This window comes from Marinilabilia sp. (assembly GCF_016278715.1).
In the GTDB taxonomy this organism is placed as follows: Bacteria; Bacteroidota; Bacteroidia; order Bacteroidales; family Marinilabiliaceae; genus Marinilabilia.
The window spans coordinates 1-53,594 of sequence record NZ_JADQBH010000140.1 but is presented as its reverse complement, the minus strand read 5'-3'; the positions used below and the strand labels follow the sequence as shown (position 1 = coordinate 53,594).

Genomic DNA, 53,594 nt, shown 5'->3' with positions numbered 1-53,594 from the left:
TCGGTGGGGCTAGAGTCGGCCAGTGGATTCTACTATTTCAAGGCTGATGACAAGCAAAAAGGGGATGTCCTTTCCACTGTTTTCTTTCTTCGGCTGTTTTCATTTCTCGCGCTTATCCCGGTGCTTTTTTTTCAGGAAACATTATCGAACCTTTTGTTTGGTACGCCTGATCACGGGTTCCTGATTGTGCTTCTTTGTCTGCTGGTGCCTGTCAACCTGCTGATGAGTGAGCAATCGCATCTTTTCCGGTATTTTCGTCAGCCCTGGCGCTACAATCTGATTACAGTGATTAAGTCGCTGGCAAATATTGGCCTGGGTATTACGCTGGTGATAATGTTGAAACATGGTGTAGAAGGAGCAATGTGGGCAAGAGTAGGCAGTAGTTTGCTGGTGGTTATTCTGGCTTTTGGCATTTTTAATTATCGAAAGTATAGTTTCCATTTCTCCTTCAGTTGGGCCCGGCAATTGCTGAAATACGGATTTCCACTGATATGGGCCGGCCTTGCTGCGTGGATTTACAACAGCAGCGACCGATTCTTCTTGCTTTATTATCAGGATTTAAATGAGGTGGGGCTTTATTCTATCGGAGCCATCTTTTCTCAGCCGGTATTGCTTATAAATATGGCTGTTCAGATGAGTTTCGGGGTTCTTTTTTTTCAATCATTTTATGCCGAAAAGGATATAAATAAGCCTCGTACCCGGAAAATGGCTGTTGACATCTATGTGTTGTATCTGGCTGGAAGTGTCATTCTGGCCACCGGGTTGTCTGTCTTTGCCGATGTTTTGATTCCGTTTGTTGCTACTCCCGATTATGCTGATGGAGCTCTGGTGGTTCCTTTTCTGGTGTTTTCCTATATAGCGGCTCAATCTTATCAAACCATGGGCCCTGGAATTTCTTTGGCTGAAAAAACCTGGCATTTTGCGTGGATCACGGGTGTCACAGCTATCCTGAATATAGGGCTCAATTTTTTATTGGTACCCCGATGGGGATTTATTGGTGCCGGCGTGGCGACTCTGATTTCTTTTGTGGTTTACTGGCAGATAAAAGTAAACGTGGCAGCACGTTATTTTCCTCTGGCTTATCCTTTCTTCAGGATTATGCTGTATTTTTTGGTTGGCCTTGGCATTTCTTTATGGGTGACATTCTGGCCCGGTTCTGCCGGATGGGGAATAAGAATATTGGCCGTGGGAATCGTAACCACTACAGCATTTTTGCTTAAATTGCTGCATTGGGGTGACTTGTCAGCTGTTTTTGAAAAGTTAAAATCACATCATTAATGAGTTTGTATTTACTGATATTGATGCTTCTTGCTTTTGTCGGCGTTGGTCTGCTGGTAGTCCGGCGCTGGCCTGATCATCTTTTCTGGATTGTGATTGTACTTTTGTTTGATCCCACCGGTCACCTGACTGTATTTTTTGGCAAAGAGGCCCTGAGTGGGTTTTATTATCGGGATTTTCTGTTTGCGTTGGCATTTACACCTTTTTTAGCTCCGGGGATTAATAAAAAGGAGTTGCTCAGTTTTAAGCCATTTTGGGTTCTTTTGGGTGTGCAGATTCTTTTTTTGCTCTACCATGTTTTTATTTTTGGTTATTGGCAGCCTGGCCGGGGATGGGGTTATGTTTTTCGCTATTTGCTTATTCGTGAACGGATGACGGTATTTGGATTTCTTCTGATAATCCCTGTATTCATGATGGCCCGCCGAAGGTTGTCAGTTTTTGTAGATGTATTGGTGGTTACCTCTCTGATTGTTTATCTGTTGTATTTTATTTCAGTGATTTCCGGAGTAGAGTTGTTGCCCCTTTGGCAGGCAGAACGATATCGGGGAACAGGAATCTTGCGGTATCTGATGTTTAGCTCAGGACTTTCTGATATATTGGTTCCGCTCTCATTTTTTATTCTTGCACGCAAAACTGATTACCGCTACAGAAATTTTCTTTTCATTGCAACTTTGCTGATGCTCCTGGCGGTGATGCTATCGTTGACAAAAAGCAGTTATATCAATGTGGTCGGTTTGGCAGTGGCCTCGCTGTTTCTGTATTATCGGTTTTACAGAACTTCTTTTCAGGGGCTGATGGCAATGCTGCTGGGACCGGGGTTGGCGCTTTTGTTTCTGATGTGGGTTGTTTTTCCAGAATATCCCCGTTTGGTATGGCGGCAGGTGGCAGACCTGTGGCTTTTCATTTCCGGAGATGCCTACACCAGTGGCGTAATTGAGGGACGATTGGTTAATCAGTGGCCTGCTCATCTGGCGCTCATCAATCAGCGACCGTGGTTTGGTACGGGAGCCGGTTTTTCCGATTTTTTTTCAATGCGGTTTCATCCTTCCGATTATGAAGTGACGGACTTACCGGTAACGGGGCATTTGGCCATGTATGGGGTGGTGGGACTTGGAATATACAGTTTGCTTTATTTTCAGATGTGGCGATATTTGGTTGTTACTTACCGGATGGTGAAGGCACGGATTCAAAACGCGAATGATTTGGATGTCGCATTTTTCTTTGTCGTCTTTGCATGGATGGTCAAAACCTTCTTTTTTAAACCCAATTATCTGTTTAATGAATTAACTACCGGTACTTTGCTGATAAATCTTTATGCCGGAATTTTGGCGGCTTTGATTTACAGGCTTCGGAAACTGTAGTGTCTTTGAACAAGGCGTGGCAATAAGATTACAAAAACTGCGACAAATCAGGGCTTCATCAGACAAAAAATCTGAAAACTTTCATTTTTATGAATAAAAAGATTGTCATACAGCTGGTTTTTTATCACGATGCTCCTTTTTTGGAGGGGTTGGCTAAGTCGTTGGAGAACCAGACGTTTTCCGATTTTCATGTTCTGGCTATTGACAACGGGGAACCACAGGAATGCGGCAAGATATTCAAAGAGTTGTATCCCGATGTTGAAGTGATATCCGGAAAAGGGAATATTGGGTTTGGACGCGCACATAATCTTTTATTGGAACGAACCCTGGAATTGGGTGCACCTTACGTTTTAATTCTGAATACTGATGTGGAATTGCATAAGGATTTCCTTAAGAACCTGTATCTCCACATGTCCCGGTTTCCGGGGGTAGATGCTTCCGGGCCATTAATCTATGAAGGTGCCAGAAATAAACGTTCCCGTGTTGTCCAGAATTTCAGGCTTAATATGAATTTTCTCACAGCCCGGAAAAACGCACCCGACTCCGGATTAAAACTCCACTCCTGTAAGCAACTACCCATTTCTGCCGATGTGGATTATCTCTCAGGCGTGGCCTTGATGTTGAGAACTGAAATATTTAGTGAGATGCATCTGTGGAACGAGAAATTGTTTCTGTATGGCGAGGAACGGGACTTCTTTTTTCGCTTTTCTCAGCAAAAGCGGTTGGCCATGGTTACCCGAAAAGCAATCTGCTGGCATTATCATGACTGGACCCGGCCTGATAAGAAAAGTGTTTGTCGCGAGTATTTCTATTTGAGAAGAAATAAGGTTTTGTATTTTAAGGAGTACGGATTTCGGGCAGGGCTGATTAAGTTTTTGCTTCAGGAAACATTGCGTAGCCCATTCACATTAATTTGGGCCATTCGAAAAAAAAATCCCAGCCTGTTTTACTATTACTGGCTGGGAATCTTGCATGGTCTTAAAAACCGAACCGGACGGAATCCGGATATTTAATAGGTCTGGCCTGCTTTATTCATGAATTATCGGAATAGATTATTTGTGAATAATGCAGGCTAGAATTCCGGTTTTTTATCATCTCTGATTCGGTCATTTATAAATCTTCTAACAAAGAATATCAGAACAATCAGAGACGTTACCATCATGATGAGGACTCTTATCAAAGCCGGGGTATCGCCTCTCTCAAGGGAGCCGGTTAGCGGAAATACAAGTCCGGCCAGGATGAGAAAAGTAAGCACCATTACCGCATTGGAGATTCCTTTTCGATAGTTTCTCACACCTTTGTTGAGCACCAGTATAAATGCTCCAAAAATAACCGGAATAAGTGCTGTTGGTGAAGGCGATTCGGGCCATAAATATGACCAGATACCAAAAACCATGAGAATAATTCCATGTATGAGGCTCATAGTGTGTAGTTTCATAAGAATCTGTTTTTATGGTTAATTGTTTTTATCCGGGTAAATAATCTTAACGTATTTTTTGGTCTGATGTTCAAATGATTTCAATTTATAAAAAATTCCATTACCAGCCGGAGAAAATGGTAAAAGATATCAATCTGTTTTAGGATAACTGTTTTGCGAAATCAATGTATTGAAACTCATATTCACTTCCCTTATATGCCTTATATGGGTCCAGTTTTTTTATGTGGGTGATATGGTTCAGGAAATAAAAAATAGACTTTGTCCCTTTTAATTAGAATGTTAACTTTACTATCAGAAAAAGCACATTGCTGTTACGGGAAATAATATGTAAAGTGCTTTTCGGAGGGTGGCAGTCTGAGCGTTGCTGCCCTCTTTTTGTTTATTTTTGAAGTTCTAAAGAAAATATTCATGCGAATTGCAATCATAGGAGGGGGAGCGGCCGGATTTTTTGCTGCACTGAGTGCCAGGGAAAGATATCCTGATGCCCGGGTCACTATTTTTGAAAAGTCCGGGAAAGTATTGGCGAAAGTAAAAATTTCCGGTGGGGGACGGTGTAATTTAACCAATGCTGCTCCGGAAATTTCTGATTTAATAAAAGCTTATCCCCGGGGCGGAAACAGTCTGAAGAAACTTTTTCATGAGTTCAGTAATATGGATGCCATGAAGTGGTTCGAAGCGCACGGTGTCCCCCTGGTGGTCCAGGACGATGATTGTGTGTTTCCTGCAGCTCAGGATTCACAGGTTGTTATTAATTGTTTTCTGAGAGAAGCCCAACGCCTCGGAGTGGATGTCCGAACTTTCTGCGGAGTGTCCGCGCTGGTGCCTTCAAATGGCAAATGGAAACTGATGTTTCAGGGGCACGATCGGAACATTGAAGATTACGATAAAGTGATTGTTACAACGGGTGGCTCTTCTCGAGAGGAAGGATTTGACTGGCTTAAAAAACTTGGGCACAGAATTGAAGTGCCCATACCCTCGTTGTTCACTTTTAATATGCCCGATGAACCGGTCACCCGCTTGATGGGTGTAGTGGTCGATGATGTGAAGGTCAGTGTTGAAAGTAGTCGATTGAACGCTGAAGGACCGTTGCTTATTACTCACTGGGGGATGAGTGGCCCGGCAATCTTAAAATTATCTTCTTTTGCTGCCCGGCATTTGCACCAACTTAATTATGAATTTAATATCTATGTCAACTGGCTTGGGAATTCCGATCATGGGGAAGTGACAAAAACGCTGGAAGAAATTGCATTGAAACACTCTAAAAAACTGATGACCAATTTCCGGCCATTTTCTTTAACCGAACGCTTGTGGGCGTTTCTGATTGAAAGGTGTGGGATAATAGTCAATAAGAAGTGGGGCGAGTCAGGCAAAAAAGACCTTAATAAACTGGTGGAAGTACTGACTCACGACAAATATACGGTACGTGGGAAATCAACTTTTCGCGATGAGTTTGTCACCTGTGGTGGGGTATCGCTCAAAGACGTTGACATGAAGACCATGCAAAGCAAGGTGACTCCCAATCTTTATTTCGCGGGCGAGGTGCTTGATATCGACGCCATTACAGGCGGCTTTAATTTACAGGCTGCCTGGACAACCGGGTATATCGCCGGTCATCTCAGGTAGCTGTCTGATTATTTTATCTGGTAAACTCCGTTTTCTCCTTTGGCAATAGCCTCCTCAATCGAGGTGAGCTCAGCGATGGCATCTTCTTTGGTTTTGAATTCACCCAGAACAACCTGATTGCTTTGGAATAACGAGGAATTGGCAAATTGACCTACCAGATCGAACTTGTTTTTACTACCGATATTTCTCTCAACCGTGATGCGGATGACTTTTACGAGTTGTTTTTTGCATTGTGTCCTGATCCACATAAGTAAGATGTTTTAGTTTAATGATGAAACAACCGGACTCCGATATTAATAAATGTAATGCCGTGTTTTTTCGCGGTATCCATTATTTCCTGGTCGCGGATGGAACCAACCGGCGAAGCAATGTATTGAATTCCGTATTTGGCAGCCAGTTCAATGTTGTCTTTCTGCGGGAAAAAGCCGTCAGAAATTAAGCAGGAACCTTCGAGTTCGTTAAGAACTACTTTATCACCAAAAACAGCTTCTCTTTTTTGTTCGATAAGCTGGTCCAGTTCGGTGCGCTTCAGCCCTTCATGTTGGTCAAGAAATGAATAGTCCAATATCATCTTCTGATACCACACATTGGCTTTGTTTAGTGCCAGTCGGCTGCAGAGAATTCTGGATTGCTGACCCGACCCGATACCAATCACCTGTCCTTTGTTAACCACACAAATGGAGTTGGACTGGGTATATTTTAAGGTGAGAATGCCCAGTTTGATGTCTGCGGCAATCTGCTCCGTTACAGGCTTCGATTCTGTGCGAACATCCTGAAGTAAGGCATTGTTAACCTGAAGCTGATTGCGCTTTTGACGTATGGTAATGCCAAAAACTTCTCTGGATTCTATCTCTTCGGGCTCGTAGTTCCTATCAATGCTGAAAATTACATAGCCTCCTTTTTTCTTCGATTTAAGTATTTCCAGTGCTTCAGCAGAGAATTCCGGGGCAATTACGCCATCCGAAACTTCAGATTTAATCATTTTTGCGGTCGCTGCATCCACGGTGTCGCTCAATGCAATGAAATCCCCAAACGAGGCCAAACGGTCTGCTCCGCGTGCTTTTGCATACGCAGATGCCAGAGGAGATGGTTCTGCTTTTGTCAGATAAACTTGTTTTTCAGACTCGGTTAAACTACCTGCCATTGCCATTCCTGAAGGAGTCACGTGTTTAAAGGAGGTTGCGGCCGGTTTGCCGAGAGTTTGGGAAGCTTCCCTGACCAGTTGCCAGGAGTTAAGTGCATCCAGTACATTGATAACACTTGGGTTGCCATTCAAAATTTTAAAAGAGTCCGAATTGTCAATGACTTCAGCAAAATCCTGATATGGATTCATTCCATATTTGAGTTTCATGATAAGATGGTTTTATGGTTAAATATTTTTGTTTGGTCTTTGTTTGTTTATGACCCGTCATTTTCTTGCAGGTAATTGATGTATCGTTGCTTTGTAATGGGGAGCAGGGTCTTAGCTCTCCGTGATAAAAAGTCTTTCGTATTTCCGTTTGGACTTTATTATCGTATTATTGTTTGATGCGACAAAGGTAAAAAAATATTACCGGGGTAAGGGAGACAATTCTGGTTGAAGCCCAGGGAGCAATTTTTAACTTTGTGGCACAATAGATGTTATACTGAAAGTGTCTGATTCTGAGAATATGAAAAATCGAATATTTGTTTTGCTGATTACTGTTTTGCCACTTTTCTCTTCATGTGCAGAGAAGTCTTACCCTGTTTCCTCTTCCGAAATGGAGGAGGTTCGCGGAAGCAACAGAGAGTTAAAAAAGTTTATTGCGGGAGGTGTTGAAAAAAAACTTAATACAGGGAATGTCACTCCCTCTGGTCTTATTCGTACCGGCCGGAAATACATTGGTGTGCCCCATTGTATGGGAGGTACAACATCAAGATGTATGGACTGCTCCGGCCTGCTTGTCAGGATTTTCAATACGCATGGAATTAAACTACCACACAATTCCGAAGCTCAGGCCAGGTACGGGGAAATTATATTCAACAAACAGGGTTTGCAAAAAGGCGACCTGGTGTTTTTTATCCGCACTTACCGTACCTCTCACTATATTACGCACTCAGGGATTTATATTGGCGACAATCAGTTTTTGCATGCCTCATCCAGCCAGGGAGTAACCATTACTTCGCTGGATAACTCCTGGTGGAAGGATAAGTTTGTTTTTGGAACCAGAGTTTTTTAAAGATATATTCCCTCTCCTACGCCAATGGGCAAGTCCAGCCAAAACCAAATAAAAAGAAGTCCCAGCCACATCAGGAACAATACTATTGCATAGGGCAATAACAGTGAAATAACTGTACCAATGCCCACTTTCTTATCGTATTGACGAATCCAGCCTATCAATAACGGGAAATAAACATAAAGCGGGCTGATAGAGTTGGTGATGCTGTCTCCCACCCGATACATCAGCTGAACAAATGCCGGTGTGAAACCCAGTTGTGCGAGCATAGGAATGAAAACCGGGGCAAATATGGCCCATTTCGCCGAGCCACTTCCAATAAAAATATTGATAAGCGCCACCAGCGTCATGTAGAGCGTGAACATAAACACACCTGTCAGTCCGGTTGATTGCAGAAAGTCTGCTCCATGGATGGCAAGGATGGTGTCGAGCCGAGACCAGTTGAAAAGGTTTATGAATTGCGCAACCACCAGCATCAAAACGATGTACCCCGAAAGATCCTTCATTCCCTCGCCCATGTATTTTATTATGTCATCGGGATGTTTGATGCTTCCGGTGGCTTTGCCGTAATAATATCCGGGAATGGCGAAAAGGAAAAAGAGGATGGGAACCAATCCGCGCAGAAACGGAGATGGAACGATGCCTCCTGTTTCCTGATTCCTGAGCGGCCCCCAGGAAGGAATGGTTATCAGGGAAACTAAGGCAATAATCAGGAGAGCTGCATATCCTGCATGTTTCAGGCCTTTTCGTTCTTCAGGGGTAAGTGAGTGTGATTCGGAAACATCAATGTTGCTTTGGTCACCCATCGAGAACCGCCTGGTTCTGGGGATGGTATAACGTGTGACGACAAATGCGCCTCCAAGCCCCAATAAAATGGTGGAGACAATCATGAAATACCAGTTGGCTGTTGCACTTACTTCTCCTATTCCAGGGATTTTGGAGGTTACCTCCGTGCTGATCCCGGCCAACAAAACATCGGTTCCGGCAATGAAAAAGTTGGCAGTGAAACCGGCTGTGGCTCCTGCATATCCGGCTATCAGCCCGGCAATGGGGTGTAGACCCATCTGACTGAAAATTAGGGCTGCAATTGGCGGCACAATAACGACTCCTGCATCGGAACCGATGTTTCCACAAGCCCCAATGATAAATATTACGGGAAGAACTACTTTTCGGGGAACCGAAAAAGCCAGGTTTCGCATTACGACTGAAAGCAATCCGCTTTTCTCGGCAACCGAAACACCCATAAGCATTACCAGCACGAGTCCTAACGGTGCAAAATGGGCAAAATTGGTCACCATCTCCTGAAGAAATCGACGCAACCCGTCGCCCGAAAGCAGGTTTTGCACTTTTATGACTACTCCTGTGGCCGGGTCAGTGGCCTGAACTCCCAATAGGGAGGTGATAAAGCTGATGAAAACAATAAAAATAGTTATCCAAACAAACATCCAGAAGGGATGCGGCAGTTTGTTTCCCATTTTCTCTATCCAATCAAGAAAGCTGCTGCTTTTTTCTTTAGAATTTCCGATTTTGCCTTTGTTCCCCATGCTCTTTTTTTTATTCGTCAATATTTAAATTCCGCGCCCTAAAAGGGGTTAACGCTTTTTTTTGACTTCCACCCTGATGTTCCAGATTCCGAAAAATTCCAGAAGAATCAGTTTCGGAAGAGATAGGTATGACTTAAAATTTAATCAATATGATTACGAAATGTCAAATATGCAAAAAAAATTGAAATCATTTTTTTAACTCTGCTCTTATATACAAAATTCTTCAATTGGTCAAATACTGACTGTCACTGACCAGTCTTCTCAGCAGACGATTTGCGAATTCCTTAAATTTAATTGCCGTTAAAAAATGAATCCCGTTTTTTGGGAAGGGTGGCTTTACTTGAAATGTTATGGAAATCACAACAAATCTTTTTACCGGGAAGGTTCTTTTTATTTGTAGTGCAGTACGAAAGGGACGTTGCACTGAGGCGGTAGTCGAACAAGCCAGGGGTCTTCGGGAAAGAGGGATTGGAGTCACATTTTTTTATGTAAAAGAGCGGGGGCTTAAAGGTTATGCAAAAGGTGGATTCCGATTGCGAAGGTTTTTAAAGCAAAACCATTTTGAGGTGGTACATGCACATTACGGTCTGAGTGCTGTGATAGCCAGCCTTGCGGGAGCTCGTTCTCTTGTTGTATCTCTCATGGGAAGCGATGTTTTTGGCCCCCGATGGTTGTTATGGCTGGTGAAGTTTTTTTCTGTTTTTTTTTGGCCTTGTGTGATTGTGAAGAGTGAACAAATGCTGAACCGGCTGGGGGTGGACCATGCAAAGGTTATTCCCAATGGGGTCGACTTAAATTTGTTTCGGGAAATTTCCAGGGAAGAAGCACGTATAAAAATGGGCTGGTCACACAGGAAAATTGTTTTATGGCCGGCCAATCCGGAAAGAGAGGTGAAAAATGTGAAGCTTGCGATAGAGTCTGTTGAGTTATTGGCTGATCAACAGGTGGAGTTGAAAGTTATTTATGATACACCGACTTCTATGATGCCCTGGTTTTATAATGCCGCCGATGTGGTTTTGGTTACTTCCAAATGGGAGGGGTCACCAAATGTAGTAAAGGAGGCTCTGGCATGCAATGTTCCTGTTGTTTCAACCCCGGTGGGTGATGTTGCAGTTTGGTTAAACGAGACTGAAGGATGTGAAGTGGTTCCTGCCGATGCCAGACTAATTTCCGAAGCGGTGCGGAGAGTAATCCTTTCACCCCGGAGAATCAGCGGACGTAAAGTGATAGAGGAACTCGATATTGACAGGATTTCTTCCAGATTAATGAATGAATACCTTGCTGCTTCGTTGACTGGAGGCAGAGGCAGCTCAGGAAAATAATAGAGAAAGAATATACACATGGCACTGAGAGTAATTACAGATACGGAAAAGGTTGACCGAAAGGTTTGGGCTGATTTTGTGAGCAACCATCCTGACGGCAGTATTTTTCAAATGCCATGGATGTATGATTTGCATCAACTGATAAAATTTCAGCGACCTGTTGTTTTCTTTGCTTTTGATGACCAGCAGATGGTAGGAGTAATGGTTGCTGTGAATTTCAAAAATTCTGTATTTCCGCTTTCCTGGTTTACGCGGCGCCAAATTGTTTTTGGAGGACCTCTTGTGGCGGGTCATGACAAGGGTATTTTACTGGCTCTGCTGGAACATATGGTGAAAGATTTCGGACATAAAGCGGTCTTTTCCGAGATTAGAAATCTGCGATTGGGGCTTTCTTTAAAGCCTGCTTTCGAAGAGGCGGGGTTTTATTATGAGTCTTATCTCTCGGTGGTTGTTGATATGAACCGTAAATCAGGAGAAATGTGGGAGTCACTTTCTCCTGAACGTCGCAACAATATTGGACGATTGGATAATGTATTGTACAATATCCGAGATTTGCGTGGATTACAGGATATGGCAAATGTCTGGAGAATTATCCGATGCGCAGTTGGGAAAAAGGGACGCCCGGTTCCTCACCGCACATTGTTCCGTTTTATTGATGAACTGGAAATGTTGCAACCTTTTGTGAGAATAAAAGGTTTTGACGTGGGAGGGGAGTTAAAAGCCGTTGTTGTGGTTATGAAGTTCAGACAGGAGGCTTACTTCTGGATAGAAGGGCATTGTTTAAACACAACATCAGAATGGATGTATGACGGTTTTTTGTGGAATGTGATTCAGGAGCTGGAGCAAGAGGGGATTCGATTTCTTGACCTGGGAAATGGTGGACGGCCCGGCAAGGATTTTTTAACCCGTCAATATAAAAAGTCCTATGGAGGAACCATCAGGGAAACAGGGCGGTACATTTATGTTCACAATTGGGTGCTTTGGAACCTGGGACGAGTTTTTTACCGCTGGTATAAACATTTGAGAATCTTTTACTACAGAAATTATTGCAAAGTATGAAGATATTTCTTGATATAGGGCATCCGGCCCACGTGCATTATTTTCGGAATTTCATCCGGATTATGGAGGAGAAAGGTCATCGGTTTCTGATTACTGCCCGTAATCGCGAGCATGTGTCCGAATTGCTTCAACATTATCAGATTCCTTTTATTGACAGAGGTGCCGGAGCTAAATCAACCATGGGAAAAATTTGGTATTTGCTTATTACTTCGTGGAGACAATATCTACGAGCCCGAAAGTTTAAACCGGATCTTTTCCTGGATTTTAGTACCATTTATTCCGGACTTGCTTCCTGGTTGTTGAAGAAACCCTATATCACTTTTACAGATACAGAAACCACCGGAATTTATCGGTTTTTTATCCGTCCTTTTACCAGGACGGTTTATACGCCTGTTTGTTTCTCGCGCGAGTTGGGGCCGGGGCATGAACGTTTCCATGGGTTGATGGAGCTGTGTTACCTGCATCCCCGTTATTTTGAGCCCGACCGTTCGGTTTTGGATTGTTTGAATTTAAAAGAAAATGAACCATTTGCCATCGTTCGTTTTGTGGGCTGGTCGGCAGTTCACGATCACGGGAAGCAGGGTTTTTCCGGCAAGCGGAAGATTCAATTGGTAAAAAGTCTTGAGAAATATGGTCGTGTTTTTATCAGTTCGGAAGGCCCGTTGCCTCCAGAGCTTGAAAACTTGCGCCTTAAACTGGAATCTCATCGAATACACGATTTGTTGTTTTATGCAAACGTGCTTGTTGGGGAGGGGGCAACAATGGCAACTGAAGCCGCAATTCTGGGAACACCTGCCGTGTATCTGGCCGATTTTAATTTGGGGAATCTTATATATTTGGAAGAAAAATATGGTCTGGTCTTGAATTTTGGAACTTCGGAAAAAGAACAGGGAATGGCTCTGAAGAGTGCCTCTGTTTTGTTGAGCAGGGCGGGAACAAAAGCAAATGGGGGACGTCAGGCAGAGAAAATTCTCGAAGACCATGAGGATGTGACAGCTTTTATGGTTAATGAGATTTTAAAAGTTTCTGAGTATTCTCAATAATTGTGTGAGTCTAATAAAGGTTTAAAAAACTATGAGTTATCGGATACCACTTATACGTCCTTACATCAATGACCGTGTAAAGGAATTGGTTAATGAAGTGCTGGATAGCGGATTTCTTACAGAGGGACCCGTTACCAAAAGCTTTGAGCGCTCAGTGGCCTCTTATGTCGGGGTTTCGAATGCCATTGCTTTTACTTCATGCACCACCGGACTTGAAACAGCGTTGCGTGTGGCTGGTATTGGTCGTGGGGATGAGGTGATTGTTCCTGATTATACTTATCCAGCTACAGCCGGGGCAGTGCGGATTGTTGGAGCTACACCTGTTATTGTAGATGTAGATCCGGAAACGTTGCTGATAGATTATCATCAATTGGAAGAAGCCATGTCTTATAATACCAAAGCAGTGATGCCGGTTTCATTATTTGGAAACCCTCTGGACTTTGATCAGTTGATGACATTAAAAGAGCGTTATGGGATTTTGATTATTGAAGACGCGGCCTGTGCCCTGGGCAGTTCTTTTAAAGGGCAGAAAACAGGGGCCTGGAGCGATATGACCGTTTTTAGTTTTCATCCGCGAAAGTTTATTACCACCGGGGAAGGTGGAATGGTTACAACACCTAACGAGCAGTGGGCCCGGGCTTTGCATCAATATAAACATTTCGGAATGGGGTCTGATGACCAAAGGGAAGGGGTGGTTTTTCTAACGACCGGCACGAATTATAAAATGAGCAACATTCTGGCGGCATTGGGCCTGGCGCAGATGGAGATTGTTGATGATTTGCTCAACGAGCGCAGGGTGCTGGCCAGAAACTATCTTCAATTGTTAGATGATCAGGAAAAGATAAAAATACCCCTGACTACCGAAAACGGCATCCACTCCTATCAAAGTTTCGCAGTTTTTGTTCGGAACCGTGACCGGATAATGAAACAGTTAAGAGAACAGGGTATTGAAGCTCAGATAGGAACCTATTCCCTGCACCAGCAACCTGCTTTTCAGGGAGAGGGTGTCCGGTTGAGTAGGCAATATCCCGGAAGTATCAGAGCATGGGAAGAAACGCTTGTTCTGCCCATGTATCATTCAATGACGGAAGCAGAACAGTCGGAAGTAGTGGAAAAATTGAAAGCATGTGTGGAATAACAGGTATATTCAATCTTAATAATGAACCGGTACCGGGAGAGCTTTGTCAGAAAATGACACGTGTACTTGCTCACAGAGGACCAGATGGTGAAGGCGTATGGACATCCGGGCCGGTCGGGCTGGGACACCGGCGACTGGCGATTCTTGATTTGTCGGAGACCGGGCATCAGCCCATGGTTAGTTTCGACGGGCAGGTGGTGTTATCGTACAACGGGGAGGTTTACAATTACCGGGAACTAAGAACTGAGCTGGAATCAGCAGGGTATAGGTTCAGAGGCAGTTCGGATACAGAAGTGGTTTTGAATGCGCTCCATTGCTGGGGATGCCAGGCTGTTCAACGGTTCAACGGAATGTTTGCTTTTGCCGCATGGTTTGTCAGTGAACAAAGATTGCTTCTGGCACGCGATCGTTATGGCATAAAACCTCTTTATTATCGCGATAATCCGGAGATATTCCTGTTTGGGTCTGAGATTAAATCTATTCAGCAACATCCTTCTTTTAAATTTAAGGTTTCCAATGATGCCCTGACAGAATACTTTTCGTTTCAGAATATTTTCAGCGACCTTACTCTTTTTGACAGTGTGAAGCTACTGCCTGCCGGTCATTTTATGGAGGTGCGACAGGGGAAAGGATGCGGGTCACCTCAGAAATACTGGGATTTTGATTTCAATCCAACGCCCATGTCACAGCAAGAGGCTGAAGCGGAGCTTCATCGGTTGTTCGAAAAGGCAGTTGACCGGCAGTTGGTGTCGGATGTGGAAGTAGGGGCCTATCTCAGTGGAGGCATGGACAGTGGCGGTATTACCTGTGTGGCATCCAGAAAGTTCAAAAATCTGAAATCGTTTACTGCCGGGTTCGATTTGTCCTCGGCATCCGGACTGGAGCTCAATTTTGATGAGCGGGAGCGTTCAGAGTACCTTTCTAATCTATACAAAACTGAACATTACGAGGTGGTCCTTAAAGCCGGGGATATGGAACGGGTAATGCCCGAGCTGATTAGTCATTTGGAGGATTTACGGGTGGGACAGTCCTATCCCAATTATTACATCTCCCGACTGGCAGGCCGTTTTGTAAAAGTTTGTCTTTCGGGCGCCGGAGGCGATGAGTTGTTCGCGGGGTATCCATGGCGCTATTATCACAATACCGTCAATGGTTACCAAAACGGGTTTGCCGATCGCTATTTTAAATATTGGCAAAGGCTGGTGCCTGATGATTTTCGTGAAACGTTTTTTAATAGCGGTCTTCGGTCTCAACTTGACTTTGGGCGTCCGGCACGGGTGTTTAAGGACTTGCTGAATGGCGGTCCTTCGAATGGCCATGATGCCCAGTCATACATCAATAATTCGCTCTATTTTGAGAGTAAAACTTTTCTTCATGGACTCTTGCTGGTTGAAGACAAACTGAGTATGGCGCACGGACTTGAAACCCGTCTGCCTTTTCTTGATAATGACCTGGTGGATTTTGCCATGAAAGTTCCTGTGGAATTGAAGCTTAGAGATTGGAAAAAGATATCCCGAATTAATGAAAACGACCTGACCAGTAAGGCTTTTCAGTTTAAATCGGCTTCTACCGACGGTAAAATATTGTTGCGCAATATGTTGCAACGATATGTGCCCGAGGAGTATTGCAACGGCCACAAGCAAGGGTTTTCGGCACCCGATGCCAGTTGGTTTAAAGGAGAGAGTGTAGAGTATATCCGACGGTTGCTTTTTAGTGATGATGCACGGATTTTTGAGTATATTGATGCAGATGTTGCACAACGGCTGATGAACGACCATATTGACGGGAAAGAAAACCGGCGTTTGCTGATTTGGTCGCTGCTTAGTTTTGAGTGGTGGCTGAGAAACTTTGGGGAAAACTAAATAGAGAAATTGTTATAGACCTGATAGTGCAAAGATCCGGCAGATTAAAAATTCTGCCTAAGCAAGAATCGTTTTAGGGGAAAAAAGAAACATGGGTGAAAGGGGGCTTAAAATGAAAACAGTAATAACCATTGACATTGACTGGGTACCGGACAGGATTCTGGGACATACGCTGGAACTGTTGTCAAAAACGGGAGTGCCTTGTACGCTTTTTGCCACGCACGCCACCGGCTTGCTGAATGGGCTTGATAAGAAGCAGTTTGAGATTGGGGTACATCCTAATTTCAATCCCTTGCTGAACGGAAGAAAAGAAAAGGCGAAGGAGGTTGTGGAGCGGTTGCGAGAGCTTTTTCCGCAAGCCAGGGGAATACGTTCACACTCATCGTTGGTGAGCAATGTACTGATTGATATGTTTTGTGAGATGGGTTATGAGTATGAGAGCAATGTGTGTTTGCCATACAGCCGAAATCTGGAGCTGTTGCCCTTGTGGAATGATGTGTTGCGTATTCCCTTTAACTGGGAAGACTATCTGCATTTTTCCTATGGGAAAGATTTTTTAGATATGGAGCTGGATTTCAATGCCGGGTTGAACATCGTAAATTTTCATCCGGTGCATATATTTTTGAACACCGAAAGTCGTGAAAGATATGAAGGGGCCAAACCTTTTTATCAGGATCCGGATCATCTCTCCGGTTATAAAAACCTGGGCAAAGGAGCTGAAACCTTGTTCAACAAGCTTTTGGAGATGAATTTGGAATTTGTAAAACTGGAAGATCTGGTGGATGAACACAGAAGAGAAAGCAAAAAATATTAAGAAACTCAGGGTTTTTGTGGGGCCGGGAAACACAGCTGGAAATGCACATTACATTGCCCGTTCGCTAAGGAGTGTGGGGGTAAAAGCAGAAAGTTACGTTTACCATGCTCATGAATTCGGATATCCGGTGGATAAAGAAGTGGTGCAATTCAGGTCTGTGAGCCGGAAGGGACTTATTAAGCTGGTCAATAACCGTTTTGTTTTAAGACCGGTGAATGCGGGCATTCGATTTTTGTTTTTTATCTCGGTTCTCTTTCGTTACGACCTGTTTTACTTTATCTCGCCCATCACCTTTTTTGATAATCATCGGGATTTGGGGGTATTGAAGTTTTTTGGGAAAAAAGTGGCATTTTTTTTCCCCGGTTGCGCTGAGCGAAATCCGCATGATGAGTTGAATGCCATGAAATACAGCGATTGCTGGTTTTGCAGTGATGTGGGTAAGCAACGGTATTGCTTGTGTCACAAGCCAGACGAGAAAAGACGCAGGATTGAGTATTTTGAGAAGATGGCCGATTTTATTTTTTCACGTCCTAACACATCGGGCTACCTGAAAAAACCTGAAAAAGCATTACCTATGTGGTTGATGACTGATTTACCCGGGCAACAAGTTGATTTGGAGCGTTATTCGGGTGCCGGAAGCTGGAAAATTATGCATTTCCCTTCACATCAGGAACTGAAGGGAACTCGATATGTTGAAGCGGCTATTGCCAAATTGAATGGAAAGTATAAGATTGAGTATCTTTCACGTCGAATGACCAACCGGGAGGTGCTTGAGAATCTGGGGAAAGCGCACATCCTGGTGGATCAGTTTACGCATACGTTCGGCCTCCTGGCTATCGAAGGGTTGTCGCGCGGGTGTGTGGTAATTTGCCGCATGGAGCAGTGGGCGCGTAGTTGTTATCCTGACATCCCGGTTGTTAGTTGTAATCCGGAAGATTTGGAAGAAACTATTGAAGGTTTGCTGGCAGATCCCGAGCGAATGCAGCAGATAGCTGAAAGATCTGTTCGGTGGTTCCGGGAGAACGCCACTTTAGAGGTGGTAGGAAAAAGAATGTTGAATGTTTTTCAAACAATAGTTCGTTAAGAATTAACCAAACACAGGGACGGAGTTCCGCAAGATTTTTGTTATCAGAGATTTGTTTTCAATGCTTATGAGAATGTTTTTTAAGAATTATTTATCCTGGACTCATATTTTGTTCTTCTTCTTGGCAATGGGGTTCTCTTGTAATGAGACGAGGGGGCAGTATGTGCCTGTGCATATTGATAATACAGGTGTTTATGAGCTATTGGATGAACTTGCCAATCTGGGAATTATTGATATAAATACCATTACGAAGCCTTACGGACGAAAGTTTATATCTGACAGACTAGTGGAAGCTTCTGCCCATGATGAATTGGCTGAGAGGATAAAGAATGAAATAGCCTTTTATTTACGTGATTTTGGGAAAGAACAAACAGTAAAGACACCGATCAATAAGCGTTTTGATCTTTTTTATTATTCCGATTCCTTGTTTCAGCTGACGGTTAACCCGGTTTTGGGACTGGAGGTACTTTCCTCGGGTGGAGAAATGGCTTACTATCGTTTTAATGGGGGAGAGCTTCATGGAACCATTGGTAAGCACTTTGGCTTTTATGCCGGCTTACGCGACAATCATGAGTCAAAGGTACTGGGTGGGCCTGAATACCTGGTTTCCCGCAGAGGTGCGGTTTACAAGAGTGATGACGATAGCGGCGATTACAGTGAGGCACGGGGCGGTGTTACCTGGTCATGGGACTGGGGACGCATTGGGCTCCACAAAGACGCTTACCAATGGGGATATGGGTACAACGGGGCGAATATTTTCTCCGGAATTGCCCCTTCGCACGCGTATTTGTCGTTTTCAATCAGTCCGTTACCATGGTTTCAGCTTGATTTTATGCATGGCTGGTTGGTTTCGGAGGTGGTGGACAGTGCGGAATCATTCAACTATTACGATGGAACACGAGAAGTATTTGCCAATAAATATGTGGCGGCCAACCTGATAACGGTTCGCCCCTTGCCCCGTTTGTATTTTTCAGCGGGCAACAGCATCGTTTATGCCGATACGGATGTCAATCCGGCATTTTTAATTCCGGTGATGTTCTATAAATCTGTGGACCACACATACAATGGAGCATCTAATGAAGTGGGGCAGAATGCCCAGATGTTTTTTGGAGTCAGCAGCCGTCAGATTCAGCATCTTCATCTTTATTCTACGCTTTTTGTAGATGAGATTTCAATCAACCGGATGTTCGATAAACATCAGCAATCCAATTATATAAGTTTAAAAGCCGGGGCCAGAGTTTCCAATCTTATTGAAGGAACTGCTTTTACTCTTGAATATACCCGAAATCATCCGATGGTTTTTCAGCATAAAATCCCTACAACTACCTGGAAGAGCAATAATTATACTATGGGCCACTACCTTCAGGATAATAGCGACGAGGTATTTCTGAGTTTTCAGTATCGACCCCTTCGCGGGTTAAAACTGGAGTTGTCTCACTTAATAGCCAGGAAAGGGAAGAGCTACCAGGAGATCCTGGTTGAAGGCAGAGAAACCGAATATCCTGAAATCAACCAGGAAGAACCCCGCTGGGGATTGCCGTTTATGGATGAGGTGAGGTGGAAATTGCAGCAAACGGCATTGAAAGGTTCCTGGCAGGTGATAAATGACGGTTATCTCTTTTTCTCTTTGTGTCACCAGGATGTTAGTGGTCCCGAAAAAGATAAATACCTTCCTCCTTTTTTGATGGAGGGAACGGTAACCGGTAAATTTGGAATAAATTATGGGTTTTGAAGGTAATTGCCCGTTAAAAAAAAGCTTAAACGCAGAGACGCAATGACGCAAAGTTTTTATTATGAGGGAGTTGTGGTTTTCTTGTCCGATTTTGTAATGGGTTAATTATCAATTGCATGTAAAAATCAAGCAGAGTATTGTGAATGAAAATGGCAGATATACATAATAAGAATATTCAAATTCCGATGGTAGATCTCACCGGACAATATCATCGTTTGCAACCGGAAATCGATGGGGCAATGCAACGGGTACTGGATCTGGGAAACTATATCAACGGAGCTGAAGTGAAAGTCTTTAGTGATGCCCTGGCAGGTTATCTTTCTACGGGCCATGTTATTCCCTGTGGTAATGGAACAGATGCTCTGCAGGCTGCCCTGATGGCCCTGGATCTTGAGCCCGGTGATGAAGTGATAACGACGACCTTTTCTTTCGTCTCCACGGTTGAGGTGATTGTTTTATTGGGGCTTCAACCGGTTTTGGTGGATGTGGATCCGCATACCTATAATATCGACCCTGCAAAAGTCAGAAATGCCTTGACTGAGCGGACCCGTGTTATTATTCCGGTGCATTTATTTGGTCAGGGAGCGGCGATGGATGAGATCATGGAAATTGCCCGGGAACTTGAGCTTTTTGTGATCGAAGACGGCGCGCAGAGCCTGGGAGCCTCTTACCAAATGAATGGGACATTTCAAAAGTTGGGAACCATAGGCCATATTGGTTGTACCTCTTTTTTTCCTTCCAAAAATCTGGGATGTTTTGGAGATGGAGGGGCTTGCTTTACCCATGATGAGTATTTGGCTGAGCGACTTAGGATGATTGTAAATCATGGGTCAAAAAAGAAATATTTCAACGAACGTGTGGGAATAAACTCACGCCTGGATACACTACAGGCTGCGGTTTTAATCGAGAAGTTAAAACATCTGGATGATTTTATCCTCAGGCGACAAAAGGTTGCAGAACTTTATTTCGATGAACTGACAAACGTTTCAGAATTGAAACTACCCCAACAAAGTGAAAAGGCCCAACATACATTTAATCAGTTTACCGTCAGGGTGAGAGGTGATTTGCGTGACGGGTTAAAAGATTTTCTTGCTCAGGCAGGCGTTTCCTCTATGGTATATTATCCTGTGCCATTGCATCGGCAACCTGTTTTTGCACCTTGTTGTGGCAACAATTTTCGGCTCCCCGTGAGCGAAATGTTAAGTGAGGAGGTTTTGTCGTTGCCTATGCACACTGAAATGACGGAAGAGCAACAGGTATATATCATTAAAAACATAAAGAAGTTCTTTAAAAAATAAGCTACTTATGCAGGGATTAACTTTACCTAAAATTCATCCTTCAGCAGTTGTTGACGACCAGACAGAAATTGGAATTGGAACAACCATCTGGCATTTCTGCCACATTATGAGCGGTTGCCGTATTGGTGAAAACTGTAACCTTGGACAAAATGTGGTTGTTTCGCCGGGGGTTATTCTGGGCAATAATGTGAAAGTGCAGAATAATGTTTCCATCTACACCGGAGTGGTTTGTGAGGACGACGTTTTTCTTGGCCCTTCATGTGTTTTTACGAATGTCTCCAACCCGCGCAGCGCTGTTCCAAGGCGTAATCAGTATGAGGAAACGGTGGTAAAAACCGGCGCAACCATCGGCGCCAATGCCACCATTGTTTGTGGACACACCATCGGACGCTATGCTTTTATTGGGGCCGGAGCAGTGGTTACCCATGATGTGGCCGATTATGCGCTTATGGTGGGCAACCCGGCCCGACAAGCCGGATGGATGAGCGAATTTGGACATCCGTTGGAGTTCGATGAGGACCGAATGGCTGTTTGTCCCGAGAGCGCGGAAATTTATTTATTGGAAAATGGAAGGGTCGTTAAAAGATAGAACTATGGTAACATCAACTAAAATCAGGTTCGCAATTGTGGGTCTGGGGCGCATCGGAAAAAGACACGCTGCCATGATAAGGGATAACCCGGAAGCAGAGCTTTGCGCCGTTTGCGATATTCGGTCTCCGGAAGAAACAGGCTGGGACCAGGATCATGTTCCCTATTTTACCAGTTTCAGTAAGATGCTGGAAACACTGGACGATTGCCATGTGGTGAATATTTGCACGCCCAACGGTTTACACGCAAGTCAGGCTGTAGCAGCTTTAGAGAAACGGAAGCATGTTGTTGTGGAGAAACCGATGGCTTTGACCAGAATGGAGGGTGAAGAAATTATCCATAAAGCCCTTCAGGTCTCCAGACATGTCTTCACGGTAATGCAAAATCGTTATTCGCCTCCTTCGGTATGGCTTAAAGAGGTGATGGAACAAAAACGTCTCGGGCAAATCTATTTTGTCCAGCTCAACTGCTTCTGGAACCGTGATGACCATTATTACCGGAAGAATGATTGGCACGGGACTGCCGGGTTGGATGGCGGAACATTATTTACGCAGTTTTCCCATTTTATCGATATTTTGTACTGGTTATTTGGCGATATCACTCAAATTAAGGCCAGTTTTAATGATTTTGCGCATCAGCAATCCACTGATTTTGAAGACAGCGGTTCGGTGATGTTTAACTTTGTGAAAGGAGGAATGGGAAATATTAATTTCTCAACGGCTGTGTGGGATCGTAACCTGGAGAGCACCATTACCATTATCGGAGAAAAAGGAACCATCAAAGTAGCTGGTCAGTACATGAACGAAGTGGTGGAATGTAATATTAAGGATTATGAAATGCCTGATTTACTGCCCGTGAACCCGCCGAACGATTACGGCAGCTACAAAGGTTCAGCCGCTAATCACCAATATGTGATTGATAATGTAATTCAGACCCTCAGGGAGCGAACTTATGTTACCACCAATGCGTTAGAGGGGCTGAAAGTTGTAGATATCATTGAGAGAATTTATCAACATAGAGAAAACAAAATTTTAAGAAGTTATGTTTCAGCAACTTATTAACAAAGAAACGAAGCTGTCAGTTGTAGGGCTGGGCTATGTGGGACTTCCTATTGCTTTGGAATTTTCCCGTAAAATGAAGGTTATTGGGTTTGATATCAAGCCTGCGCGGGTGGAACTGATGAAAAAGGGAATTGACCCGAGCAATGAATTAGAGGCTTCAGATTTTGAAGGTTGTGATATACAATTTTCAAGTGATCCGGCCGATTTGCGTGAAGCTACTTTTCATGTGGTAGCAGTGCCCACACCTATTAATAAGCACAATCTACCTGATCTTAATCCCTTACTTAGTGCATCCCGTACGGTGGGTAAAGCCTTGAAAAAAGGAGATTATGTAGTTTTTGAATCCACTGTTTATCCCGGATGTACCGAAGAAGATTGTGTTCCAATACTGGAAGAGGAGTCAGGGCTTAAGTTCAATGAAGATTTTAAGGTCGGTTATTCGCCCGAACGCATCAACCCAGGCGACAAGGAACATACGCTGACTAAAATTCTGAAAATTGTTTCCGGAAGCGATCCGGAAGCGCTTGAGGTTATTTCTGATGTTTACAGCTCCATAATTAAGGCCGGTATCCATAGGGCCAGTTCAATTAAAGTGGCGGAGGCTGCCAAAATTATCGAAAATACCCAGCGTGATGTGAATATCGCTTTAATGAATGAATTGTCGCTGATATTTAATCGGCTGAATATAAACACTTACGAGGTGCTTGAGGCAGCAGGAACCAAATGGAATTTCCTGAGGTTTTTCCCCGGATTGGTGGGTGGACATTGTATTGGTGTGGATCCCTATTATCTTACTTACAAGGCCAACGAACTGGGGTATCACTCCAAAATTATTACCGGAGGCCGGGTTATTAATGATGCAATGGGTCCTTATGTGGCCAAACAGGTGGTGAAGAAACTCATCTCTACTGGACATAAAATAAATGGTGCCCGGGTGCTTATCATGGGGGCTACTTTTAAGGAAAATGTGAGCGATATTCGTAATTCCAAAGTTGCCGATGTTTACAACGAACTTCGATCTTTCAGTGTGGAGGTGGATGTTGCAGATCCTTATGCTTCTTCTGAGGAGTTGATGGAAGAGTATGGTTATGGGCTGGTGAATGAGATTAAGAAAGAGTATCATGCCATTATTCTTGCCGTTAATCACGACAAATATATGAAACTGGACGAGGCCTATTTTAAGTCGATTACCTGTGACGATGCCCTTTTTGTGGATGTGAAAGGTGTTTTTAAAGATAAAATTAAAGAGCTGGAATACTGGAGTTTGTAAGTTTTGATATGGCCAAGCCCAAGTCCATTCTGTATTTGTTGCCGGTGGCGTTTTTTCAACGACCCGATGAGCCTGGATTTCAGGTGCAAACATTGAATTTCCGTACTGCATTTGGCTTTGTGCTGCCCGAATTGCGAAAGAGAGAGATGGATGTGACCCTGGTTTCTCTAAATAATAATTCAAAGCAGGTCGGCTACGGCAAAGAACATTTAAAACAAACGCGGCAGGAGGAGTCCTGTCGTGCTTTTTTCTTTGAGCGAAAGACCAGGCGGGGACGACTTTTTCCACAGTTGATGCAGTTGCTGCTTAATCTGAAATGGTTGTATCGGGTGATGAAAACAACGAATCCTGATATAGTCTATGGTTACAATGATTTGGGAGCTCTGTATGGGATAATTCTCGGGTTGTTTTTCCGCTTCCGTCTTGTTTACGATATGAGGGGCGACCGGGTCAATGAGATGGCTGTTCAGGGAGCTCCCTGGTGGCGTGTCCGGCTCTATCGTTTTATCCGAAATCTCTGCCTCAAAAAGAGTGATCTTGTGTTTACCGTTTCCGACGAGTGCAAAGACCTTCCCCCGGGTAAAAGGCATGTAGCCAAGTACAATTTTTATGATGCCGGTCGTTTCTGTTATGATGCCCAGAAAGCCCGGGAAATGAAAACCGGGTTTGGTCTGGAGAATCGGTTCGTATTGGTTTACAGTGGCACCGACAAGTATTACCAGATGGTGCCGCAAATGGTGGAGTTCTTTGCCCGTTTCAGGGAGGTTTGTCCCGATGCTTTTTTTATGATTAATCTTCCCAATGAGTCGGAGAAGTTTTTAACTGAACTGCGAAGTCGAAATTTACCCGACATTCGTATGGCATTTTTCATCTCGACCAGTCTGAGCTGAATCGCTATCAGATGGTTGCCGATTTGGCGATGCTGATACGTGAGGATTTACCATTGAACCACGAGGCTTTTCCAACTAAGTTTCCTGAATATCTGGCTGGAGGGACCTCTGTACTTATTACTCCTCATGTACACACCCTGGAAAGGATGGTTCGGGAGAACGATTTGGGAGAAATCTGGCAGGATGATGAGGCGGCGGAGACTATTTTTAATCGCATCCTGCTTTATCGCAACAATAAGGAACAAAAGAAGCACTGTGCCGAATTTGCACTGGAAAATTTATCCTGGCAAAACCGGGCTTCCTGGCTGGCGGAGCTTCTTTATTCGATGTGGCAATGAAGGAAGTTTCCAAAAACAGAGTTTTGTGTGTCTTGAATTTCTCAGGAAGATACGGTGGGGCAGAGAAGCGATATGCTACTCTTTTTAATCGTCTGATGGCGGATGGATTGGATTTCTACCTGATTATGAACACCCGCCTGTATCGTCTTTTGGTCAACAGCTCCATCCTTTTGCCTCACGAGCGTATTGTTCTTTTTCATGATGGCGGCAGCGGAGTTCCACGAAAAGTGAAAAGTCAGGGAGTCTCTCCTACATCAAATTCACCTTCGGTACAACTTAAAGTCATACAATTCCTGGGGGGCTTGAAATATTTCCTGAGGACTTTCTTTCTCTGGCTGCGTTTCTCCTTTTTCTTTGTCCGAAAGGCAAAGTATCTTAGAGTAAAGAAAGTTTATGCGGTATGGCAAGGGGGAATATGGATTTGGATGTGGTGCAAATGGATGGGGATTCGGATGGTGTACAGTGTTAATGCTTCCGAGAAGCTGATGCTTTACCGCGATGTTGTGAAATTCTTCGACAGTCAGTATTGGGTTTTGCAATATGCTCAGCAACTGGATTTTTTGTCTCCGTCTTTGGTCTGTGCATATCAGGAAGCAATGGGAACAAAGCTTAAAGGCGATAAATTAGTGACGCCTTGCAGTTTTATAGATTACACTAATTATTTCGCCGTTGAACCCAAAAAACCCTGGGTGGTATTTCTGGCAAGGCTGGAGCCCATCAAAAACCCAATGCTTTTTCTGGAAGTTGTTAATGTTCTGATAAAAGAAGAACAATTCGGGGAGGTCACTTTTTTTGTAATGGGAACCGGAAGTAAGCTTTCCAGGATGCAACAATATTCGACCGATCAGGGTTTTGAAAATGTTGTGTTTACAGGGCTACACCCACGCCCCTGGCAAATTCTTCAGCAATCTATGGTTTTTGTTTCTCTTCAAAGTAATGAAAACTATCCCAGCCAGTCGTTAATTGAAGCTATGGCTTGTGAAAACGGTGTTGTGGTCACCGATGTGGGGGACACCCGTATGCTGGTGACCGATCGGGAAGGGTTATTGGTTAGTGCTGATTATCTGAAAGTGGCTGACGCCATCCGCTCTTTATTTGAGGTTGAGGGATTGCGTCAACGGCTCGGAAAAGCTGCCAGGGAAAAAGTCACAACAAATTATACTTTGGAACGGTTTGTTAAGTGGTTTGAGAAGATAATGGCCTTTCCGGATTAAATCTTCCTTTTCTTTTTGAGCCTGAAGATGAATATTTGTCCCATCTTTGAAGATTATTTTTTAGCGGATAAGAGTTGAGGATGAACGATAAGAATCTTTTTGATCTGGAGAATCACCCTGTTGGTTCATTGATGTGGCGCTATTTCTGGCCTGCATTTGTTGGTGTTATGGCCAATTCGTTGTACAATATCATAGACCGTATTTTTATCGGGCAGTTTGTTGGTCCCGAGGCGTTGAGTGGTGTTACGGCTGTTTTTCCGGTAATGGTTATTATGATGGCTTTTGGGATGCTCATCGGAGTGGGTGCAAGTGTGCGGTTATCGTTGAGTTTGGGTAGGAAAAACTATGAACGTGCCCGCAAAGTAGTGGGAAATACTGTGCTGTTGGTGATTTTAGTTTCTCTTATCGTCACTGTGCTGGGATTTGCCATTAAGGATCCTATGTTGCGGTTGTTTGGCGCCACTGACACCACTGTTCAATACGCCAACGATTATCTCAACTATATTCTTTGGGGGGTGGTGCTTCATCAATTTGGATTTTCCATGAATTCCCTTATTCGGGCCGAAGGAAATGCCCGGATAGCAATGGTAAGTATGCTTATTAGTGCCGGGATTAATATCCCCCTGGATGCTTTTTTTATCATTTATCTTGATATGGGGGTGTCGGGAGCAGCCATTGCAACCATTATTTCTATGGCATGTTTGTCAATCTGGGTATTGGTCCATTTCAAGAGCAATCGGTGTGTGGTGAATCTGAAGAAAAAGTATATCGGCATCGATATCAACATATTGGGCTCCATTATTACTATTGGACTTGCACCATTTGCCATGCAGATAGCCAATAGTGTGGTTCAAGCGCTTTTGAATCTGAGCCTTATAAAATATGGAAGTGATTTGGCGGTGGGAGCTATGGGGATTATCATGAGTGTGGCGGTACTAGTGACCATGAGCATTGTGGCGTTAAATATGGCAGGACAACCCATTATTGGTTACAATTATGGTGCTCGCAATTTCAGGAGGGTTCGCGAGACGTTGAAAATCAGCATTATTTTTGCAACTGCCATATCCGTAGTTGCCTGGATACTGATTCAGTCATTCCCAGGGGCTATTATTTCTCTTTTTGTTGCAGACAGCCCCGAGGTGATGCGTTATGGAGTGGAGGGGCTTCGGTATTTTCTGATAGCTCTTCCCATCATCGGATATCAGATTGTGGTGGGAAGCTATTTTCAATCAATAGGGATGGCTGGCAGAGCAATTTTTGTGACTTTGTTGCGTCAGGTTCTTGTTCTAATTCCGCTGCTGATAATACTGCCCCCGACTATTGGGCTTCTGGGTGTCTGGATTTCTGCACCCATTGCCGACACTGTTTCCGGTGCTCTCAGCGCAATTTTCCTGCTGTTGGAATGGAAAAGGTTAAAACTTCAGAATAAGTTTATCAAGTGATTCCAGGACTTTTTGATCGTGCTGTCAGGCATAATACCACAGAGTGACAACTTGTTGTGAGTTAAGTTGTTGTCGCACTCGCGTTTGTGTAAAATCAATTCTCTTGAGATGGCAGGAACTCCCAAAACCTTATGGCACCAAACATCATGGAAATTTGACATGGTCGCTTGGGGCCAAATCCTTAATGAAGTAGCTCAGGGGGATGTTTGAGATGGTTCATTCCTGTTCAAACAATATGTCTTTCCATTCGGGATGTTTTTTAATGTATGCAACCACAAAGGTGCATTCCGGAATGATCCGGATTTGGTTTTCTCTGCAGTAAGTTAATACCTGCCCTGCAAGCCTTGACCCAATGCCTTTACCTTTCAGCGGGTCAGGTACCAGCGTATGAGTAAGCGACCATACCGATGGTTCGTAAACTTCGTAATACAAGGTGGCGAGATGTCCGTCGGCTTTTAGCTCAAAACGCTTTTTCTCTTTGTTGATCTGAGTTTTATTTTCCATGATGCCTTATGTGGTTTATTTCACACTCCTGTTCCTGCAATCTGTTCAACTTCTTCAACTGTAATGGGAATGCGTTTGCCAAGAATTCTGCATCCTTCTTCGGTTACCAGCAGGTCGTCCTCCAGGCGGATGCCGCCAAACCCTTTGAATTCCTCTAACTTTTCGTAATTGATGAATTCGGTAAATTTGTTTGCGGCTTTCCAGTTGTCGATGAGTGCGGGAATAAAATAAACTCCGGGTTCGTTGGTAATGGTAAAGCCTGGCTGTAGGCGACGGCCCAAACGGAGGGCTGCCAGGCCAAACTGTGTGGAGCGTTCTACTTCCTCGTCGTACCCCACCAGGGTGTCGTCATAATCTTCCATGTCGTGAACATCGAGGCCTATCATGTGACCGAGTCCGTGAGGCATAAAAAGAGCATGGGCTCCGGCCGCTACGGCTTCGTCGATGTTGCCCTTCATCAGTCCCATCTCTTTGAGACCGGAGGTAATTACCTTACAGGCCAAAAGGTGAACGTCCCGGTATGCAACTCCCGGTTTGGTGGCTTCTCTTGCCCTGTCATTGGCTTCCAGTACTATCTGATAAACTTTTCGCTGGGTCTCAGAAAACTTGCCTGTTACGGGTGTTGTCCTTGTATGGTCGGTGGCATAATGAAGCTGCGATTCGCTCCCGGCGTCTACCAGAAGCAGATCTCCTTTTTTCAGCATATTTCCGTGATAGTGATTGTGAAGTGTTTCACCCCTTACTGAACAAATAACCGGAAAAGAAATCATTCCTCCCCCCGACATGGAAACCCCCTCAAGAACCCCGGTAATTTCCTGCTCGGGAATGCCGGGCCGTGCCATTTTCATAGCAGTTGTATGCATTTTGTACGCTGTGGTCATCTGTCGTTCCATCTCTTCAATTTCACAGGGCTCTTTAATGCTTCGCAGGTCAATACAGGCTTTTGTCAGCTCAAGGGAAGATTGTTTTTCCACTTCTCTGTGATGGATATTCAGCAAATCGGCCAAAAGCATGATATTCTCACCGCGATAAGGGGGTGTGAAATGGACGAGGCGTTTTTTGCTGATTGCCTCTGAAACAGTGGTGGAGAGCTTAGCAAAAGGTTCTGTCCGGTTAATGCCCGATAGTGCTGCTTTTTCTTGCATGGAAGTTTGGGGCCCCATCCAGATGGTGTCGTCGATGGTATAATCATCACCAAACAGGATGTCTTCATTGTTGTCAATGTCGATAATTGCAGCCAATCCCTGGAGGTCTATTCCAAAAAAGTAAAGGAAAGTACTGTCCTGTCTGAAATGATAAGTATTGGATTTATAGTTCATCGGGGAGTCATTGTTTCCAAGAATGAGCACTAGTCCACTATTGATTTTGTTTTTCAATTGTTTGCGTCTGTTGACGTAAGTTTCTTTTGAGAACATGGTTTTATTTTTTTTTAATGCTTGATCATTTCAGCTCTACGGCCCAACAGCCAGAATGAGCCCCCCATTATGGTGAAAAAGAGTGCGGGATGAAGGGGTGCCCACAGAAACAGGAAAAACTGAGTGTAACCATCGGCTATCAACGCCAGTCCTCCCATCCACATCCACTCTTTGTTGTCGCGCCTGCGGCCGATAGCCCAAACGATCCCTCCAAAAGCTCCCATCAATACACCCCAGGGAAGCAATGAAAAAGAGGAGGTTATTTCCCAGGAATCCAGGCCATGGTGGTTTCCAAACAGCGCAACTCCCCATAAGGCCAGCCAGAAAAAGAGCCAGCCCGTCCGCTCAGAAAGGGAGGCGAACTCTGGCAGTTTCTGACGATGTTTTAGCCAAAATCCGGTGAGTAAGGGTATCAGTGAGAAAAACAGATATCTTAATGCAAGGTTCATTCCGAGCCATCCGCTATCGGAAGGATCATTTGGAGAGCTTTCAATTCCCAGCCAAAGCATCACGCATGCCCAGCCGATTCCCGAAAATAGAAGGCTTCTAAAGAACCATGAAATGGCAAAGGCCTGGATGGCAAAAATTATTAACAGGAAGGTTTCTCCGAAACCTGAAAGGCCTGATATTTTTCCGATATAGTTCAACGCTCCACCAAAAGAGATGCTTCCCAGGACCAAAAGAGCCTCCATTGAAATGCGCTGGTTCTTCCGATTAGAGGGCATTTTCCAAGCGGCGAAAATGAATCCCCCCGAGAGGATGAGCAGTAAGATCAGAATGACTCCGTCGGACATGTTAAAGAGGCGTTCGAACAATTCCAGGATCCATTCGTCTGCCACAAGGGTCAGAAATGCGGCCACAATGCTGATGATTGCCAGAATCATCAGATATTCTGCAACCTTTTTCCAGTTGATGGTTTTTATTTCCAGACTTTCTTTGAGCTGCTTTCCTTGACTTCCGGTAAGAAGCTTCTCTTCTTCCCACCAGTTGATTAGCTTAAAAGTGGTCTCTTTTTGTTTTCGGTTCAGCTTCATATTTCTCTTAAACTGCTTTTTTTATGCATTTTCTTTATGAGGTGTTCAAGTGGCAGGATGTACAACCAACCGCAGATAAAATTGGGGAAGAGAATAATGAATTGTTTTCAAATCAGTTTTATTGGGAACGATTGTATTTTGCAAATAATTGGACATTGGAATAGATAATTTATGAATAATACAGGTTAAAGAAGATGAACTTTAAAAGTAAACAAATATTCATAGATTAGGTAATGAAAAGAAAAAACTTGTGCCTTTGTCGAGTTCCGACTCCAGCCATATTTCTCCTTTCAGAATTTCTATAAAACCCATGCAGATTGACAGCCCGAGACCTACTCCGTCATATTTCAGGGTTTTGGGATTGTCTGATCGATAAAAACGTTCAAAAACTTTTTGTTGTTGTTCTGTGGAAATGCCCATTCCAGTATCTTTAATAAAAAAGAGAAGGCCTTTAGCTTTTTCCTCATAACCAATTTCAATATTTCCTCTTTCAGTGTATTTTATTGCATTACTGATGAGGTTGGTGAGTATTTGGCTCAACTTTGTGTAATCGGATGAAAGAGTGGTTTTCTGGGGTGGGATGTTTAATATAAGTTGTAGATTTTTTTCTTTTGCCTGGGGAGTAAAAAGTGCATGAAGTTCCTTCAGTAACGTGTTTACCTGAATTGTTGATGGCTCCACCGAAATAGTACCTGTCTCGATGCGCGACAACTCTAAAACGTTGTTGAGAATAGACAGCAATTTCTCTCCGCCTGATTGTATGATGTTGATGTATTCCGACCGCTCCGCTTCAGTCAGCTCGGGGTGTTTGATTAATTCTGAGAACCCAAGTATTGCATTGAGCGGGGTGCGGATTTCATGTGAAATATTTTGTAAGAATGCTGTTTTTAGGCGGTCATTTTCTTTTAGTTGCTGCTCCAGTTTTTTCTGGCCTGAAATGTCGGTGATAAACCCTTCAATAATCGGTCTTTCTGTTGAGTCTGGATTGGCTACATTACCTTGCTCCCAAACCCATATTTCCTTCCCGTTTTTGGTTGTTAACCGATATTCTACATGATAGTTCGAATGATTTACAACCGCATTCTGAACAGTATTCCATACTCTTTCCCGGTCGTCGGGATAAATAAGATCGCCAAACGAAACCACTGCGTTTTGGGTAAGTTCTTCTTTGCTATATCCGGTAAGTTTTTCACAGCCTTTACTAACAAACTCCATTGGCCAGGAGATGTTGTTCAGACAACGAAATGCCATTCCGGGAAGGTTGTTTAGCAAATTAGAAAAGTAATTTCTGCTTTCCCTGAGTTCTTCTTTATGCTTCTGCTCTTTTTGTTGGAGTTCTTGCTCTGCTTTTTTTCTTTTTGTGATATTGCGCACAAAAGAGAAGGAGATGATTTCCCCTTCAAATTCAAGGTAGGTAATTGTTACTTCGACGGGTAACAGAGTTCCATCTTTTCTTTTGTGAAGTGTCTCAATTGTTCCGGTACCGTTTTTTCTTATAGTGTTCCTGTGCGAATGCCACTTTTCTTCGAGGGGTTTAGAAAAATTTGGATCCAAATCAAAGATGGTCATGTTCTCCAACTCCTTCTTAGTGTAACCCAAATCGCGACAAGCTTGTTGGTTGACAGACAGAATGCGGCCGTCGACATCCGAAATTTGATAAATACCTATGCCTGCATTGTCAATGCAAAACCTGTCAAGTTTGTTTTGTTGAAGAGGGGTTATTTTGTCGAAATACTCCATGCAGCAAATTTTCTTGATTAAAAAGGACGCAGGCATTCGTAAAATAGGAAATTTTCGGACCAGATGCAATTCATTAAAACGTGAATGAATATCAAAAAGTTCCGGTTTTACCTGGCAAATAGGTTAAGCAATTCCCTGATTTCGCCGGCCACCGCATTCAGTTCGTCCATTGTTTTTAGGCGCCACGACCAGTTGCCTTTTGCCACCGATGGCTTGTTCATTTGAGCTTCTCCGCTTTTACCAAGCAGATCCTGAACCGGTATAACGGACAGTTTGGACTGTGAACCCCATGCCAAACGTGTCAGGATTTTATGGACATTACGCGATTTCACTTTGTTTCCGGTGTAAAGTTTCAATCGGTTTCTGGTGGTTTTATCGGCTTCGTTCTGAAACCAGCCTCTGGCGGTATTGTTATCGTGAGTGCCGGTATAAACCACACTATTGAAAGAGTGGTTGTGGGGCGAGTGAACCGATTCTGCGATGTTGCTTCCGAAGGAAAACTGGAGGACCTTCATTCCGGGAAGCTTGTATTCATCGCGCAGGCGGTAAACATTTTCATCTATTTCACCCAGATCTTCTGCAATAAAGGGCATCAATGGAAATTCTTTCTTCAACATTTTAAGAAAAGTGTTTCCGGGGCCTTTAACCCAGCTGCCGTTTTCAGCAGTTTCTTCATCAGCCGGAACTTCCCAGAAAGACTCAAACCCTCTGAAATGATCAAGCCTGACCAGGTCAAAAAGTTCAAGGTTTTTCCTGATGCGATATACCCACCATTTAAAGTTTTCTTTTTCTATTTTCTTCCAGTTATAGACGGGCATGTTCCAAAGTTGTCCTGTTCGGCTGAAATAGTCGGGTGGAACCCCTGCCACAGCACTCATGGTTTTATCGGCACGAAGCTTGAAAAGATGAGGGTTCGACCACACATCGGCATTGTCGTAACTTACGTAGATGGGGACATCTCCGATGATGCGGATGCCATGATGGTTGGCATATTTCTTTAGCTCCTGCCATTGCTGGCTAAAGAGGTATTGGCGAAACTTCTCCAGTTCTACCTTCCGTCGGTTTTCGTTATGGAACTTCTGAAGGGACTGCTCTTCGCGATCTCTGAATTCTTTTGGCCATTTATTCCATGGAGCATCATCGAATTGCTTTTTCAGAACGATAAAAAGGGCATAATCGTGAATCCAGTATTTTTCCTGTTCACAGAAATCCAGGAAATTGTTGCGTTGAGGGGCACTACAATGCGTAAAGAAATTTTCGTATGCTGAACGGGTAAGTTCTTCTCTGATGGAGAGGGCTTTCCTGAAATCTGCTTTGTCGGAAAGGGTGCTCTCTTTTTCTTTAAGATCTTTTTTGCTAATGAGCGATTCTTCGGCAAGTTGCCGGGGACTGATGAACAGAATATTACCTGCAAAGGCTGATGGAGAGGAGTAGGGTGACCATTCGCTTTGTGTGGTAGTTTGAGTAAAGGGCAAAACCTGCCAGTAAGAGTGTCCTGATTCTTTGAGGAAATCCACAAACCGGAAGGCCTCCGAACCAAAATCTCCTGAAGCAAAACGCCCAGGTAAGGAGGTGATATGCATCAAAACTCCTGCTGAACGGGATTTTCGGCCTGCATCGGCATGAAGAATACCTACAGGAGCCATCTCGAATATTTCAGATACGGATATTTCCTGCCCTGCAGAGTAGGGGCGTCCGGTGAAGATGTTTACCCAGTCTGTTGGGTATTCTTCAGGCAACAGCACTCTGGTATTTTTCCAGTCAATTTCGCTGGGGCATACCGGTTTGTTGCTTTCCCCGAAGGAAGAGAGGTAAAACGGAAGAATGGTCAGATGCCATTTCTCCTTGTGGTGGCGGGCAAAAGCCATGATTTTGCTTTTGTGAATACCCTTTACTTTCAGCGGAATATACTCTCCTGCGCTAAAAAGAGATTGGTTTTCTTTTCGGTAGCGAAGCAGACGGTGAGTGAGCCAAAGCTTTATGTGCCCGTTGTCGCGATGATTGATTAAAGCCGGAAATAGTTTTGCCGGGCTAATGGAATAATGTTCTTTCAGATTTTTGAGGGTTCGGTTTATTTCAGAAAAATCGACCGGTTGCCGGTTATCTGGATCCACCAGTGTCAAGTCCCACATCTCGGTGCCCCGGTATATGTCCGGAACGCCTGGGCAGGTGCACTTCAGTGTAAGTTGCGAAAGACTGTTGAAAATGCCGTAATGGGCTGTTTTGCGGTGAAATGAAAGCAACGAGGGAAGGAAATCATGTTCGGAACTGAAAATACGGTTGATGAAATGAGTAACTGCTTTTTCCCACTCTTCATTGGGGGCATTCCAGGCAGAGTTTACCTTTGCTTCGCGCAAGACTTTCTGCATGTAGCTGCTGATACGGTGCAAGAAGTTTTTGTCAATTTTTTCATCAAAAGGAAGAACTCCGATCAAGGTTTGGTAGATGAAATATTCTTCTTGGGGTGATGGAGCTGCCCGGTTTTCAATTTTTGTGCGAAAGGGGCTGTTGATTTGCATCCAGTGCGAAATGTTTTCTTCCCAATCTTCGGGGAATTCGGTTATGGCATTTAACCGGGCCCTGACGTCTTCGCCTCTTTTGGTGTCATGCGTGGAGGTGGCATTCATGGTCAGCGGCCATTTTTGCTGACGAGTCAACATGGCATTGTGGAAATCGTCAAAGCTGGTGCCTTCAATTCCTGGAGAGTCGCCCACCTCGTTGTGTGCTATAAAACAGGAGTAACGGTACATGGCGGTATCTTCTACTCCTTTTGCCATCAGAGGGCCCGCCAGTTGCATCATGCGCCCCAAAAATTCGAGGATTCTATGGTCACGGTCGCCTTTGGCACGCTTCTCTTCAAAGAAAAGTTCTTCAAAAAGAGGCAAAAAGGGTTCAATACTTTCGTCTTGTGCAAGAGCCTCTGTCAGGGCTTTTTTCATTAGCTCCCTCTCTTCGCCTGGTAAAGGCAACGTTTGGGGATAGATTCGGTAGACCGGAAATGCCAGCAACAGTTGGGCTATTGCATTCTTAACATCATCACGGGAAAAATTTTGTGAAGCATTTTCTTCCAATATCCTAAGCCGGAAAAGCAAAGAGACGAGGTTGTCCAACTCTCCCTTCATACGATCATTTAATATCAGTTGCTTGGATTCATAGATGACATCTTTGAGTGACTGGTCAATGGCTGATATTTTGTAGTAAAGAGCCCGCAAAGGCTCCATCCCTTTTCGGCGGGTAAAAAGTTGATTCACCTGTCCCAGAAAATCGTATCCGGTGGTACCCTGAACAGGCCATTTGGGAGGTAATTCTTCCCTGTGTTCCAGGATCTTTTCGACTGTGAGGTAGTTGTGGGACCCTGTCAGTTCCCTGAGGCGGCTCAGGTATTTTGTGGGTTCGGTAAGCCCGTCAATATGGTCGATCCTGAGTCCGTTAAAAATATGATTGGAGGTAAGCCGGTTTATTTCACGGTGATAATGATTGAAGACCTCTTCATCTTCCATCCGCAGGCAAATGAGGTCGTTTACGGTGAAAAAACGCCGGTAATTGATGGTGTGTTCTGTCTCTTTCCAATAAACCGGCCGGTAATGTTGATTGTTGAAAAGGGCTAGCAATAAATCGGAATGTTCCGAAATATGGGTGGTCAAAGTGTCGAAAAAGGCAGCAACGGTTGGGTTGCTTGCAATGAGATTGGTCAGAGCTTCTTTGAACCGTTCCCATTCGCCGTTGAGAAAGAGATAATCGGGTGATTTTTCTTCCAGCTGAAATTGCTCTAACAGCAAGGATAGTGGAGGGGGAACAGGCTCTTCCGATTGTTCTGTGAGCCACAGGAAAGATTCAAATCTCAGCGGCCATGACCTGCCATAGTAATCCAGTGCAAAAGTCCCCCTGGTGAAAATCAATTTAAGCTCTCTTCTTTGAATTACCCGATCGGCATCGTCCCCCAAAAATGGGACCATCAGTTTACTCCTGTATTGTGGGTGTTGTCTGTCAATGTCAAAAACCGATGCGTATTCCGAATCTTTGCCTTTTTCCAGTACATCCCATAGCCACTTATTGTGCTGGTTGAAAGCCATGTGATTGGGGACAATGTCCTGCAGCCAGCCAATCCGTTTGTTCTTTAGGGTTTTAGATAGTTTTTTGAGCTGTTCTTCGGTGCCGATCTCCGGATTTATTTCATGTGGGTTGGTGACATCATATCCATGACCGCTGCCGGGAGTTGCTGTAAATACAGGACTCGCATAAATGGTTCCGATTCCAAGTAAATGAAAATAGTCGGTCAGCAAACGGGCATCTTCAAAAGTGAAGTTCTTGTTGAACTGGAGCCTGTAGGTGGAAATGGGATTGTACATGGTTGATATTGAATTAGGAATTTTCAACAATGGTATATGACTCTGGCGGTAGGTTTATCTTGCCTTCGAAAGCTATTTCTTCTTTTTCTTTCAGGGGGCCACCAAATTTTTTGAGGGCGGAACTGGTTAGTATTTTTCCTGATAACTCAACAGAAACCATGGTTTTTCCAAAGTTTTGAAAGCACAGTAGTTTGGTGTCCTCTTTTTCAATGGTAAGCTGAATTAGACAGTCGCTAAGGTTCCCGGCTCTGAAATGCTGGCGGGCATCGTTATTTCTGCTGAGTTGTTGTTTCCTGAATTGGATAAGGAATCTGTACCACTCAAACAGTTTTTTTTGCTGAATGTTCCACTTTTGTGGTGGCGTCAATATGCATTTACGGAAAGTGTTTTCCGATTGAGGGTCAGGTGGTTCCTGGGTGCCCATGAAGTCTTTGAACTCTTTTTTTCGTCCTTCCCGGACATTCTTTAACAACTCCTGTTCGGAATGACTGACAAAATAGAGAAAGGGATTATGTTCACCATATTCTTCGCCCATGAATAACATGGGTATAAATGGAGAAAGCAGGTATGCAGCGGCAATGATTTTTTGCATTTCAAAACTTACCAGTTCCGATAAGCGGTCGCCCAACATTCGGTTGCCAATCTGGTCATGGTTTTGGGCAAATACCACAAATTTGTGTCCGGGTTGGTTTTCGGTACTGGTTCCAAAGGTTTTTTTGCGGTGAGGGGAATAAATGCCATCATACACATAACCATGGTTGTAGGACTTTACCAGAGTGGAGATGCCTTTAAAATCGTTGTAATAGCCATTCGTTTCACCTGTGACCAGTGAATGCAGAGCATGGTGAAATTCGTCGCACCATTGAGCGTCTAAATTAAAACCACCCTTCACGTAAGGGTTGATGTAACGCACATCGTTTAAGTCGCATTCGGCAATAAGGAAATGATTCCGATTGTAATCCCGGTTCAACTGTTCTATCTTCTTTTTTAGTTCGGCCAGAAAATGATGGGCGCTCAAATCTTTGATGGCGTGCACCGCATCCAGCCGAAGTCCGTCGATGTGAAAATCGCGCAGCCACATTATCGCATTTTCCATAAAAAAGTGACGGACATCGTCGCTGAAAGCATCATCAAAATTGATGGCGTCACCCCATGGGGTTTTGTATTGGTCGGTAAAATAGGGGCCAAATTTTGGAAGGTAATTTCCCTCAGGGCCCAGATGGTTGTATACCACATCCAGAATTACAGCAATTCCCAGTGCATGGCATTTATCGACCAACTCCTGCAGTTGCCGGGCACCACCGTAGGATTCCTGAACCGCGTAGAGGCAAACTCCGTCATATCCCCAGTTACGGGTGCCGGGGAACTGCGCAACCGGCATGATTTCTATGGTGTTAATGCCCAGTTTTTTTAATTGCAGAAGTTGTGCAGCAATTCCGTAGAATGTCCCTTCTTTTGAAAAAGTGCCTGTGTGGAGTTCATAGATTATTAGTTCGTCGAGCTGTGGGCTCTCCCAGTTGTCGTCGTTCCATGGAAAATGGTTTAAATCGACCACCTGAGATACTCCGTGAACACCTTGGGGCTGTGACAGAGATGCAGGGTCCGGAAACTTTTCGCCGTCAAGAATAAAGGAGTAAATATCCCCATCGCTTAACGGTAGATCATGACCTTCCCAGTATCCCGACGAAGACCGGTTCAGGGGCAACCGGAGGCTTTTGTTTTTTTCCAGTGTCACTGATTTTGCAAATGGAGCCCAAACTAATGCTGTTGAGGATTTGCCGTCCGGGTTGATGCTGATGCCGGGTCGTTGTGGAAATGGATGGTTGGTCATAAATTGTAGCTGGGAGTTGGCTATTTTTCTTCTTTTAACAAAACAACAGATCGTCCCTGTATTTCAATGTCCCGGCCAGCTGGGATACTTTCTCCGATGCCTTTTTCATCGAAGGAGCCATCGAAACTATCCATGATTTTTGTCCATTTTTTGCCCCATTTTTCGTCGGGCAGTTTAAATGGAAGTGAATCGTGAAAGGAGTTGAACATGAGGTAAAAACTGTCATCAGTGAGAGGTTCGCCTTTGGATGAAACAGCTCTGACACCATGCCCCGACAGAAAAACGCCCAGTGATTTGGCATAAGTGGAGTTCCAGTGTTCATCGCTCATTTCTTCTCCTTCAATGGTAAACCATTCTATGTCGAAGACGTCCTTTCCTTTGATGGCCTGGTACTTAAACCATTTCTTGCGGCAAAAGACGGGGTGCGCTTTCCGGAAGTTAATAAGGCTGGAGGTAAACTCAATTAATTCACTGTCTTTTTTATTCCAGTTAATCCAGGAAAGCTCATTGTCCTGGCAGTAGGCATTGTTATTTCCCAGCTGGGTGCGGCCAAGTTCATCACCTGCTACCAGCATCGGAACGCCCTGAGAGAGAAAAAGGGTTGCCAGAAAGTTGCGTACCTGTTGTTTTCTAAGTTTATTAATGTTTTCATCTTCGGTTGGCCCCTCTTCGCCATGGTTCCAGGAGCGGTTGTGTTCTTCACCGTCGTTGTTGTCCTCTCCATTGGCCTCGTTATGTTTTTTGTTGTACGAGACCAGATCGTGCATAGTGAATCCATCGTGGGCGGTAATGAAATTCACACTGGCTGTGGGGGTCCGCCAGTCATCGAAATAGAGATCCGAGCTACCGGTTAACCGATTGGCAAACTCAGGCAACATTTCATCATCTCCTTTCCAGAATTCGCGCATACAGTCGCGGTACTTGGCATTCCATTCCATCCATCCTGCAGGGAAATTTCCAACCTGAAATCCGTCTTCTCCCAGGTCCCAGGGCTCTGCAATTAGCTTAACCTGCGAGAGCACGGGGTCCTGATGCAGCACATCGAAGAATGATCCCCACTTATCCACATCGTCGAACTCGCGTGCCAATACGGGGGCCAGGTCAAAGCGGAAACCGTCAACATGCATCTCAATGACCCAGTAACGCAAGCTGTCCATGATGAGACGAAGAATGGTGGGGTGAACGGTATTGAGGGTGTTGCCCGTTCCGGTATAGTCCACGCAAAAACGAGGTTCTTCCTCCGAAAGGCGGTAGTAAGCCTGATTGTCAATACCCCTGAAGCTTAGTGTCGGGCCCAGATGGTTACCTTCTGCAGTATGGTTGTAAACCACATCCAGAATAACTTCAATGCCGGCACTGTGAAGGTCTTTGACCATCTGTTTGAATTCTGTGACCTGGCTTTGGTTTGATTTCGCTGAGGAATACCGTATGTCGGGTGCGAAAAACCCGATGGTATTGTATCCCCAGTAATTGGTCAGCCCCAGTTTCTGTAGCCGGTGGTCTGAGACAAACTGGTGAACCGGCATAAGTTCGACCGCATTTATGCCTAATTTTTTTAGATACTCAATACTTTTGGAGTGGCCTAGTCCGGCATAGGTGCCTTTCAGATTTTCGGGAATGTCAGGTGAAAGCTTTGAAAAGCCTTTAACATGCAATTCGTAGATGATAGTTTCGTGTTGCGGAATGTCCAGTCGTTTGTCTCCGCTCCAGTCGAAATCATCTTCAATAACCACGCATCTGGGGACGTAGGGAGCACTGTCTGCATCATTAAAGGACAAGTCTTCTCGTTCTTCTCCAAACTTATAGCCGTAAAGCGCTTCATTCCATTCAATGGTTCCGTCTATGGCTTTTGCATAAGGATCCAGCAGTAGTTTGTTGGCATTGAAACGGGCGCCGGTCTCCGGCTCATAAGGGCCGTCCACTCTGTAGCCATATCGCTGGCCGGGCTTGATGCCGGGAAGATAGATGTGCCAGTGATTATGTGTTCGTTCATTGATTTTAACGCGGGTTTCTTTTCCTTCTTCGTCGAAAAGGCACAGTTCCACGCCGTGTGCATTGTCCGAAAAGAGTGCGAAATTCACTCCTTCTCCGTCGTAAATGGCCCCTAAAGGATATGGCCTTCCGGGCCAAACCTTAATTTTTTCTGACATAATATACCTGTATTTAGTATTAATACTCCCCTTAAACCATGTAACCAACTGATAATGGGCGGTCTAGCAATTAAAGATGAATGATTGCAATTCTTTGACTTTAAAAACGTTGAATCTCTGCAATTAGGTTTATTCTAAGAACTATTGTAAAATGGCATATTACATTAAATATTGGGCAATATCAATAGTGAACCGGGCTAAAATCAGAAGTAGCGGATAGAATTCATCTCTTCATCCTGTTCCTTTTCTTTCTTCTTTCGATTCAGGAAGCGTCTGTTGCGGTTGGGAACAATGTGTTTAGTGAAATCAAAGATGAGGGATAGTTCGTGGACACCTCTTTTTACAATGGGGCTCATCGAAACCGGCAACTCATAGGAGTAGGTTACGCCTATTTCGTCGGTAACCTGCATTCCCAGAATAATTCCGAAAGCTTGTTGTAACCGGTGGGTGATACCTCCACGAAATCCTTCCGAATGTCTGACAATAAGGCTGACATCGGTGGTGGATATCTCATCGGGAACCAAGCGATGCATTCCTGAAATTTTAAAATCGATATCGCGGGTGACAGGGATGAAGAAGCCGCCACTAAATAGAAGATTGTAGTTGGTCTCAAAATTTGAAGCCGATTCGGAAGCCCAGGGAACGGATGCAAATGAATAGTGAGGAACTGCCACCGACAGGTAGAAAGATGGCCTGATGTAAACCAGACCTGCTCCGAATGAGGGACGAATTTCATTTTCCATTCCTTCTGAAAATTCAGGATCATTAAAATCAATAACCGGAAGCTGGCTGACATTCAGGTTGAAATGATCCACCCCAGCACGCAAACCGAGGGAGACAAAAGACCTGTGGGATGTTCTTAGAAGATAGGCGTAATCGAAAGTGAGTTTATTGTACATTAATGGCCCTGTTTGTTCACTCAGAACAGTGGCTCCAGCCGAAGCCATGGAGTGATTAAAAGGTATATGGATGCCTGCATAGTAGGAGGCAGGTGCACTTTCAATGCCGATCCATTGCTGGCGTGAAAGAACATCTATTGCCAATGAGTTGCGGTTTCCTGCAAAGGCTGGATTAAGGAGGAGCGGATTGTCCATGTATTGGGTGATGAGTGTGCTCTGCTGTGACAGGAGGCCTGAAGTGAGGCCTTGCCAGATAAAAAATATGATAATTACAGAATACCGCCCTTTCCCCATTATTCTATTCTTCCGCTTTTCAAATAGATTTAATAACTAACATAAATACTTCCTTTTTTCTCTTCCGAACTTCCCGTAATGGTTAACACATAAAAGTAAATGCCTTTGGGAACTAAAATTCCGTTTAACGGGCCAGTATTAGCTATCCCATCCCATTTATTCTGATAGTCCTGAGATTCGTATACTTTTATACCGTTTCGGTTAAATACCATAAATGACAGATGTCTGTAATAGTCATATTCGGGAATCCAAAAAGTATCGTTGTAACCATCTCCATTTGGTGAAAATGCTTCCGGTATTACCCCTGGTGCGGTGGCATCTTTGTATGGGGTCACATAAAGGGTTGCTTGTCCGCAGTCCCCTTCCTTGTCGCATATCTGATATACCAGGGAGTCTGTTTGGATAAAATAACTGGTGAAATTCAGTTTAATGCTCATCTCATCGGTTATCTCTGCATAGCCGTTTGTCAGGTCCTTAAGGATGGACATTTCAAGAGGAATGTCAAACAATTCTTTATCGTTAATTAGAACCTTGAATACAGAGCTGCTGTCGCTGTAGTAGATGACATGGTCGTCATACAGTTCCGGGCTATAGTTATAGTCTGCTACCGAAATATTTACCTCCGCTTCGTCGCAGTTGCCTTTGCTGTTGCAAACACGGTAAATAAAAAGGTCGCTTCCAGTAAAGCTTTGGTTTGGGGTGTATAAGATGGAGTTGTCAGGAAGTACTTTAGCAGAACCGTTTTCCGGAGGGGTAGAAATGGATATTTCGCGTATTCCACTTTGTAATCCGTAGTCGTTATTGGTGACATTGGCGGCCCAGGAGGTGTTCTCGTAAATGGAAATAAAATCGTTGTTGGCCATTACCTGGATGTCATCACCTTGGAGGGCTGTATCTCCGGCAGGCAATGTATTGCTTGCATTGGTAAGGGCTGTAATGCAAAAAAAGATTGTGACCGGAAGAATATGTTTGGTAATGGGTTTCATGAAACAAATAAAGCCTTTATTGTTTAGATAACGCATAAGCAGCAACAAACTTACATTTTTTATACGAAAAATGTAAGTTTGCTTAATTTCTGAATGATGATTAAGGAGTCTTCTATTTGGCAGTAGCGTCTTTTATTCCTTTCAATCCTCGGTTCTTGTCTCTTTGAGCGGCTTTTATGATGGCATCTTTTTGTGTACAGGGCATTGCTCTTTTGCTTTTGTCGGAACAAATCCGATATCCTGCAACCAGAAGGAAAGCGCTTCCAAATTGTTTTTGGGCAGAGGTGAGTCCCAACTGGTGTTCTATCCCAAAGGAGAAACTCCTGTAATCAATGCCGACTGTGGTTCCCATTCCTAAATTGCGCCCCAGTTGCTCGTCCATTGAGCGACGGTAGGCCAGAATGCCCCAGAAAGCAAAATTGGGATCAAGGGAAGGCATGTAAAGTTTCAGGTTGGCATCGAACCGGGTATCGGTGTTTTGGTCTTTACGATAGTAGAAAAGTGGCTCAATGTAAATTTCACGATCCGGAATTTTCCAGGAAGTTCCTGCGTGTGCATGTATCGCCGGGCCTGTCTGAGGTTCCCACTCCGATTGATACATGGGGTTGTTTTGAGCGAATAACTCTGACATTGCTACTCCTATGTGATAGTTGTTGATCTCAAGCATGATTCCTGTATTGGCATTGAATCCGGTACCACTTTCTCCTGCCCCCGAAAGAACAGGATCGAGTGGGGCTCCGTCGGACAGATTGCCGTAATCGATGGAAGCATGGTCGATGAGCGCTGCAAGCCCAAAATGTAGAGATGTGAATCCATTGCGGTTTTCGCGGAGTTTTATTTCAACAGAAAAGGATTGTTGCAGACCCATGCGTTGGTAGTTCCCGTTCCGGTCGTTAAAAATGTAAGTTCCCGATCCCAGGTTGCTCATTAATGGTGCCTGAAAAGAAAACAATTGGGTGGTGGGAGCAAGGTCAACACCAAACCATTGTTTTTGATAAAAACCGTTAAAGGTGATGCACTTGCTGTTGTTTCCCGCGTCGGCAGGGTTTACCAAAAATAAATCATAAGCATACTGATTGGTAATAAAATACTTCTGTCCAAAGGCGGTCAGTGTTAAGAGCAGTAAGCTGAGTGATAGGATTAATTTTCTCATTAAAACAGTGTTTTGGGTATCAGGGACTTGTTGCCATAAACCGGAAATATAGGAATTATCATTAATCTCCGGTGTGTCCTTATTGCTATCTTTTAACGGTTACATTTCCTTTAATGAGTTTATTTATGGGTTCCAGATGTATTACATACCAATAGTCATCCGAAGGAACCGGTTTGTTTTGATATTCGCCATTCCAAGAGATAGATTCTGATGCTTTGAATCTGCGTAACAATTTACCATAACGGTCGAAGATAGAAATTTCTGAATCAGGTAATCGGTCCAGTCCTTCAATCTGCCAGGTATCGTTGAATCCGTCGTTGTTGGGTGTAAAGAAGTTGGGAACATCGATGTCGTACGTCGAATTTAGAGTGAAAACAGTGAATGCAGTACATCCGTTCTTATCCTCCACATAGGCGGTATGTTCACCGTTCTGCACATTCTTGAAAGTGTTATCATCCTGCAGGCGATCTTCCTCATTAAGGGCAAACCGATAGGGTTTTGTTCCGTTGTCAGCAAAAACCGAAACCTGCGCATAGTAAAGGGTATCGAGCCTGGTGATTTCGGGTGAAGGGTAATATTCGACATGAATAGTGTCGCGCAGGAAGAAACAACCATCAAAAACCTCTACCCAATAATCGCCAGGTTCGGTGATTTCGTGATTTTGGTCGGTATTTCCAGTGTTCCATTCGTAGCTGATGAACGGAGTGATGGTTTGCTCACCGGCATATTCTGAAACGCGCTCGGTACCTGCATTGATGAAAAGCTCATCGGAATCACATGCTGTGGTGTCGTTGCCCAATTCGTAGCGGGGAGTAGTCAGTAGATCCACTATTTTTGTATCCCATCCGATACATCCGTTTCCATCTATTATATAAACGGTGTTCAGTGTGTCTAAAAGGTCTGCTGTGATAAAACGACCTGTTGCACCATTGTGCCAGGTGTAACTTTGGAATCCTTGCGGAGCTTCAATTTCCAGAGGGTACTCCACCGGGCATATAAATACATCAGGGCCCAGTTCCACTGCCGGTGCATCATACCAGGTGAAGGTCATTGAGTCTTGTGCAACGCACCCATTGTTGTCCACTACTTTCACTTTGTGTTTGCCGTTGGCCACTGTTACCGAGGTAACATTTTCTTCTCTGGTGGTCCAGTAGATCTCACTGAACGAGGGTACAGTAAGTGTCATTGTTTCTCCTGGGCAGGTGGTTCGGTCGGGCCCCAGATCCACAACAGGAAGAGAAAACACATCAATGCTGGCGGTTTCGGTGGCGGTACATCCGTTTTCATCCCATATTTGCAGTGAGAAAGCCAGATTGAGGCCTGAGGCTTGCGTTTCAAAGACATTGGTCTGACCATCGGCGGTATTGCCATTCCACTCATACCGATTAAAGGTAGGCTGCGTAACCACCATTAGTGTGTCGCCCAGACATTTTTCGTCATCGGCACCCAATGCAAATTTGGGAGCCGGCAAATGGGTGAGGGCCAGCGTTCCTGTGTTGCTGCAATTGTTGTTGTCCACAATGTTGAGGGTGTAATTGCTTACTTCTGAAACGGTCCAGTTGCTATCGTCTGTTCCCCGGTTTGATGTTCCATCCTGACTCCAGTAATAGGAGGATACATCGGGAGCTAATGTTGAGGAAATTTCCAATGTATAGGTTTCGTTGTCACAAATTTCAGCGTCGTCAATTTCCACATTTGTCAATTCGTAATACGAAATTTCCACCTGGTCAATGAATTTACAAACAGCATCGTGAACTTCCAGAAAATAAACTCCTGCTTCAGGGTTTCCTGTCTGTGCATCCCCCAGATCTGTTTCGGTGGAGTATTCAACCAACTCGTCATTTTCGTTGCGGGTGTACCAGGTATAGTCTCTGGGTGCCTGATCTACCGGATCGATTTGTGGTGAACTCCAAGCATGTGCTGTTTCATCCAATGCCAGACTCACTTCCTCGTTGGGGCAGAAGGTTTCATCAGGGATGTCGAAGGTGGGTTTAGTCCAGGTACTTACTGTTGTTGTTGCGGAATTGGAGCACCCATTGTCCTGTGTTGCAGTTAATTGATAAGTTCCGGCATCGGAGACAAGCAGGTAATTTTCGGAGCTCAAAACTGTTGCTGAGGGGTCACTGATCTCCACCCATTCGAAAGAGGTATAAAGCGGGTTCTCCACCCCGATTTTAATCATATTTCCTTCTCCCTCACAAAGGTTCGCTTCTGTATCAATTCCAATGGCGGGAACTTCCTGAACATCCAGATTAAAGGATCCGGAAACTATACAGCCGTTTACATCCTCTGCGGTGATGGAATAAGCCCCCTCGTCAGTTAACTCAGCACTGGAAATGGAATAGATGTGATCGGGAGAGGTAGTCAGTGGATTTCCTTCAAAAGTCCATTGGTAATTGGTGAAATTGTCGTGGATTTCAATTTCAATGGGGCTGCCAATACAAACACTGGTATCCTCTCCAAACGAAAATACCTGTTGATTGTAAACCTCGAAAAAGGCACTGTCTCTATTGATACAACCGTTGCCATCTTCAACCTGAACATAGATTGAGTCGGTCTGATTCATTGTCAATTCATAGGTTTGAGAGAGGGTGTTTGCACGACCTTCTCCCTGCCATATGTAGTTGGTGAATCCGGCATCTACTGTGAAAGTATGTGTTGCTCCGGGGCAGACAGCAGCATCAGTGATGTCAATATCGGGAAGTGCATGAACGGTGAGTTGTTTTGTTTTATTTACATCACATAGTTCTTTTGTTACCACCGTTAAAGAGTATTCGACTCCCGACTGGGCGGGGATGATGTATGGCTCATTGTAATTTGGTTCAAGTGTACCATCAATATACCATTGATATTCCAGAATTAATTCCTCTCCGGAGATAATTTCTGCTTTTAAGGTATCCCCAAGGCAAATGTCCTCAGCTGCAACGTTCCACTCCACCACGGGCACAGGGCGGGCTTTCACCGTGGTAACATCGGTTGTGGTACATACATCGTTATTGGCAGTAATTTCATAGGTTGCAGTAAGGGTAATGTCTATTTCTTCATCGGCTTCCAGTCCTTCGGGAATGGTGTATGTGGTTCCGGTGGTTCCGTCGGGCCAGGTGTAAATGTAGTTGTCCTCTGCAATAACTTCAAATTCTATTGGGGTACCGGGACATAAAAGTGTATCTCCCTGAAGCGTGAACTCGGGTGTTACCGAAACAATTTCCACAGTGTCGGTAAGTTCACATTGCGGATCAATTGCAGAGGTTGCAGTAAGCCAGTATTTTCCGGGTTCATTAACCTGAACGGTCTGAACTCCTGAGGCAATTTCTTCATGGTGGAACTCATCTATGGCATGATACCAGGTGTAGCTGTTCATGGGTTCCTGGGTGGAAAGGGTAATTTCTCCGTCGCTTTCACAGAAAATGCCGGGTCCCTGAATTCTTAAGGAACTGTATGCCGAGAAATACCCGAAACTCATACTGGAATTGTTTTCATCCAGAATACTCATGTGAAAAAGCCCTTCGCTATTGGAGATGGTGTAAGGAGTATTGGTGGCAATGCCCGGGAGGGTGTCATCAATTCTGCTCATACGCACCACTGCGGTAAACCAGGGTTCATTTCCATTGGCATCGGAACCGGCAACCTTTACCCAGTCACCTGCTTGTGGCAGATAGTTGCTTGCCAGGTTGTTACCTGCATCCGTACCGGTGATGGAGAATTTTCCTATGTTACTTTCTTTGGTCATTAATTGCACCCAAAATCGATCGGTCAAAACTCTTGTAAACGAAACGCTGGTAGAACCGGTACAAGAAATGGCTGGCAAAATGGCACTTCCCAGTTCGGTTCCATTGGTAGCCTGATTATTGCCGCTGGGGGGCACTCCGGTAACCTGGTAGGCATAGACGGGTTTGTCGGAAGTGATGTATGCAGCATTGCTTCCTTCAATGGAAATGGAATATAATTCTCCCCGGGCAAGTGTTCTTTCCTTATTGGGGTCGTTGTTTACCTGGACGAAGGTGTTGTCTTCAGTGGCAAGGATATAAACTTTTTGGTCTGATTTAATGCCCTCTCCAAAAGTAGTATTCATTGCAATATATTCGGTGCCAATAACATCGGTGGGTATCAACTGGTCACCAATGAGATCCCAGTGTCCGGGATCATCGATCCTTTCAATGGAGTCATCGGAAATGGTAACTGCAATAGGAGCACTGGAGGAAATGGAGGTACCGCCCAAATGCCGCGAATGAGACTCTCCAGCCTGAGTGGCTACGACAGAATAGGTCTGTCCACGGTTCAGCGTAACGGTAATGGTTTCTCCTTTGCTGTGACCAATTACATCGTCACTGGGGATTATGGTGATTTCGGTGTTGTCTTGTGTTGCAACAATGTCGATGCGTTCTCTTGCCGGATTGGTGGTGTAGTGGTGGTTGTCAAAACCATCCTGAGAGGGAACAAAAAACTCAGTGCCCAGAGCATTTTCTCCTTTTAATGTGAATTTATCAGGATTCGCCGGAGTGCCACCACTGTTTTTTCCTACTACTTCGTAATAAACTGTGATATCCTGGTCGGATACAATGTGGATTCCTTTATTTAATGGGTTATCTAAATTTGCAATGTTTGCTGGTCTGTTTTCAATGTCAACATCCACTTCATAATATTCTTGCGAGTTCGCAGGTACAGTTTTTTCCCATATTAGTTGTTCCTCTGTTCCCAAATAGATTTTAACATCGGCATCCTGATCGAGGGCAGTTATTCTGAATAAGATAGGGCCATCCCCGTGGTCTTCAGTTACTTCAGGGGCAACAAACCAAAATTCAGTGCCCACCTGGGCGTTGATATTTCTTGCAAAGAAAAAAGAGAGCAACGAAAAAATAAAAAAAATGCGGGTTGTAGAGTTTTTCATCACGGGGTATCTTTTAGGGTCAACATCTTTATACAGCAAATAACTGCACAAGGCAGCTTTCTTCCTGTCTGGACAAGAAGAGAACGCTATGCATGAATTGCATTTCGGAACCTGGGATAGGGTTAAAAAAAGTTACCGGGAAAATCCCTTAAGGTTTTATACGTAAGCTTCTCTTAAAATGTTATGGGGTCAGGCGAAAATATTGGAATTAACAAAAATAGAAAAAAATGTGTAAAAAGTTGAAAATCTGAAAATATACTAATAAGATGTTTTGGAGTGTTAATCAATGAATTTTAAGTTTTTGTCAAATAAAAATGAAAACTCGCATAATCTGCCATCTTTTCATAACTGGATAAGATTTTAATGGGGTAAACTTGTCATTATATATAATCTTTATTTTTTCTTATTTTATCCTTCGAGAAAAAGTTATAATCAGATGTTTTCATCAGAGACAGAAATTTATCTCTGGGATGGAGCTCCCTGCAATAATGGCATTACTGTTTCACTGAAACCAAACATTTTTGTTGATCCGCTTTGACTACCGATGCCAGAAACTCTCTGAATTGTTTGTACTCATCGGCGGGGTATTCTCCTCTGTAAACAATAAATTCTCTGGAGTAATTTATTCGGCCTGAGTTCCAGGTAGATGCAGATTTATATGTTCCATATGGAGAAATGATTTCTATTGGTTTCGGCACAGCATCCGCATTAAAGTTATCCGGTAGTTGAATTTCCCAGGTGTCTGCTTCATGCCACCCCCGTGATATAAAAACCGGCCATTTCCTTTTTGTCGAATTATGAGGAACATAAGTATGCTTGTTCAGCAAATTGAGGGGAATGAACCATCTATTGCCAACGCTGGTCGCATATTCAGAAATAGAGAAATCCAGTTTTCTGCTAATGGAAGGGTCTTTGGTTTTGTTTTCGGTAAATGTATAGTTGTTTAATTTGAACCCCGGGGTATGTAAAGTCTGTATTATTTTTTTTCGACGGTCTGCTTCATCCATATAATTAAGGAGGCTGGAGCTTTCTTCGTAGTATGTACCATGAAATTGCGTCTCGCTCGTGGCAGTGGCGTTGCCCTGATTGTTTAGGGTGATGAATCCATGAGTTTTTCTGATGTTGTTTTTTTCTGAGAGTGATGGCGTCTGAGCAATTTTTCCTGTTCCGTTTTCAATTACCAACACTGTTCTTCCGTCGGTAAAATCACCCAGATAACCAGAGGGGAAATATTGTGAGGTGCATTCGAGCCAGGTGGTATCATTTTCCAGAGGAACACAAAGTATGGCATGGTTAAAATCATTGTTGGGGAAATCGGCAATGGTATGAGATGCATAAGTACCCGCTCTTACAAGAGTATAGTGTGATTCAATTCCCGCTACGCCCAGCAGAGCTCTCATGTAATTGGTTAAGGCTTTGCAGTCGCCATATCCAAGTTTATCTACTGTCTCCGCATCGAAGGGTTCCCAACCACCAATGCCAATCTGGATGCTTACATACCGGGTTCGGTTTTGCATATATTCATAAATCTTCCTTATTTTTTCGGAAGTCGATTCAACTCCCGAGATTAGTTGGTTGATATCTTCTATCGTTTTTTCCGGAAGGTTTTGCTTGCCCTGGTTTAATTGAGAGATAAAGTTTCCGAACGATTCCCAGGAATCCATTTTTCCTTCCACCCCGTCAAGGTCAAAAGTTCCTGCAATAAGCAAAACAAATGGTCTGCGACTGGTATAAAAGGGAGAAAACGGTTCAAGATCTTCAGGAAGGTAATCTTTAAATCCCCACTGAAGGATACTTTGGTCCTCGTTAAACGTCTCTTTCCTGACGTCATCCATGTTTAACTCTTTGTACTTCAGGTTGTAATCCTTAGGGTGCTCCACCTTAAGCAGTGCATTCAGAACCGGAATGTCCTCGCCATAAAAGGGAGTCCAGTGGGGAAGAAAAAATGCTGACTTTTTCTTTACTTCCCATGAGCGAACCACGGTTAATGGAAAGGTTTTGTAATCCGGACGGTAAGCTTTTACTCTTGAATCGCTGAAAATAGTAGCATTGTCGATGGCACTGATGTCTCTGATGTCGCTTGCGTTGGCTTTTTCCATACGTTCGCCCGAAGCATCATAGATCTCAATATCAATGCTAGATATTGAATAAAAATCATTGTAATGTTCAATGAAGTAGGCATGGTCAAAGCCAGAATCCTCAAAAATGGTAATTACCTCTCTGTGTTTTTCGATGAGCTTTCCAGCGTTTTCTATTTTTATTTCAACGACAGATTCCCGGACGACAACAGGGTAGTTCTTCTGATAATTAACCGGTATGTTCTCTACAGCATATTCTGGATTTTTTTTTCCAAAGCTGCTGGTGGTAATAAGTAACGCAAAAATCGGGAAAAAGATTTTTTTCATCGATCCGGAATTAGAGTTAGAAATGAGATTGTTATTGCTTTTTAACCAGCACAACGGGTTCTTTTTGTTTGTTTATTATTTTGTCGTAGAATAATTTCAAATAGCTATATTCTTCAGGTAAAAACAAGGATTTGTTTATTTGAAACTGATAATTCACGGATAGTTGCCCGTTGGCTGCCTGGTAAAGGATTTTTGCGGTAGCGGTATTTTCCGGAAGCGATATGATTTGTGATTCGGGCACCTCGGAAATAGTGAGATTTTCCGGAAGTTTAATGGATATTATAATGTTTCGGGATTTGGTGTAAGCGAAATCAACAGGATATTTCCGTTCCTTGAGTTTAAATGGATTTTCTTCAATTTGCTCCAGTAAGAAAGGATTAAAAAAAAGTAACGTGTCGATTGAAGAAAGCTGATTACCCAGGCTAATGTCATAGTCGACTTTTATTGCCTGATCCAGATTTTTCAGGTTTTCAACATTTAAGTTATTAATGCTCAAGTCAGGGTGTTTGCTTTTCAACTGTTTGATGAAATCTTCTTTGTTGGAATGGCTGATATATTGCTCTCTAAAATCCAGCGCGGCGAAATCTTTTCCTGTAAAACGGCGTGCTCCAGAGAGGTTGCCTTCGGTGTCCATCCGGAGGCTGTAAAATGTTGTAGATTCCTCACTTCCGCCCGGATTCAGCGGGATTAGTCTGGTAGTTTCTTCACTCAAAAGACGTCCCTGACCGTTGATGCATCGTTCTGGCAACAAGCCGAAAGGGAGCTGTTCTGCAGTTGCATCCATCAGGTGTTCTTTTCCATCAATGTAGGCACAAGCGATTACATAATTGAGTTTTTCGAAAGAGGGAAAAAAGGGATTCATGATACCGTTGGAACGGGTGCTCATCACCACCGGGTAGGCTTCCACTTCCAGTTCTTCCAAAAGCTGCAGAAGCATTAAATTTAATTCAGCTGAATTGCCGGAGCCGTCTTTAAATACTGTTGAAAGCATGTTGTGATCTGTAAGAAGGGATGCTTCTTCATTCCATTTTACTTTTTTAATAGCCTGGTAGGCAGCTTTTGTTTTTTCCAGTTGGGAGGCAGATGCCCCAAGCTCTTGTTCAATGGAGGATACAACTTCATTAAGATAATTCTTTCCTCTTCTCAGGATTTGTCCAAAGTATTCGTGATCCATCAGCGTTTTGCGCAGTGCTTCCCAATCGGTAGTAAAAGATTTGTAATAACCGGGATAGGAAACCCTTAAAATATCGAACTCAATTTTACTGATGTAGTTTTCTCTGGAAGTCATGAATGCTTCTGATTTAAAAGCAGGCATGTTTTTGGCGATGAAATGGTTATCTGTGCTTTTTTCCAGGGATTCAAAACCATACATGTTTTTCCGGAAGTCGATATAGCTGGATGGAATTATTTGCAATTCGCTGTGAAGAACCGGGATTTCTTTCTGAAAATACCAGATGGAGGGCATTCCGGAATAATCAATTTGAATATCAATGACGGATCCCACTTTTACGTTGGGCATAGCAATGCGATACCGATAGAGATCATCTGTTACCTTTTCCTTAAAGATTGATTCTCTTTTTAACTTGGTTTTTTCAATTTTCCCATTTACCAGATTGAAAGTAAAACCTCTAACGTTGTAGTCCTCCCCTCCACGGGTAATTATGTCTCCATAGCTGGTACCATCTTTTGTGAAAATTTTGATTCTTCTTATTTCGGTGAAGGAAAAGTCACTCCCCTGAAAATAGCCGTAGTTGCAAATAATCATTGCACTTGCTGATGAATCGATAGGACAATTCGTCTGCTTTAGTTCATTAAGTGAAACCTTGCCAAATTTAATTGGTTGCCTGGCGGCGTATGTTGCTGAAGAAAGGATGAAAGAGAAAAGCAGGAGGGTGTAAAATTTTTTGAGCATTACTCTGGGTTTTAGGATTAAAAACTAGTGAAGGTTTAAAAAATTTCAACAGATGTGAATAAGTTCAAATATATAAAAGAAAAACATTCAAACAAAATGTATGATGATTTAAGAGGAAAAAAGCAGAAGCCATTGTCCGGTAAAATGGGTTTAAACGCAGAGACGCAATGATGCAAAGTCATTTATTATTATTGAGTTATGATAAAAGCATATTCCTCTGCATGCAGGTTATATATAAGTTGTTTGTGAAAATTAAAGGGAGTATTGTAGGTTTTTGTTAAGCAGGTACAGGGTTATTGAGGAATTTATTTTGTTATGCAGGCAGGCATTTTTGATTGGCTTAAACTGAATGTTCAAATGTTTTTGTAATTCCACGCTTACGAAAAAAGGGGCTGTCCAAAAAGTCCAACTTTGATGTCATTCTGAGCTTGTCGAAGAAT

38 protein-coding genes are annotated in these 53,594 nt (G+C 43.8%); 21 read left to right on the top strand and 17 right to left on the bottom strand.

Annotated features, from left to right (window positions below; genetic code table 11):
* From QZZ43_RS09275 to QZZ43_RS09265, 3 genes are all read left to right on the top strand, one after another.
* Window positions 1-1,278: polysaccharide biosynthesis C-terminal domain-containing protein (locus tag QZZ43_RS09275; RefSeq protein WP_291858209.1), on the top strand; the 1,278-nt coding region annotated here is incomplete at its 5' end.
* A complete protein-coding gene (locus tag QZZ43_RS09270) occupies window positions 1,278-2,639 on the top strand; it encodes an O-antigen ligase family protein (RefSeq protein WP_291858207.1) in 1,362 nt (453 codons plus the stop codon). The genes QZZ43_RS09275 and QZZ43_RS09270, both read left to right, overlap by 1 nt.
* Before the next feature lie 89 nt (window positions 2,640-2,728).
* Window positions 2,729-3,652, top strand: a complete 924-nt coding sequence (locus tag QZZ43_RS09265) for a glycosyltransferase (RefSeq protein ID WP_291858205.1) — start codon at window positions 2,729-2,731, stop codon at window positions 3,650-3,652.
* 59 nt (window positions 3,653-3,711) lie between these two features.
* Here QZZ43_RS09265 and QZZ43_RS09260 read toward each other — a convergent pair whose 3' ends face one another.
* A complete protein-coding gene (locus QZZ43_RS09260) occupies window positions 3,712-4,077 on the bottom strand; it encodes a hypothetical protein (RefSeq protein ID WP_291858203.1) in 366 nt (121 codons plus the stop codon).
* A 408-nt stretch (window positions 4,078-4,485) separates the two neighbouring features.
* Between QZZ43_RS09260 and QZZ43_RS09255 the strand changes: the two genes are divergently transcribed.
* A complete protein-coding gene (locus QZZ43_RS09255; RefSeq protein WP_291858200.1) occupies window positions 4,486-5,700 on the top strand; it encodes an NAD(P)/FAD-dependent oxidoreductase in 1,215 nt (404 codons plus the stop codon).
* A gap of 8 nt (window positions 5,701-5,708) precedes the next feature.
* Here the strand turns inward: QZZ43_RS09255 and QZZ43_RS09250 are convergent, their stop codons facing one another.
* A complete protein-coding gene (locus QZZ43_RS09250) occupies window positions 5,709-5,948 on the bottom strand; it encodes a hypothetical protein (protein ID WP_291858198.1) in 240 nt (79 codons plus the stop codon).
* Between the two features lie 17 nt (window positions 5,949-5,965).
* Window positions 5,966-7,051: a 5-aminoimidazole-4-carboxamide ribonucleotide transformylase gene (locus tag QZZ43_RS09245; RefSeq protein WP_291858196.1), complete on the bottom strand. Its 1,086-nt coding sequence runs from the start codon at window positions 7,049-7,051 to the stop codon at window positions 5,966-5,968.
* Window positions 7,052-7,349: 298 nt separating this feature from the next.
* On the opposite strand from QZZ43_RS09245, the gene QZZ43_RS09240 reads away from it, so the two are divergent.
* Window positions 7,350-7,898, top strand: a complete 549-nt coding sequence (locus tag QZZ43_RS09240; RefSeq protein ID WP_291858195.1) for an NlpC/P60 family protein — start codon at window positions 7,350-7,352, stop codon at window positions 7,896-7,898.
* Here QZZ43_RS09240 and QZZ43_RS09235 read toward each other — a convergent pair.
* Complete coding sequence (locus QZZ43_RS09235; protein WP_291858193.1) at window positions 7,895-9,439, bottom strand: AbgT family transporter; 1,545 nt, start codon at window positions 9,437-9,439, stop codon at window positions 7,895-7,897. The genes QZZ43_RS09240 and QZZ43_RS09235 overlap by 4 nt on opposite strands.
* A 350-nt stretch (window positions 9,440-9,789) precedes the next feature.
* Here QZZ43_RS09235 and QZZ43_RS09230 point away from each other — a divergent pair, with 350 nt between their 5' ends.
* The 16 genes from QZZ43_RS09230 (at window position 9,790) to QZZ43_RS09155 (ending at window position 27,594) form a co-directional block, all read left to right on the top strand.
* Window positions 9,790-10,761 (top strand): glycosyltransferase family 4 protein, encoded by a 972-nt coding sequence (locus tag QZZ43_RS09230; RefSeq protein WP_291858191.1) that lies wholly within the window; start codon window positions 9,790-9,792, stop codon window positions 10,759-10,761.
* Window positions 10,762-10,779: 18 nt separating this feature from the next.
* Window positions 10,780-11,820 (top strand): hypothetical protein, encoded by a 1,041-nt coding sequence (locus QZZ43_RS09225; protein ID WP_291858190.1) that lies wholly within the window; start codon window positions 10,780-10,782, stop codon window positions 11,818-11,820.
* Entirely contained in the window at window positions 11,817-12,863 is a 1,047-nt protein-coding gene (locus QZZ43_RS09220; protein ID WP_291858188.1) for a DUF354 domain-containing protein, read from the top strand. Before QZZ43_RS09225 ends, QZZ43_RS09220 begins: the two co-directional genes overlap by 4 nt.
* A 31-nt stretch (window positions 12,864-12,894) precedes the next feature.
* Window positions 12,895-14,001: a DegT/DnrJ/EryC1/StrS aminotransferase family protein gene (locus QZZ43_RS09215; RefSeq protein WP_291858187.1), complete on the top strand. Its 1,107-nt coding sequence runs from the start codon at window positions 12,895-12,897 to the stop codon at window positions 13,999-14,001.
* Window positions 13,989-15,863: an asparagine synthase (glutamine-hydrolyzing) gene (gene asnB / locus QZZ43_RS09210; protein ID WP_291858185.1), complete on the top strand. Its 1,875-nt coding sequence runs from the start codon at window positions 13,989-13,991 to the stop codon at window positions 15,861-15,863. Before QZZ43_RS09215 ends, asnB begins: the two co-directional genes overlap by 13 nt.
* A 112-nt stretch (window positions 15,864-15,975) precedes the next feature.
* Window positions 15,976-16,677 (top strand): hypothetical protein, encoded by a 702-nt coding sequence (locus QZZ43_RS09205; protein ID WP_291858183.1) that lies wholly within the window; start codon window positions 15,976-15,978, stop codon window positions 16,675-16,677.
* A complete protein-coding gene (locus tag QZZ43_RS09200) occupies window positions 16,646-17,761 on the top strand; it encodes a glycosyltransferase (protein WP_291858181.1) in 1,116 nt (371 codons plus the stop codon). Before QZZ43_RS09205 ends, QZZ43_RS09200 begins: the two co-directional genes overlap by 32 nt.
* 73 nt (window positions 17,762-17,834) lie before the next feature.
* Window positions 17,835-19,493 carry a hypothetical protein gene (locus tag QZZ43_RS09195; protein WP_291858179.1) on the top strand — a complete coding sequence of 553 codons (1,659 nt, stop codon included), beginning with the start codon at window positions 17,835-17,837 and terminating at the stop codon, window positions 19,491-19,493.
* Between the two features lie 149 nt (window positions 19,494-19,642).
* Window positions 19,643-20,791, top strand: coding sequence for a DegT/DnrJ/EryC1/StrS aminotransferase family protein (locus QZZ43_RS09190; protein ID WP_291858178.1), 1,149 nt, complete (start codon window positions 19,643-19,645; stop codon window positions 20,789-20,791).
* Window positions 20,792-20,798: 7 nt separating this feature from the next.
* Window positions 20,799-21,380 carry an acyltransferase gene (locus QZZ43_RS09185; protein ID WP_291858177.1) on the top strand — a complete coding sequence of 194 codons (582 nt, stop codon included), beginning with the start codon at window positions 20,799-20,801 and terminating at the stop codon, window positions 21,378-21,380.
* 4 nt (window positions 21,381-21,384) lie between these two features.
* Window positions 21,385-22,440, top strand: a complete 1,056-nt coding sequence (locus QZZ43_RS09180) for a Gfo/Idh/MocA family oxidoreductase (RefSeq protein ID WP_291858175.1) — start codon at window positions 21,385-21,387, stop codon at window positions 22,438-22,440.
* Window positions 22,421-23,710: a nucleotide sugar dehydrogenase gene (locus tag QZZ43_RS09175; RefSeq protein WP_291858171.1), complete on the top strand. Its 1,290-nt coding sequence runs from the start codon at window positions 22,421-22,423 to the stop codon at window positions 23,708-23,710. Before QZZ43_RS09180 ends, QZZ43_RS09175 begins: the two co-directional genes overlap by 20 nt.
* A gap of 8 nt (window positions 23,711-23,718) precedes the next feature.
* Window positions 23,719-24,600: a glycosyltransferase gene (locus QZZ43_RS09170; RefSeq protein ID WP_291858169.1), complete on the top strand. Its 882-nt coding sequence runs from the start codon at window positions 23,719-23,721 to the stop codon at window positions 24,598-24,600.
* An 11-nt stretch (window positions 24,601-24,611) separates the two neighbouring features.
* Window positions 24,612-24,938, top strand: coding sequence for a hypothetical protein (locus QZZ43_RS09165; protein ID WP_291858167.1), 327 nt, complete (start codon window positions 24,612-24,614; stop codon window positions 24,936-24,938).
* 32 nt (window positions 24,939-24,970) lie between these two features.
* Window positions 24,971-26,152 (top strand): glycosyltransferase family 4 protein, encoded by a 1,182-nt coding sequence (locus QZZ43_RS09160; protein ID WP_291858165.1) that lies wholly within the window; start codon window positions 24,971-24,973, stop codon window positions 26,150-26,152.
* Between the two features lie 80 nt (window positions 26,153-26,232).
* Window positions 26,233-27,594, top strand: a complete 1,362-nt coding sequence (locus tag QZZ43_RS09155; RefSeq protein WP_291858162.1) for an MATE family efflux transporter — start codon at window positions 26,233-26,235, stop codon at window positions 27,592-27,594.
* A gap of 216 nt (window positions 27,595-27,810) precedes the next feature.
* Here the strand turns inward: QZZ43_RS09155 and QZZ43_RS09150 are convergent, their stop codons facing one another.
* The 13 genes from QZZ43_RS09150 to QZZ43_RS09090 form a co-directional block, all read right to left on the bottom strand.
* On the bottom strand, window positions 27,811-28,098 hold the full coding sequence (locus QZZ43_RS09150) for a GNAT family N-acetyltransferase (RefSeq protein WP_291858160.1): 288 nt from the start codon (window positions 28,096-28,098) through the stop codon (window positions 27,811-27,813).
* A 20-nt stretch (window positions 28,099-28,118) separates the two neighbouring features.
* Window positions 28,119-29,513: an aminopeptidase P family protein gene (locus QZZ43_RS09145; protein ID WP_291858157.1), complete on the bottom strand. Its 1,395-nt coding sequence runs from the start codon at window positions 29,511-29,513 to the stop codon at window positions 28,119-28,121.
* A gap of 14 nt (window positions 29,514-29,527) precedes the next feature.
* A complete protein-coding gene (locus QZZ43_RS09140) occupies window positions 29,528-30,547 on the bottom strand; it encodes a DUF2157 domain-containing protein (RefSeq protein WP_291858154.1) in 1,020 nt (339 codons plus the stop codon).
* A gap of 219 nt (window positions 30,548-30,766) precedes the next feature.
* Complete coding sequence (locus QZZ43_RS09135) at window positions 30,767-32,287, bottom strand: PAS domain S-box protein (RefSeq protein ID WP_291858150.1); 1,521 nt, start codon at window positions 32,285-32,287, stop codon at window positions 30,767-30,769.
* Window positions 32,288-32,394: 107 nt separating this feature from the next.
* The gene (gene treY, locus QZZ43_RS09130; RefSeq protein WP_291858147.1) at window positions 32,395-36,636 is read right to left on the bottom strand and encodes a malto-oligosyltrehalose synthase; all 4,242 of its coding nucleotides are present in this window, start codon (window positions 36,634-36,636) and stop codon (window positions 32,395-32,397) included.
* 13 nt (window positions 36,637-36,649) lie between these two features.
* Window positions 36,650-38,467: a malto-oligosyltrehalose trehalohydrolase gene (gene treZ / locus QZZ43_RS09125; RefSeq protein WP_291858144.1), complete on the bottom strand. Its 1,818-nt coding sequence runs from the start codon at window positions 38,465-38,467 to the stop codon at window positions 36,650-36,652.
* Window positions 38,468-38,487: 20 nt separating this feature from the next.
* Window positions 38,488-40,617, bottom strand: coding sequence for a glycogen debranching protein GlgX (glgX, locus tag QZZ43_RS09120; RefSeq protein ID WP_291858141.1), 2,130 nt, complete (start codon window positions 40,615-40,617; stop codon window positions 38,488-38,490).
* Between the two features lie 203 nt (window positions 40,618-40,820).
* Window positions 40,821-41,810 (bottom strand): PorP/SprF family type IX secretion system membrane protein, encoded by a 990-nt coding sequence (locus QZZ43_RS09115; protein ID WP_291858138.1) that lies wholly within the window; start codon window positions 41,808-41,810, stop codon window positions 40,821-40,823.
* A gap of 29 nt (window positions 41,811-41,839) precedes the next feature.
* Window positions 41,840-42,796: a gliding motility-associated C-terminal domain-containing protein gene (locus QZZ43_RS09110; protein ID WP_291858135.1), complete on the bottom strand. Its 957-nt coding sequence runs from the start codon at window positions 42,794-42,796 to the stop codon at window positions 41,840-41,842.
* 112 nt (window positions 42,797-42,908) lie between these two features.
* Complete coding sequence (locus QZZ43_RS09105) at window positions 42,909-43,949, bottom strand: PorP/SprF family type IX secretion system membrane protein (RefSeq protein WP_291858131.1); 1,041 nt, start codon at window positions 43,947-43,949, stop codon at window positions 42,909-42,911.
* Between the two features lie 85 nt (window positions 43,950-44,034).
* On the bottom strand, window positions 44,035-48,837 hold the full coding sequence (locus QZZ43_RS09100) for a T9SS type B sorting domain-containing protein (protein WP_291858127.1): 4,803 nt from the start codon (window positions 48,835-48,837) through the stop codon (window positions 44,035-44,037).
* Between the two features lie 494 nt (window positions 48,838-49,331).
* On the bottom strand, window positions 49,332-51,242 hold the full coding sequence (locus QZZ43_RS09095) for a DUF3857 domain-containing protein (protein ID WP_291858125.1): 1,911 nt from the start codon (window positions 51,240-51,242) through the stop codon (window positions 49,332-49,334).
* 31 nt (window positions 51,243-51,273) lie between these two features.
* On the bottom strand, window positions 51,274-53,154 hold the full coding sequence (locus QZZ43_RS09090; protein ID WP_291858122.1) for a hypothetical protein: 1,881 nt from the start codon (window positions 53,152-53,154) through the stop codon (window positions 51,274-51,276).
* Between the last annotated feature and the right edge of the window lie 440 nt (window positions 53,155-53,594).

Excerpts from the sequence above, each read along its gene's own strand:
- QZZ43_RS09135 (WP_291858150.1), bottom strand. The coding sequence starts at position 32,287 with ATGGAGTATTTCGACAAAATAACCCCTCTTCAACAAAACAAACTTGAC.
- QZZ43_RS09245 (WP_291858196.1), bottom strand. The coding sequence starts at position 7,051 with ATGAAACTCAAATATGGAATGAATCCATATCAGGATTTTGCTGAAGTC.
- glgX (WP_291858141.1), bottom strand. The coding sequence starts at position 40,617 with ATGTCAGAAAAAATTAAGGTTTGGCCCGGAAGGCCATATCCTTTAGGG.
- QZZ43_RS09250 (WP_291858198.1), bottom strand. The coding sequence starts at position 5,948 with ATGTGGATCAGGACACAATGCAAAAAACAACTCGTAAAAGTCATCCGC.
- QZZ43_RS09150 (WP_291858160.1), bottom strand. The coding sequence starts at position 28,098 with ATGGAAAATAAAACTCAGATCAACAAAGAGAAAAAGCGTTTTGAGCTA.
- QZZ43_RS09270 (WP_291858207.1), top strand. The coding sequence starts at position 1,278 with ATGAGTTTGTATTTACTGATATTGATGCTTCTTGCTTTTGTCGGCGTT.
- QZZ43_RS09260 (WP_291858203.1), bottom strand. The coding sequence starts at position 4,077 with ATGAAACTACACACTATGAGCCTCATACATGGAATTATTCTCATGGTT.
- QZZ43_RS09235 (WP_291858193.1), bottom strand. The coding sequence starts at position 9,439 with ATGGGGAACAAAGGCAAAATCGGAAATTCTAAAGAAAAAAGCAGCAGC.
- treZ (WP_291858144.1), bottom strand. The coding sequence starts at position 38,467 with ATGACCAACCATCCATTTCCACAACGACCCGGCATCAGCATCAACCCG.
- QZZ43_RS09140 (WP_291858154.1), bottom strand. The coding sequence starts at position 30,547 with ATGAAGCTGAACCGAAAACAAAAAGAGACCACTTTTAAGCTAATCAAC.
- QZZ43_RS09195 (WP_291858179.1), top strand. The coding sequence starts at position 17,835 with ATGTTTTTTAAGAATTATTTATCCTGGACTCATATTTTGTTCTTCTTC.
- QZZ43_RS09110 (WP_291858135.1), bottom strand. The coding sequence starts at position 42,796 with ATGAAACCCATTACCAAACATATTCTTCCGGTCACAATCTTTTTTTGC.
- QZZ43_RS09205 (WP_291858183.1), top strand. The coding sequence starts at position 15,976 with ATGAAAACAGTAATAACCATTGACATTGACTGGGTACCGGACAGGATT.
- QZZ43_RS09215 (WP_291858187.1), top strand. The coding sequence starts at position 12,895 with ATGAGTTATCGGATACCACTTATACGTCCTTACATCAATGACCGTGTA.
- QZZ43_RS09105 (WP_291858131.1), bottom strand. The coding sequence starts at position 43,949 with ATGAGAAAATTAATCCTATCACTCAGCTTACTGCTCTTAACACTGACC.
- asnB (WP_291858185.1), top strand. The coding sequence starts at position 13,989 with ATGTGTGGAATAACAGGTATATTCAATCTTAATAATGAACCGGTACCG.
- QZZ43_RS09170 (WP_291858169.1), top strand. The coding sequence starts at position 23,719 with ATGGCCAAGCCCAAGTCCATTCTGTATTTGTTGCCGGTGGCGTTTTTT.
- QZZ43_RS09180 (WP_291858175.1), top strand. The coding sequence starts at position 21,385 with ATGGTAACATCAACTAAAATCAGGTTCGCAATTGTGGGTCTGGGGCGC.
- QZZ43_RS09230 (WP_291858191.1), top strand. The coding sequence starts at position 9,790 with ATGGAAATCACAACAAATCTTTTTACCGGGAAGGTTCTTTTTATTTGT.
- QZZ43_RS09265 (WP_291858205.1), top strand. The coding sequence starts at position 2,729 with ATGAATAAAAAGATTGTCATACAGCTGGTTTTTTATCACGATGCTCCT.
- QZZ43_RS09190 (WP_291858178.1), top strand. The coding sequence starts at position 19,643 with ATGGCAGATATACATAATAAGAATATTCAAATTCCGATGGTAGATCTC.
- treY (WP_291858147.1), bottom strand. The coding sequence starts at position 36,636 with ATGTACAATCCCATTTCCACCTACAGGCTCCAGTTCAACAAGAACTTC.
- QZZ43_RS09175 (WP_291858171.1), top strand. The coding sequence starts at position 22,421 with ATGTTTCAGCAACTTATTAACAAAGAAACGAAGCTGTCAGTTGTAGGG.
- QZZ43_RS09185 (WP_291858177.1), top strand. The coding sequence starts at position 20,799 with ATGCAGGGATTAACTTTACCTAAAATTCATCCTTCAGCAGTTGTTGAC.
- QZZ43_RS09165 (WP_291858167.1), top strand. The coding sequence starts at position 24,612 with ATGGTTGCCGATTTGGCGATGCTGATACGTGAGGATTTACCATTGAAC.
- QZZ43_RS09115 (WP_291858138.1), bottom strand. The coding sequence starts at position 41,810 with ATGGGGAAAGGGCGGTATTCTGTAATTATCATATTTTTTATCTGGCAA.
- QZZ43_RS09090 (WP_291858122.1), bottom strand. The coding sequence starts at position 53,154 with ATGCTCAAAAAATTTTACACCCTCCTGCTTTTCTCTTTCATCCTTTCT.
- QZZ43_RS09145 (WP_291858157.1), bottom strand. The coding sequence starts at position 29,513 with ATGTTCTCAAAAGAAACTTACGTCAACAGACGCAAACAATTGAAAAAC.
- QZZ43_RS09255 (WP_291858200.1), top strand. The coding sequence starts at position 4,486 with ATGCGAATTGCAATCATAGGAGGGGGAGCGGCCGGATTTTTTGCTGCA.
- QZZ43_RS09200 (WP_291858181.1), top strand. The coding sequence starts at position 16,646 with ATGAACACAGAAGAGAAAGCAAAAAATATTAAGAAACTCAGGGTTTTT.
- QZZ43_RS09220 (WP_291858188.1), top strand. The coding sequence starts at position 11,817 with ATGAAGATATTTCTTGATATAGGGCATCCGGCCCACGTGCATTATTTT.
- QZZ43_RS09225 (WP_291858190.1), top strand. The coding sequence starts at position 10,780 with ATGGCACTGAGAGTAATTACAGATACGGAAAAGGTTGACCGAAAGGTT.
- QZZ43_RS09100 (WP_291858127.1), bottom strand. The coding sequence starts at position 48,837 with ATGAAAAACTCTACAACCCGCATTTTTTTTATTTTTTCGTTGCTCTCT.
- QZZ43_RS09095 (WP_291858125.1), bottom strand. The coding sequence starts at position 51,242 with ATGAAAAAAATCTTTTTCCCGATTTTTGCGTTACTTATTACCACCAGC.
- QZZ43_RS09240 (WP_291858195.1), top strand. The coding sequence starts at position 7,350 with ATGAAAAATCGAATATTTGTTTTGCTGATTACTGTTTTGCCACTTTTC.
- QZZ43_RS09155 (WP_291858162.1), top strand. The coding sequence starts at position 26,233 with ATGAACGATAAGAATCTTTTTGATCTGGAGAATCACCCTGTTGGTTCA.